Origin of the sequence: Limnothrix sp. FACHB-881, assembly GCF_014698135.1 — a bacterium.
Lineage (GTDB): Bacteria > Cyanobacteriota > Cyanobacteriia > CACIAM-69d > CACIAM-69d > CACIAM-69d.
The window spans coordinates 1-57,671 of the sequence record NZ_JACJSN010000019.1; the positions used below are offsets into that span (position 1 = coordinate 1).

Sequence of the window (57,671 nt, forward strand, 5' to 3'; positions counted from 1 at the left end):
TATTTCAACTGGATTTGGCAGCATAGTCGTTTCAAAACCACGGCTGCTGAACGAGCGGGATTAGCGACTAGGGCATGGACTTGGCATGACATTGCTACCTATCCCACATTAATCTGATTCACTACCAAATCGACTACACCAAACTGCTTTGCCGCCTGACCGCCGGATCGCGGCTGTTGCGATCGTTCTTTTACACCGGGGTCGATCGCACCAATGAAAAGCAACAGGGCTTTTTGTTGTGGATGCGGCGCAATGGTTATCGGGTGGTGGCCAAGGACTTGGTGCAACTCCCCGATGGGTCTAAAAAGGCCAACCTCGATGTGGAAATCGCCGTGGACATGATGGCGCTGGTGGGTTCCTATGACACGGCCATTTTGGTCAGTGGCGATGGGGATTTAGCCTATGCGGTGGATGCGGTTAGCTATCGCGGGGCCCGGGTGGAAGTGGTCAGCTTGCGATCGATGACCAGCGACAATTTAATCAACGTGGCCGATCGCTATATTGATTTGGATGCCATCAAGGACGACATCAAAAAAAGCCCCCGCCAAGGCTACACCTACCATCCCTTACCGCATGCGGATGAAGAGCGTTTAGAGAGAGAGAGCTAAGCTTGCGCCCCATTGCAACCCTCAGTTGCGATACGCATGGCAGCCCGCTGGGGCCCAGCCCCGCAAGAAACTGACCTTGGCAATCCCGTCCCTGCCCGTTCGCCTTTAGAATTGCGGTTGACGATCGCGGTTTTTCGATCCCCAGCGATCGCCCATGGGCTAGCCCCCTCGGCCACGATCGAGCCGAATTCAACCCCAACGAATTCAGCCGGATCCAACCCAGAATCCAACCTAGGGGCCAACCCAAGATCAGACTCAGGATCAACCGCTGCTGCACCTATGAGCTTTCCAACTCGCGCTATTCGGGGACTGGTCGCCCTTGCACTGATTGCCGGCCTGAGCACGGCCTGTGGCAATCGCAACCGAGGGGAGGAACGAATTGCCGCCGACACGAAGGCCGCAGAGGATTTCCAAGGAGACTTGGTGTTTGATAACTTGACCCTGAACCGAGCGGACAAGCAGGGGCAGGTGTTGTGGGAAGTGCGGGCCAACCAGGCACGCTATTCTCGCGATCGCAAGCTGGCCAAATTGTCAGACGTGAAGGGCAAGCTGTTCCAGGATGGCAAGGTGGTCTATGAGATCACGGCCAAACAGGGGGAAGTGGAACAAAACGGGCAAGTTTTGAAGGTTTCCGGCAACTTACGCGCCAAGGATTTGCGGGAAAAGATGGAATTCCAAGGCGGTTCTGCCACTTGGGAACCCGCAAAGTTCCAACTGCAAATGAAGGGCGGAGTAACGCTGAATCATCCCCAAGCCAAGATCCAATCCCAGGAGGCGGTGGCGTTTAGTCGCGATCGCCGGGTAGAGATGGTGCAGGCGGTGAAGCTGGTCTCCAAAGATCGCCAGATGAAGTTGGACAGCGATCGGCTGATTTGGCAAATGAAGGCCGATGAGCTACAGGCGATCGGGAAGGTGGTGGCCACCGGCAGCAAGCCCGAGATGAAGCTGACGACCGATCGACTGGTTTGGCAACGCAAAAAACAGGTCAGCGAGGCGATCGGGAATGTGGTCGCCGTCCAGAACAAGGGAGCCAACCGGCTGACGGCCGATCGGGTGTTGTGGCAAATGAAAGACCAAGTGGCCCAGGCAGAGGGCAAGGCCGTTGCCACCGGCCAAAACCCACCGATGCAACTGCGGGCCGATCGAATCATTTGGCAAATGAAAGACCAAGTGGCCCAGGCGATCGGCAACGTGGTGGGGGTGCGCCAGGATCCCGCCGTGCGTGTGCAATCCCAGCGGGTGGTGTGGCAACAAAAACCACAACTGGTTAGCAGCGACACCCGCACCATCATCGAGCGGTTTAACTGTGCGGGCGGTCGCTGTGTCATTTCCGATCGGGCCGTGGGCAACTTGGTAGATGTGAGCTTGAAGGATCGCGTTGCCTTTTTGCGTAACCAAGCCCAAGTCAGCACCGGCAATCCTGGGGTAGACGTGGCCAGCGATTCCCTGATTTGGCAATTCCAAGCCCAGTCCCTGACGGCCGATCGCCCTGTGACGGTCTACGAACGACAACAGCAGGTGGTGTTAAACGCCGATCGGGGATTCATGGATCTCAAAAACCAAAATGCCGAAATGTTGGGCAATGTGCGCGGTGTGTCCCGCCTCCGCAGCGCCAACCTCAGCAGCGATCGGCTGATTTGGTCTATGCGCGATCAGCAACTCCAAGCCTTTGGCAATGTGTTTTATCAACAGGCCAACCCCTTCCTCATTTCCCGGGGTAACTACGGCGTGGGTTCCATGAAAGACGGCGCAATCTTCCTGCAATCCGGGGGCAACAGCCGCGCCCGATCGACCTTCTTCCCGGAAAATCTCCAGGCCGCCGCTTCCCCTGCGCCCGCACCCAGTCCCGTCGTTGGTGCGCCCGCGCCGGGGCCCGCTGCCACGCCCGTGGGCCCGCCGCCCATTCCCAGCACCTTGCCGCCCATTCCGCCGGCCCTGTTGGGGACAGAAACCGGCATTTTTGAAGATCCATTCTCGAACCTGTTTGGCCCCTAGGATCGATCCGCAGAATCCACGATCCTGGGTTCGATCGCCCGTTCAGGATCCACAAAACCTCAGGCGGGCCCATCCTCAGCCCGATCGCCCGATCGATCCACCAGCTCCCGCAACTTGCCCAGTTCCCGCAACAGCACCGTCGTGGCCAACTGTTGCTGCTGAATGGTCATCACCACCAAACCGGTTAAAAGACCCACATAGAAATTTTCAGCACCAAACCCAAAGCCCACCCCCAAAGACAAAGCCACCAATAGCCCCATGGCAAACTCTCGCCGGTCTTTAGGGGTCGCCAACTGCCAAATTTGCAAAGGATTGGTGGTGCGGTTCATAGCTGTTCGGAAACTGAATGGTGTTCGGAAACTGAACTGTTGATTAATCCTGAAACGGTGAATCACGCGATCAACCCATCTCAAGCAACCGTCAAACATCCAGCAGCCCAGACAGCCAGACACTCAGCCATTGATTCCCCCCGGCACTGAATCCCCCAATCAAGCTATGACCGAAGATTCAGCGCCCTGATTGAACGCTGATGGCCGCCTACTGCAAAGAAGCCACAAATTTATCCAGTCGATCCATACCCCGCAAAATCGTATCCAGATCCGTGGCATAGGACAGGCGGAAGTTGGCATCTGAGCCAAAGGGCAAGCCGGGAATCGTGGCCACTTGGAACTCCTCCAGGAGGCGCTGGCAAAACTCGATCGACCCGAGGCCCAACTGCGCAATATTCGGGAACAGATAAAACGCACCTTCCGGCTCTGAGCAGGTGATCCCCGGCAAGGCCCGAATCCGTTCCAACATCACCGATCGCCGTTTCGTGAAGGCCGCCAACATTTCCACCACGCAGTCTTGGGACTCTTCCAGGGCCGCCACTGCCCCAAACTGGGCGAAGGTACAAACATTGGAAGTGGCATGGCCCTGAATGGTGGCCACGGCGTTAATGAGGGCATGGGGCCCCGCCAGGTAGCCCACCCGCCAGCCGGTCATGGAATAGGCCTTGGCGAACCCGTTACAAACCAGGGTGCGATCGAACATGCCCTCCACGGCCGCAATGCTCAGGTGCTCGGCCCCGTCGTAGAGAATTTTTTCGTAAATTTCATCGGACACCACCGCAATATCCGCTTCGATCACCACCTGGGCGATCGCCCGAATTTCGTCGGGGCTGTAAACCTTGCCCGTGGGGTTTGATGGCGAATTCATCACCAGCAGCTTGGTGCGCGGCGTAATCACCGATCGCAACTGTTCCGGCATAATCTTGTAGCCCGTCTCCTCGGTGGTGGGCACAATCACCGGCTTGCCCCCCGCCAGCACCACCATCTCCGGATAGCTGAGCCAGTAGGGCGCGGGAATAATCACCTCATCGCCCGCCTCAATCATCGCCATCATCAAACCGTAGAGGGCATGTTTGCCCCCGTTGGTGACAATCACCTGCTCCGGTTCATAGGGCAATCGGTTATCACGGTTCAACTTCTGGGCGATCGCCTGGCGCAGGGCCGGTTCCCCAGCCGCCGGGCCATAGCGAGTTTTACCTTCATCCAAAGCCTTTTGGGCTGCCGCCACCACATGGGCCGGAGTGGGGAAGTCTGGCTCCCCGGCGCTGAAGCTACAGACATCCAGGCCGCTCGCTTTCATGGCCTTCGCCTTGGCAGTGATGGCGAGCGTGATGGAGGGGGTGACTTGTCCGACCCGCGCCGCTAGTTTCATGTTTCTCGGAAGTTCACATTAGGGATGACTGCCAGATCAGGCGTTGCCAAGGTTGCCGGTCGGCAGCGCTACAAGCTCGTGGCTGGCGTTAATGGTCTAGTCTCTCAGGGAACTGTAGCCTGCGTCAAAATCAATTGCTACCGTTTTAAAGAAGTTTTGGGGCCATGATTGGCCCTTGGCATTTTGGAAATTGCAGAGTTCAGCCAACATGGAAAATGTTTGAGCGTATTCCATGCGCTCTTGTCGCTCGTACCAAGCTTGCGTCCGTAACTCTTGCTCAGGCGTTGGATAGAAACAATACCAATCAGCCTTTTCAGGCTTTTCAGCCATAACCTTACATTTCAATCCTTACATTTCAATCGATATATCGATATAGCGTAGGATGTCGAGCAAGGAGCCGTGGCATGAGCTTATCTGTTGAAAAATCGGAGGGGGGAATCGGGACGGGTGGTCGATCGATGCTGGTCGATCGCATTGCCTCACCCCTATCCCGCACCCTGACCACGGTGGTTGTCCCCACCACGATCGCCCTGTTAGCCATGGGGCTAATTTCCGGCAATCTCTGGCTGGGGTTAATGGGTGGCTTGGGAGCCTTGGGCACGGGTCTGTGGTTGCTCACGCCGTTCCGCAGCCAGCTCTGGACTCAACTGATCCCCGTCTCCTGGCGCGTGCCGATCGCGGGGGCCTTGGGGTCGATCATTGGGGTCTTTGGGTTGCTGCTGTTGTGGGGCACGGAGCGATCGCAAGGGGAACAGGGAACCCGCCTCAGCATCAATTGGGATGCGGTGGGAGCCATCAGTGAAGCCCTGGGAGCCTTGGGCCAAATTGCGATCGCCGTGTTGGCGGTCTATGTGGCCTGGCAACAATACGTGCTCTCGCGGGATTTAACCATTCAGCAAAACCGGATTACCCAACAGCAAACCATCGATGCCTATTTCCAAGGCGTGTCCGACTTGGCCTTGGATGAGCAGGGTTTTTTGGAAGATTGGCCCCAAGAACGGGCGATCGCGGAAGGCCGCACCGCCGCCATCCTGGGCAGTGTGGATGCGGAGGGCAAGGCCAAAATTGTGCGCTTTTTGTCCCAAGCCAAGCTGGTTACGCCCCTCAAGCGCGATCGCCTGCTGGGTCGGCCCATCTTGGACGGTTCCGGCGGCTATGAAGAAGATCGGGCCCGGGGCGTGCGGGTCATTGACCTGGGCGTGATGTTGGCGGGGGCCGACCTTCAAGGCACGGATCTGCGGTGGGTTGACCTGGGGGAAACGAACCTGGTGCGAGCCGACCTCAGCGGTTGCAACTTAACCCGGGCCAACCTCAGCCGCACGATTCTATTTGAGGCCAATTTGCGGGGAGCCGACTTGAAGGGAGTCAGGCTGTTCTATGGCAACTTGGAAACCACCACGCCCCGATCGCGCGAGGACGACGAAGCCAACTACCAAACCGGCGAAGGCACAGGAGCCGTGATTGAAAATGCCGACTTGAGCGGCGTGGTTGATCTTTCCGAGGCCGATCGGGTCTATTGCTGCATGTGGGGCGGGGAACGCACACGCGGCACAATTCCCGGCGGCTGCGAAGGGATTGAAAACAAGCTCGGGCGCTAGGCCCAGCAAAGAACCAGCCTAGAATGGAAACAGTCCCGTCTGGTTCATCTCCCGGTCAACCTCAAGGTCAAGCCATAGGACGTTTTGAGTTTTGCAATCGCCGTTTGAACTACCGCCCACCCCAGATCCCCAACCCAATCGGAACCGATCGCGCCGGCCCGGTCGTCCTCCGGCTCGATCGCGCCGGCCGGGCCCTTGGGGTTGGCTTATCACCCTGTTGCGGCTGGCCCTGCTGTTGGGACTGGGGATTGCAGGGGTTTTGGGCGGGGTAGCTGCCGCTCGCTGGGTTCCGGGAACGATCACCAGCACCCCACCGCTGGAATTGGCCCTGCGCCAGTTGGATCAATGGTTAACCCGTTGGCCCCGCTCGCCCGGCCCGCTCACCTTACCCACAGTCCCCATTCCCAGCCCCAGCCCAACCCTGAGTGCATCGCCGGTTCCAGCCGCCCCCCTCAGCCCCGATCGACGCAAGGCCCTGCAAACCCAACTGCAAGCCCTCGAAGCGGATCTGAACGCCCTGATTGGGGAGGCCACGGCCATTGAAGGGGAGTTGGGCAATCGCAATCCCACGGGGCCGATCGAGCAACGGGTGCAGGCGATCGCCCAAGCCCTGAACAGCACGGGAGCCAATCCCCGCAGCCCGTCATCTCCTACCCAGAGCGTCCCGACCCAAACCACCCCCACCCAAACCGCCGGCCGCCTCACCATCGCTCTCCCGACGGATTTGTTGTTTCAGGACAATCACAGCAACCTGCAACCGGCAGCCGGAGCCATTCTGGATACCATTGCCGCCGACTTGCAAAACTACCCAGGCGCAACCGTGCGCATTGCCGGCCACAGCGACGCGATCGGGGATCCGGTGGCCAACCGAGAATTAACCCTGCGCCGGGCCAAGGCCGTGGGTCAATACCTGGCCGATCGGCTCACGGGCCCCTACCGTTGGGTTACGGCCGGCTTCGGAGCCAGTCGGCCCCTCACGCCTGACCCGGATCCCGCCAGCCAGCAACGCAATCGACGAATTGAAATTGTGATTGAACCGTTGCTGAACCCCTGATCGGCACCCCCGATCAGCATCCCTGATCGGCCCGCTGGTCACGGTGTTTGGCTTGCGTTGGGTTCAGGATCGATCGCCCCTCCGACCGTTTTGTTTTTCCTATCACCATGCGGCTTGTCTTTTTCGGTACTCCCACCTTTGCGGTTCCCAGTTTGCAGCGCCTGATCAATGAGCCAGATTTTGAAGTCCTGGCCGTGGTGACCCAACCCGATCGACGGCGGGGACGGGGCAGCGACCTGATTCCTTCTCCGGTGAAGCAACTGGCCCTGGCGGCGGGCATCCCGGTTTGGCAGCCCGATCGGGTCAAAAAAGATCCCGAAACCCTCGATCGCCTGCGTGCCACCCAAGCCGATGCCTTTGTGGTGGTGGCCTATGGACAACTGCTGTCGGCGGAAATGTTGGCCATGCCCCGGTTGGGTTGCATCAATGGCCATGGCTCCATCCTGCCGGCCTATCGCGGCGCGGCCCCGATTCAGCGGTGCTTGCAAGCGGGCGATCGCCTCACGGGCATTGTCACCATGCTGATGGATGAAGGGATGGACACGGGCCCCATGTTGCTGCGGGGCGACACCCCGATCAACCTCCTCGACAACGCCCAAAGCTTGGCGGAACGACTGGCGGCGATCGCGGCGGATCTGTTGCCCCCCACCCTGCACGGTTTGGCCGATGGGTCGCTGCAACCCCAAGCCCAACCGGCCGGAGCCACCCACGCCCCCCCAATCAAAAAAGAGGAATGGGCGATCGACTGGTCGCACTCGGCTTTGGCCATCCATAACCAAGTGCGGGCCATGATCCCCAACGGCCACAGCCAGTTGCGCGGCAACGGCCTGAAGCTATTGGAAACGGCCCCTTTGGGTGCAGCATTTTGGTCTCAATTACCCGAGAGTTTTGGTTCCCTCGCCGCCCAATGGGAGAATTTACAGGCCCAGTGGCAGGCGATCGCGGGGCCACCCGGAACGATCGTTGGCATTCTCAAGGGATGGGGGCCCGTGGTGCGCACTGGGCAAGATTACTTGCTGTTGCGCCAATTGGTGCCTGCGGGCAAACGGCCGCAAGCTGGCTGGGACTTTGCCAACGGCCTGCACCTGCAACCCGGCGAATGTTTAGGCCCCGATGCTTGAGTTTGGGTGCGATCGATCAATCGCCTTGGCTGCAATTTCGGCCCCAATTTGGACTTACCCAAGTTGACCTTACCCAAGGTGGCCTCGGCCTCAAATGCTGATTACCCCCTTGCTTGCGCCTCGGCCTTAGAGGAGAGCACGATTGAGACCAACCGCCCCCGAGTCGCCATCCCAGGTTCGATCGCAGACCACCGCTCCTTCGGCGGGCGGCGGTTGGGCGGTCTCCCTGCGGTGGCTGATCATTGTGCCGTTCGTGATCCAATTGGTGCTGGTGGTGGGGGCGATCGCCTACTTAGCCCTCCGCAGCAATCGCACCGTTGCCACCGAAAACACCAAGCAACTGCTGCAAATGAGCAGTCAGCAGGCCAATTTACAGCTCACCAACCTTTTTCGTACCTACAACACCGTTGCCCAACTGCAAACCAATGATTTTCTGACGGGGCAATGGCCCCAAGAGGATTGGCGGGCGATCGAACAATACCTCTGGCGACGGTTGCGGGAGTTTCCCGACTTGGGCCAGTTGGTTTATAGCGACCCCCAGGGGAATTTGCGCGGGGTGTCACGGTTAGGGGGGTGGCGGCGCTTTGCCAACGGTCAAAGTCATAACCAAAGTGTCTGGCAATGGTCCGTGAGCGATCGGGGACATCCAGCCGGTCGCCCTCGGCTCTATTGGACCAGCGAACCCCAATCCCAGGCTTGGTTTAACGCGGCGGTGGGGGTTGGCCAGCCCACCTGGAGCAGCTTGGATCAGCGCCAGCAAAACCGCAACTGGCAATGGAGCGCCGATTGGGTGATGCACTATGCCTGGCCGCTGTATGACGATCGCTCCGGCCGGTTGTTGGGGGTGTTTAGCGCCAACTTGAACCTGATGGCCGTGGGGCAATTGCTGCGATCGATTCCCCTACCGCCTCAGGGCCAGGTTTTTGTGTTCACCGATGAGGGGACGGTGGTAGCCACCTCCAGCGATCAGTTGCCCTATCGGGTGGAGCAGCGGGGCGAACTAAACCAACTGCACCCCTTGTCCTTGCAGAGCTTCCCCGATCGCGCCATCCAAAGCGCGGGCTACTACCTGCTCGATCGGTTCGGGGGATTTCGCTATCTGCCCGATCGCTCCAGCCAGCTCTATCAATTTCACGGCAAGCGCTACCTGCTGCACCTCAAGCGCTGCAACCACCCCACGACCCCCGATTGGTGGATTGCAGTGTTGGTTCCCGAATCGGCCTTTCTGAGCGATGTGCAAGAAACCGCCGAAATTATGTTGCTGTTGGCCGGCACGGCGCTGCTGTTGGCCATGGGGATTGGGTGGTGGACGGTGCAGCAGGTTTTGCGCCCCCTGGAGCAACTGAACCAAGCCACCCGCGCCGCCGCCCGCATCCAGTTTCAGCCCGTAGACAGCAACACGGGGGTGCAAGAGTTTGATGCCTTGGCCCAAACCTTCAACGCCATGGCGGCCACCCTGCGTTTGTCCTTCAGCGCCCTCCAAGACAGCAAAAGTCACTTAACCCAAGTGCTGGAGTCGCTGCCGATGGGGGTGTTGGTTTTGAGCCAAGACGGTTCCTTGCAGTACGTTAATTCCGTGGCGGGGGGCCTCTTGCAACTGCCGATCGGGCTGCAACCGTTGGGGCGCACCTGCGAAACCTTGCATCACCGTCTGTTCTTGGCCGGTAGTGAGGCCCCGTTTCCCGTACAACAGTTACCGGGAATCCTGGCCCTGGAGGGAAAAACCGTTGCACCCACGCGGCTGGATGTGCAGCAAACCCACGGCCGTCGCCTGCCCTTGGAGGTGTTGGCCGTGCCGCTGTTCGACAGTGAGCAGGCCGTGACCGGGGCGATCGTGGTGTTACAGGACATCACCGATCGCAAGGTGACTGAGGAATTGTTGGTGAGCTACAACCAAAACCTGGAACGACAGGTTTCGGAGCGGACGGCGGCCTTGGCGGTGGCGAATCACCACTTGGCGGCGGCCCGGGACGCGGCGGAACAGGCCAACCGTGCCAAGACGGTCTTTTTGGCCAATGTGACCCATGAGTTGCGCACGCCGCTCCACGCCATCTTGGGATTTGGGCAACTGTTGCGATCGCGCGTTTTGGGTCTGATTTCCGCCCCCATGGATCCGGCTCTGGAACATCTGGACGCGATCGCCCGCAATGGTTCCTACCTGCTGCAACTGATTGATGATTTGCTCTCGATCGCCCGTGTGGAAACGGATCATCTGGAACTGGAGCCGATCGATTTTGACCTGTTGGCCCTGCTGAACGACTTGCATGAAATTTTTGAGATGCGATCGCGCAGTGCCCGTATCCATTTCCAAATGGTCGTGGCGGGCACGATTCCCCATTGGGTGAAAGGTGATGGCCGGCGGTTGCGGCAAATTTTAACCAACTTGCTCGATAACGCCTTCAAATTCGTTGGGATGCCCGGCCAAGTCACTCTCTCTGTTGATTTAGGCGAAGGTGACCTGCTTGTTTTTGAAATTAGCAACACCGGAGAAGGCATTCACCCCGAGGAAATGCCTGACATCTTTGAACCCTTTGTGCAGGCCAAGGCCGGCCGTCGCCTGCGCCAAGGCACGGGATTGGGCTTGGCGATCGGGCAGCGGCTGGCCCTGCTGATGGGCGGTTCTTTGGTGGCGGAAAGTCGTCCGGGCATCCTGACCATTTTTCGGCTGCAAGTGCCCTTGCCCCGCCTGGATGGCCTGTTGGCGCATCCGGAGCCACCGGTTCGTAAACCCCTGGCCCTGCTGGAGTCTGCGCCGCCCGAACCCTGGATTGGGCGCTTGTTAATTGTGGATCCCCTGCGCGATCGGGGCCAGGCCTATGTGAACTATCTGAAGCAGGTGGGTTTGGAAAGCCAATGTGTTCATCACGGGTGGGATGCCTTGCGCCAATGGACTTCCTGGCAACCGCGACTGCTGTGGGTGGATCTGCGGCTACCGGACGGGGAAGGGCTGGCCACGGTTCGCCGCATCCGGGCGATCGAGCGCAAGAACCTGGTGCATCGTCCCTGTGCGATTGTGGCCATTGCCCCCAGTCCCCAAGATCACCATTGTTTGCAAGAGCTGGACTGCACCTTGCTGCCCAATTCGCCCCCGCTCTGTCCTCTGCTGTTGGATCTGATTCGCGGCCTGCTGGCTCCCCAGGGCCCCATCTGCCCGATCGCCGTGCCCGTGGCTCCGCATTCAGTGCCCGATGGCCAACCCAGCCTGAACCTGCGCGATCGGTTTGCGGAACTGCCGATCGAGTGGCGCTTGGCGTTGGACTTAGCCGCCCGCAGCGCCGATGAAGATCAGGTGCGCACGCTGCTCACGGAGTTACCGCCCGACTATCACGACCTCTGCCAGGCGATCGAGGACTTGCTAGAAAATTTCCAATTAGAACAAATTGCCGATTTGGCGCAACCGCCAACCTTCGCTCCTTAAGGCACGATCGCCCGGATTGCCCGGATTGCCTAGCCCGTGACACTACTCAGCAGTTCCAGCAAACCGCTGTCCTGTAAGGTTTGGCCAATTTGCTCGGACATTTGCCGACAATGATTATTTTGCTGAAGGGCCAGCTCTTCATTCTTGACAATCAGGTTTAAGCGAGTGCGATTGCGAACTTCATCGGCGCGATCGATCACCAATTCCACCGTCACCAAACGGTAATAGGACACTTTGCCCGGTCGTTCACGCGCAAGGAGATAATCAACGGTTTTGTGGACGACGTTGAGACCGCAATCGGTCAGCGAGGGTTCAAGCTGGCCAAGCAGTTGATCTGACGGCTGTGAAAAGGAAAATAGACAGGTATAACGAGCCATGAAGATTCGATTGCGTGAAACTGCGTAGAACCGCGTCCAACCCTATAATACCCAAGCGCTTTTGCTCTCGACTGTGGACTTGGGGCCCGGAACCAAGGGATCGTTAGCAAAACAGAACCAGATCCCAAGGGTTTTGCTTAGGGAAGCTGGCGATGGGGACGGAAACAGTTGTTATGGGATTGGACACCATGCCGCGATCGGGTCTGTCACCACTGGATTTATCACCGACAGTTCCGACAAATCCGGGCCGGTTGGTCACCTTTGAAGGAATTGACGGCGCAGGCAAAACCACCCAACTGGAGCAGGCGGTGGATTGGCTCAAGGCCAGCGGCATTCTGGGCGATCGCCCCTTGGTGGTGACGCGGGAGCCGGGAGGTACGGCCTTGGGTCAACAAATTCGCCATTTGCTCCTGTCGGGCGATTGGGAGGTAGCCGATCGCACAGAGCTGTTACTTTACGCGGCCGATCGGGCCCAGCATGTGGCGCAGGTGCTGCAACCGGCCTTGGCCGCCGGGGCATTGGTGGTGAGCGATCGATTTGTGGACTCCACCGTGGCCTATCAAGGTTTTGGCCGCCAGCAGGATTTAATCCTGATTGAAACCCTGAATCGAATTGCCACAGCGGGCTTAGCCAGTGACTTAACCCTGTGGTTCGATGCCTCGATCAACTGTTGCTTGGCCCGGCGGGCGGCGCGGCGGGGCCCGGCCGATCGCCTAGAACGCAGCGCGATCGAGTTCCATGAACGGGTGCGATCGGGGTTTGCAGCCTTGGCTGCTCAGGATCCCGATCGAGTGGTGCGAATCGCGGCCGATGGAGACCTGGCCGCCACCTTTGCCCAAACCCAAGCGGTGTTGACCGAACGCTTGGCCCGTTGGTGGCCGGTTCCAGTGCAGCCCGCGTTCTAATCGAACAGCCAGGGGAAGGCAGGTTGTTCATGCAGGTCATTGCGGCCGAGATCACAGGACGAGAACAAGGGGCCATGGGGATGGAGGCCGGTTAGATGCTAGAGCCAGCGACGATTCGGGCTGGGTTTGGGCCCCTGGTGGGCCAAGATTCGGTCATTGATTTTTTGACGATGGCGATCGCCCGCGATCGAATTGCGCCGGCCTATCTGTTTGCCGGGCCCGATGGGGTGGGGCGCAAGCTGGCGGCAGAATGCTTTGGCCAATGGATTCTTTGTCCGCCCGATCGCCCGGAATTGGCCGCCAGTTTGGGACGACGGGTACGCGAGCGAATGCACCCCGACCTGATTTGGCTGGAGCCAACCTACCTCGATCGGGGACAACTGATTTCCATCAGCCAAGCCCAAGCCAGCGGTCTGGAAAAGAAAACACCGCCCCAAGTTCGCCTAGAACAAATTCGCCAATTGGCCACCAGCCTCGGCCGGCCACCCATGGAAGCGCCCCGATCGTTTGTGGTGATTGAAGCGGCCCAAACCATGGCCGAAGGGGCCGCCAATGCCCTTTTAAAAACCCTCGAAGAACCGGGCCGCGCCACCATCATTCTGTTGGCTCCTGGCCCCGAAGCGATTTTGCCCACCTTGGTTTCCCGTTGCGCGCGGGTTTCCTTTCGCCGGTTGGCTCCCTCGGAGTTGCTCCAAGTGCTCGATCGGGCGGGCCATGGCGACTTGCGCAACGCTCCCGAAGTGTTGGCCTTGGCCCAGGGCTGTCCCGGCCAGGCGATCGCCCATTGGCAACGGTTGCAAACCCTGCCGCAGGACTTGCTCATGGCCCTGCGCCAACCGCCCCAGTCCGCCTTTGCCGCCCTGGATTTGGCCCGGCAGCTTGATAAGGCGATCGACCTGGAGCAGCAACTGTGGCTCGTGAACTATTTGCAACAAACCTGGTGGCAACAGGGCGATCGGCCTTGGCCCCAGCGAGATCGAACCCTGCGCCGTTTGGAAGCCCTCCGCAAGCAACTGATGGGCTATGTGCAACCTCGCTTGGCCTGGGAAGTGGCCCTGATGGAACTGGCCCAAGGAGCCTAATTTCAAGGGAGCATTCACGCCGACTTTTGAGGAGCGGCCTAGAATGGCCGTAACAGCCCGATCGCCCACTGCTGAACCCGATTGCCGACTCCCAAGTCGCCCCCAAATCACCGCCATCGAATGATCCGGGTTTCCATCCCCCCACCCAGAACAAGAGTTCAAGAGCCATTGCGCTAACAGTTTCCAGTGCGGTTCCAGGCTGGCTATGGGCCTTGCGTTAGCACCGCCTCAGGAGGTTTTGTCACCATGTCCGATCGTCCCCGTCGCAATCTACCCATCAGTCTTGTGGCCGCCGTTGGTTCAACGGCCGTGGCGGTGGGGGCCGGCGTTGCCTGGTGGAACGCTTCCATGGCCCCGGCCCCAACCCCCAGCCCTTCCGCCGCAACAACCATCCCCAGCCCCAGCCCTTCGGTGGCGGCCAGCGTTGCCCCTACGCCGCCCCCCAGCGCCGTGCCCCAATCACCAAAGGTAACTCCTGCCCCTGTGGCCACCGCCCCGATCGCTGAACAGTCCCAGGTCTATTGGCTGAAGGACACGGGAACCCATTTTGCGATGGCGGGTCAACCGGCCAAAACCGTGGCCAGCAGTGAGCCAGATGAGGTGCTGCGCGGGGCGATCGAGCAAGTTTTGGCCGGGCAACCCACCGACAACAACTTAAGCAGCGCCATTCCCATCAACACCAAGCTCCTGGACGTGATGATTGCGCCGGAAGGAGTGCGGGTGAACCTGTCGTCGGAATTCACCAGCGGCGGCGGCAGTGCATCGATGATGGGACGGTTAGGGCAAATTGTTTACACGGCCAGCACGTTGAATCCCGCTGCGAAGGTTTGGATTTTGGTGGAAGGTCAACCTTTGACGGTGTTGGGAGGCGAGGGCTTGGAAGTGCCGCAACCGATCGACCGGGCCACGTTCGATCGACAATTCAAGCCCTAGACTTCAAGCCCTAATTCAAGCCTTAGCAATCCGTTTTTTCTCGATCGACCATTCGCCATGACCCAAGAACCCAACCCCACAGCGGAGACTGAATCCAACCGTGACTCTGCCGTCACCTATGAGGGCGGTTGCCATTGCGGAGCGGTGCGCTTTCAGGTGCAGGGGCCATCACCCTTGCAGGTGCAGTCTTGCAATTGCTCCATTTGCGACAAAACGGGATTTTTGCATTTGCTCGTTCCCCGATCGCGCTTTCAACTGTTGCAGGGCGAAACGGCATTAACCACCTACACCTTCAACACGGGCACGGCCAAGCATTTGTTTTGTCGCACCTGTGGCATCAAGTCGTTTTATGTGCCCCGATCGCACCCGGATGGCTATAGCGTGAATGCCCGCTGCCTGGATGGAGTTGATTTGGCCGATCCGTCGCAGGTGTTGATTGAACCCTTTGATGGGCGCAATTGGGAAGCCAATATTGACACCCTGAGAGCGGCCACGGCGAATTAGCGTCAGAATTCAGCCCCGACGTTGAGGAATCAGTTAAGTCCATTGATCCAGGATCCATTGATTCAGGATTTTTGTTGCTGTGGGACTGATATGGGGCTGATGTGGGGCTGATATGGACGATCGCCCGGAAAGGTTCGCCAGGGGCCGAATCGATCGGTTAGACCGGAACTATCCGCGCGATCGCCCCCGAGGCGATCGGTCTTTGCCCTGGCCCCATCCCATGACCCAATCACCCGAGCCTGTCCCGAATCCCGAGCCAAAAGAGCCTGGGTTCGCTCAACCGGAATCCAATCAACCGGCATCCAATCAGCCTGAATCACATCAACCGGAACGCAACCTCCTGTGGCGGCCCGTGTTGGGATTGGCGGGATTGCAAGGAGCCATTTCCCTGGCTTGGGTGCTGTATCGGTTCTATTTACCCCAGTTGTTGGCGGCCGTGGGGTTGCCGGGGGTCAATCGGGCGGTGTTGATTTTGGAAGATGGCCTGGCGGCGGTGTTGGAGCCAGTGATTGGAGGCTTGAGCGATCGGGCGCGGTTGCGCGTGGGCAGCCGCTATCCCCTAGTGGTGGCGGGGGTGGGGCTGACGGTGTTGATGTTTGGGGCCATGGTGGCGGCGGCGTTGGGGCGCGGGGCAATCATTCAAGGCCTGTTGATGGTGACGGTGGTGCTGTGGGCGGTGGCCATGGCGGTGTTTCGATCGCCCGCGATCGCCCTCATTGGTCAATACGCCTTGAGCAGTCAACTGCCCCAGGCCAACAGCTTGTTGGTTTTGTCGGCGGGCTTGGTGGGGGCGGTGGCTCCCTTGGCTCGCGATCGCGTTTTGCAGTTGGGCCCGGCCTATGCCTTTGGGTTGGGATCGTTGGCCCTGGTGGCGGCGGCGGGAGTCTTGCAATTGGCGGGGCCCGATCGGGTCTTGGGAGCCAGCGCCGTTGCCCAACATCGTCCTGGGCCGATTCGGTGGGGAGAAGTGGTGCGGCTGTTGGGTTTGGGGGCGGCCGTGGGTTGGGGGCTGCGGCTGTTTTTTGGGATTGTGCCCGCTGCCTTGCAAAGCCAGTTGCCCCAATGGCCCGGCAGTGTGATTGGGTTGGGGGTGGGTCTGACGGTGGCGATCGGGGCGTTGGTGATGGGGCTGTTGGCGGGCCGGTGGGGCAATCGATCAGTGATGTTGGCGGGGGCGATCGCCTTGGGGATGGGGCTGCCAATGCTGACGCTGCCGCAATTGGAAATCATCACTTGGCCGCTGGCGTTGGTGATGATGGTGGCCTGGGCGGGGCTATTTAATGGGGGCATTCCGCTGGCGATCGACCTGATGCCCGATCGCGTGGGATTGGGAATTGGGTGCTTTTTCGGTGGTTTTGCGGCTGTCAATGCCCTGCTGAGTGCCACGGGGTTGCCGCTGCATCCTGGTCAGGCGGCGGGTTCCTTTGCGGTGGCGGCGGGTTGGTTAATCTGGTCACCCGCAGCGACGGGGCCGATCGAGCCGATCGAGTTCATCGAACCGATCAAATCACCGAATTCTGCAACCCATTCTGTAACGAATTCAGAACCCAACAATCCCCCTACCAAGGGCGACGGGCCGCTTGATTAAGCCCCACAATTGCCAGCAGGGCCATCGCGATCGATAACCACACCCACAGTTGGGCCCGGGGCCAGTCACCCGCTTCTACGGCGGCAAAAATGGCACTGGGAATCGTTTGGGTGCGGCCGGGAATGTTGCCCGCTAACATCACCGTGGCCCCAAATTCTCCGAGCGATCGCGCGAAGGCGAGCAAGGCCGCCGCCACCAAGCCCGATCGCGCCAGGGGCAACCGCACCCGCCAAAAAATTTGCCAACCATTCAGGCCCAAGGTGCGGGCCGCCCGCAACAGGTCAGGATCCAATTGCTCAAAGGTGGAAAGCAAGGTGCGATAGGCCAAGGGAAAGGCCACCACCGTGGCCGCCACCACCGTGCCCAGGGGCGAAAACACCACCGACACCCCGATCGATTCCAGAGCCAACCCGATCGGCCCCTGGCGACCCAACAACACCAACAGCCCAAACCCCACCACCGTTGGCGGCAACACCAGCGGCAACACTAACACCGTATCGATCGCACTGCGCCAGGGTTCCCGACAGGACAGCATCGCCCAGGCAATCAGCAAGCCCAAGCTCACGGCCAACCCGGTGGCCCACAGGGCCGCCCCCACGGACAAACTCCAAGGCGACCAATCCCACTGGGTCACCCAACTGGCGGGGCTGGTCATGAGTGGGCGGGCGATCGCTCAGGGGCAGCCACCGGATGCGGCAAGGGTGAAGCACTCCCCAAGCTCAGGGGCACAAACCCATAGCGGACAAAGATCGATCGGGCGGTGGGTTTCCCCAACCAGTCAGCAAATTGGCGAGCGGCGGCCGGTTGGCGCGTTTTGGCCATCACCGCGATCGGGTAAGTGATGGGCGGATGGGATCCCGGCGGCGCATCTCCCACCAACACCAAACCCAGTGGCGACTCAGTTGATCGACGCACATCGGAGGCATACACCACCCCCGCATCCGCATTGCCGGTCACCACCGCTGTCAACACCTGTCTGGCATCCTGGCCCAAAACCAACTTCGGTTGCACGGCTTTCCAAAGATCCAAAGACACCAATGTGGCGCGGGCATAGCGACCGACCGGCACTCGTTCCGGATCCCCGATCGCCAAAAATTTCACCTCCGGCCGAGCCACGTCTTGCCACTTGCGCAGGGGAACCCCGGGCCGGGCCACCAAGACCAACTCATTGGAGAGCAGATCTCGTTGGGTTGCCGGATCAACCAGGCCCGACCCCGCCAACTCCGCCATGGTTTTGGTATCGGCTGAAATGAACAGATCCACCGGGGCCCCTTGCAAAATTTGCTGCTTGAGCGCGCCGGAGGAACCGAAATTGAGGCTTAACTGCACCGTGGGTTCCACCAGGCGATATTCCGCTTGCAGGGTGGTGAGGGCAGGTTGCAAGCTGGCGGCAGCGGAAACGGTCAGGGTTTGTTGGGGTTTTGCTTGGCCATTGGGGCCGTTCAAGTCCACACGACATCCCGCCACCATTCCCACGATCAGACCCATGACCCAAAAGCGCCAATTTGCCAGCATATGCCCTCTTTAAGTGCGCCCTTAGTGCGCTGCCTAGGAATGGTCGGAGTCGAGATCATCTAGCTCGATCGCCAGTTCCCCGGAACCGGCGTGGGCCGTTTTCACCCATTTCAACTGCTTGGGCCGCACCGCAATCCGCAAACCCATGCTGGCAATGACGGGGAACCAGTGCAGCATATACACCAAACCCAAGGCGGTTTTGTTGAGGGTGCGCAACCAACTGACCAGGCGATCACCCCAATGGGTAGGCACTTCAGTCACCACTGCGATTCGACGCAACCCTAACACCATCCCCAAGGCCGAGAGCAACAGCCCCGCCGTGGCCAGCGGAGTCAGCACGGGCCCATCGCCCCGAATTCCGGCCACAACCCAGTCAGCCACAATCATTTGGGGAACGAGGTATTGGAATAGCAAAAACACAGCTAAATCCAAGGTTTTGGCGGCTCCACCGCGATTCCCGGCGATCGCCCGCCAATAGTCGAGATAGCGTTGGTAGCCCCCTTCGGCCCAGCGGTTCCGCTGATGCCACAGGGCCTTGAGGCGGGTCACACCCTCTTCCAAAACCGCCGGGAACATCAAGCATTCAATATCCCAACCGTTCAGGTGCAGCCGCACGGCCAAATCCAAGTCGTCGGTAATGGTGGCTTCGTTGAATCCGCCGCATTGTTCGAGGGCAGCACGCCGAATAAATTCACCATTGCCCCGCAGCTCACCCACGCCACCCAAGCGGGCCCGTTGTCCTTGGAGGTGGCTGTCGAGGGCCATTTCTGCCTGCTGACCTCGAATCCAAAAGTTGTCGCGATCGGGATGAACATCAAGGGCTTCCGCTTGCACAATCGCCTTGCGCAACTGCACCGCGCCAACGCTCGATCGGGCAAAAACTGGAACCACCTGCCGCAATAGCTCCGGCTGCATTTGAGCATCCGCGTCAAACACCACCAGAATTTCGCCCCGAGCCTGGGCCACGGCCGCATTCAACGCGCCGGACTTGCCGCCCCCGGCCCCCGGCGGCCGCCGCAAAACGCGCAATTGCGGATAAACCGTTTGCAGTTGTTGCAAAACCTGGGGCGTGCGATCGCTGCTGCCGTCGTCAATAATCCAAACTTCGTAGCGATCGGCTGGATAGTCGATCGCGCAGAGGCGTTTCACCAGCGCCCCAATCACCGCTTCCTCGTCCTTGGCTGACACCAACACCGCCACCGAAGGCCAAGCATCCGCCGCCCAAGCAACCGGCGATCGGGAAAGATCTGGGGCGATCGCCGCGCGTTGGTCGGTCGATCGCGCGGTCACCGCCGCCTGAGGAGCCGCCATCACCCGCAGCACATAGGCCCCCGCCAACACCGTCACCACCCACACAAAGGCCGGCCCCCAAGCCGCATAGTGCAACATCACCACCGTGGACCAGAGGGCGAAGAGAGCGGTGGCCGCCTTGCGCCGCCGCCCTTCGAGGCCACCGCTCCAATCCCACTGGCCGCCCGATTCCGCCGTGGTTCGATCGAGAGCATCCCGGTCAAGAAGTGGTTCCGTCATATGATTCAGGAAGATGGTGCAAGTAATGAGTTGGGGTTAATCAACGGCAATCTTCCCTAGCATTAGACCGCTTGCGGCCAAATCACGCAAGCGATCCATCCTACCAATTGGTGCAGTTTGGGCCCGGTGAATCAACGGTATTCTTACGACATTCTTGAGGAGTTTTTGAGGAGTTCTTGAGACCCCAACGCCCCTTGTTGAAGGGGTCTGGCTTGGCAATAATGGCAAATACGGCAATTGCCGATGGTTGACGGCCACGGCGCGATCGCCCCAATACTGTCACCACCCCCCATCGTCTCGTCATCCTCTCACGGGCCACAGGAGGCCACGCCACATGTCGTTGGACAAACTAGAACCGGCTGCTAAGGGAGCCGTTGGCGTTTATCTGCCCTACTATCAGGGCGCAAAACGCAACGTGTTGCCCTTTGCGATCGGGCTATACCAAAAGGGATCGATCGAAGGTAAACGTCGCATTGAAGGCGGCGACGATATTCCCTTTGTGGCCACCTGGCGTGTTTCCACCCTGCCGGCCGACCTAACCCGCTGTCGAATTCAGTTTGATGGCAATGCAGAATTAAGCTACGAAGTGTCCATGGCTAATTTTGAATTTATTAGCTTTCTAATTGATGTGTTAATTGACTATAAAAAAACGCGGGTGACGGATTTTTCAAAGGCCTTTTATCGCAAGCTTCTGAGCCATTTGGAATAGGATCAAGCGAGCTAAGATATTCCTCCCGATCGGCCCTTGCTGGGCCCTTCGGTCTGGCCCTTAGATTCGGTTTGGCCCTTAGATCGGGCCTTGGATTAGCCCTTAGATTGGGGCGATCGCTGGTTAGATCCACTCTTCAGCCTCTGACCAGCGAAACCCGATCAGGCTTTGGCCAAATCAAAATCAGACCGAAATCAAATTCCAGAACCAAATCCCAGAACCAAATTCCAGAACCAAATCCCGCATCAGGCTCAACAGTAAGTTCGGCATTCAGCCGAAATCAGGCATTAAATCAGGCATTATTTTTTTGGTAATGTTAGGAAACGATCGCATAATGCCCCCTTTAGCCCCATCGTCCGCCAAATCGTTCGGGAAACCCTGAATTGGGTTGCTTCGGAGCTGCCCATGGGCGGGAAATTTTGGGAATGATTAACCCTAGAGGGGCGATCGGGTCACATCGGCGGCCGGCCATCGGTTTCCAAGCCCATTCTCAGACCCGGCAGAGCGATCCCCAAGCACCTCAGCCCACCCGGACTCAGGGCGCAAAACTGCGGAAACAATCCCTAACAACTTGTTACAATCGTTACCCTTCCATACCAGGTGTAATGGACAGTTGCAATCGCTGCAATACACATTAATGATTTAATTGCATTAACAGGATTGCTATGTCTGGTATCCCTCCAGATTTGCTGGGTCGATCGCACCTGAAAATCGCCCCTCAAATCTGACGACATCTGAAAGTCAATTCACGTTCTGAATCACGTTCTGAATACTGAAGACCGCCCACGGTTCTGGGTTGCGGAGTTTCCCCCTCGCAAAGGCCGATGGATCTGTTGAACGGGTCTGTGACGCAGCGAGAGACCCCCGCCGGTTCTGCCAATGATCGCTAACCTTTTCGATCGCCCTTCGATCGAGCCACGGTTCCCCGATTTCAACCGATTTCCCCCAACCGCAGACGGTTCATTTCGCCCCAGTTTGTTGCACAACACAGGAGTTTTAGCGTGCCGTTTCGTCCCAGGCATTTGATCGTCGGTTCTACGGAAGAGTACAGCGGCAAATCAGCGGTATTGCTAGGGCTGGCTCATCTGTTGGCCACCAAGGACATCAAGATCGGTTACGGGAAGCCGCTCGGTGGCCTGATGACGGCCACGGATGGCGAAGATGCGGATGTGCGGCTGATCCGCGAGACATTGAACCTCCCGAGCGATCGACTGCTGCCGACGCTGGTGCAACTAACCTCCGATGCGGTGCTCAAGCGGTTGCAAGGGGAAGACCCCACCAACTACAGCGCCTTGCTGGAGGATTATGGCAATACCAGCGCTGAGTTGGTGCTGATGGAGGGGCCCGCCTCCTTACAAGAGGGCAGTTTGTTTGAACTATCCATGGCCCAAGCGGCGCGAACGCTGGATGCATCCGTGTTGCTGGTTTGTTCCTATGAACCCACCCTGACGGTCGATCGGCTGATGGCCGCTCGGGAGCTGCTGGGCGATCGACTGGCGGGCGTGGTGCTGAACCGTTTGCCTGCCAAGGAACTGGACGCGGTGAACGGTGTGGCGCGGCCATTTTTGGAGTCCCAAGGCATTCCCGTTTTGGGGCTGCTGCCGCGCAACTCCCTGCTGCGGAGTGTCAGCGTGGGTGAACTGGTGCGCCAACTGGATGCGGAAGTGCTCTGTTGCCGCGATCGCCTGGAACTGATGGTGGAAGACCTGAAGATCGGGGCCATGAACGTGAATTCGGCCCTCAAGTATTTCCGCAAGGGCAACAACATGGCCGTGGTGACCGGGGGCGATCGGGCAGATATTCAGTTTGCAGCCTTGGAAACCTCAACCCATTGCTTGATTCTGACGGGGCAAGTGCCGCCGGATCCGACAATCATCGCCCGCGCCGAAGAGTTGGAAGTTCCGGTGCTGACGGTGGATCTGGACACGTTGACCACGGTGGAAATTGTCGATCGGGCCTTTGGGCAAGTGCGTTTGCAGGAACCGATTAAAATTCAATGCATCCGCCACTTGATGGGTGAGCATTTCGATCTCGATCGACTGCTGGCCCGCCTGGGAATGGAACCCGCTGCCGTCTAGGTCGGCCCGACCAACAAAAACGGGTTGCCACCGGACTCTAGCCACCGGAAGAAAAAGGAAGTTGTTTGATCGTGTCCGCCACTGATCCCGTGAGCGAGCAAATTAGTCTGTTCGATTTTGGGGGCATTGCACCGCCGGCCCCCCCACCTCCGCCCGCGATCGACCTCGAACGGATTCCCCTAGACGGTCGGCAACCCATTCCGCCGGGAACCTACAACAGCCTTGAAGCGCTGTTTGCCCATTGCCGCCAATGCCAGCGTTGCGAGCTGGCCGGTGGTCGCACCAATGTGGTGGTCGGTCGCGGATTGCCCACGGCCCCGATCATGATCATTGGCGAAGGGCCGGGCCAAACGGAGGACGAAACCGGGTTGCCCTTTGTGGGGCGATCGGGACAGTTGCTCGAAAAAATCCTGGAATCCGTGCGCATTGACCTGGCCACGGAAGTCTATATCTGCAACGTGGTGCGCTGTCGGCCGCCCGGCAACCGCACCCCCACCCCCGAGGAAGCGGCGGCCTGCCGGCCCTACCTGATGGAGCAGATTCGGTTAGTGGATCCGAAAATTATCTTGCTGACCGGAGCCACGGCGGTGCGCGGCGTGACCGGTCGCAAGGATGGGATCACCAAAATTCGGGGCCAGTGGCTGGAATGGGAAGGGCGGCTTTGTATGCCCATTTTCCATCCCGCTTACCTGTTGCGAAATCAGTCGCGAGAGAAGGGCAGCCCCAAATGGTTGATGTGGCAAGACATCCAGGTGGTGCGGGCCAAGCTGGATGAATTTTTGGGTCGATCGCCCATTGAGATCCAGGACTAATTGGCCGATCGATCGAGACAATTTGCCGGGGCGAGCTGGCGGGCAGATTGTCAGGCGATCGCTTCAGGCAACAGCACCCGACAAATTCGCCAGTCGGGCAAAACTGTTGCGCCCATGTGCTCATAAAACGCGATCGCCGGAGCATTCCAGTCCAGCACGCTCCACTCCACCCGCCCGCACTGTTGCGATTTGGCCCGATCGATCACCGCTTGCAAGAGTCCTTTCCCCAAACCCTGGCCCCGATAGGCCGGCAACACAAACAGATCTTCGAGATACAAGCCCGGCCGGGTCAGAAAAGTTGAATAGTTATAGAAAAACAGCGCCATTCCGACGATGCTGGCCGCGCCGCCCGCTGTGGGCTGGGCTTCGGCCACCAGGGCTTCGGCAAAGGGCCGATCGCCAAACAGGTGCGATCGCAGGGCTTCCGGGGAACCGGTGACCTGGTGGCTGAGTTTTTCGTAGGCGGCCAGGGCTTCAATCAGGTGAAAGAGGGCCGCCACATCCGCAGGCTGGGCCGATCGGATCTGGACGGTGGCCGGTTGGGGATTTTCGATGGAAATCACAGGGCTAAATCACAGGGCTAAATCACAGGGCGAATCAACAGGGCGAATTAACAGTGGTGAGGGATGGTGCGGCAGTCTGAAAGCAGACCGCTTCAGCCCGGCCCTCAACCGAGGCGCTTGGTCCAAAAGTCGCGATCGAGATCCTGGAACCCCAAGGATTGATAGAGCGATCGAGCAACTGTGTTCGTTTTGCCCACTTCCAACCGCAGGGCCACCAGCCCGCGATCGCCACAGAACTGCTCGATCGCCGTCATGGTTTTGCGCCCTAGCCCTTGACCGCGCCAGGCTTCGCTAATCCACAACTCATCGAGCAGCGCCACCATCCCGCCAAATTCGAGGCTGTAAAGGTAGGCCAACAAGGCATAACCGGCAATGGAGGGGCGATCGGGCTGGGGATCACTTTCCGGCTGAATCAAAAGCACCGTGCCCCAATCCGGTTGGGCCAGGAGCCGATCGAGCGCGGGCCCCACCCGATCGAGCGCAAATTCAATGGACTCATGCTCATAAAGCTGACTAATTAAGGGCAGCACCAAATCCCGATCGGGCGATCGGGCTGGTTTTAAGGTCACCACATCCATGCGCTTTGTCTTCCTGCTTAAGCCACCCAAATCAAACCACCCCAATCAAGACATCAAAATTTAGCAATCAAAATCAAGCCGTCAAAGTCCAGCCATCAAAGTCAAGTCATCAAAATTTGGCCATCAAAATCCAACAGTTAGCCACTTCATAAACAAGCAGCTAGCTGGACTCACCAAATTTTCATTCAGCCCACAAAAAAACTGACCAGGATTCCCATTTTGCATAGGATGCCCCAATCAGTCTACCAATTTTTAAAAACACCATGCTAGAGCAAGAACAAGGAGAAACTTGTTACTCCAGATTCTTGAGCCAACCTGATTTCAGTCCCATGGGCTGAAACATCACTTGACTACGAAAGCAGCACGCTTATTTCTATGAACCCAATGACTTGGGTTATCGAGTTCTCGAGTCAACAAGAGATGAAAAAATGAATTTGAACACCTAATTTGACTGACAATCGATTGAGAGAAGTTGCAAAAGGGAAGTTGCAAAAGATTTGAAGGGAATATGATGCCAGCAACGTGATTAGGAACAATCTCCTGAGAACGTGACTGCAACAATCCAATCACTGATCAAATGACCCATCAAATCATCAAAACATTGGATCGTGGACATTGGAACGCGGTCAGCGGCGCTATTCAACCAAATCCGGCTGAGGTTGCACCATGTCGTAGTTGGATGGGTCGTAGAGATAGCGCGTGGCTTCCTCTTCGAGACGATTAATCGAAAACGCTTCCAAGGACTCGGTATAACGCAGGGCTGCCAAGTAACCGTCAAGGTACATCCGCATATCGTCAAAGCGGTAGCCCCGATTCCACAGTTCAGCGATCGTATCGGCGATTTTTTGAAAGTGGCGGACGGCTCTAGGGTCTTGAAGCATAGGCCTCCTTTGGTGCAAGGCTTAGAACTCGGGAATCGCGTGCGCTTGTTGCACCCTGGCAACGCGATTGAAGGTGACCCCGATGGAAGTTGGTATTTCTATCTTAACTGGTTGCGATCGACTGCCAATGTGGGCTGGCCGCGATCTTCAGGAAACGGTAGCCCATGAAACCTTAAACACGAACCAGGTGCAATTTTCTCAAATTTTCTAGTTTTCTCAAGAATTCGCTGTTACACCCGGGAAACTTCCACCCCGATCCCATCAGTTTGGTCGCTGGGAATTAGGGTTGGCGCGATCGAACCGTGACCCGAGGCAAGCGCACCAAAACGGGTTGGGTTGATCGTCCCGATCGGGCGGTTCCGGGTTCTGCGCCCACCGGTTCCAGCACTGCCAAGGTATCCCAAGCGGCTTCATGAACGGGGCGATCGCACCCCTGTTGCAACAGCAACCGCACACAGTCGGCGGCGGTGCGGGTTTGGGTGGCATCCAAGTGCCCCCGATCGGCCAGATGGCCCAGTTGGCGGGCGGCGGCCAGTTGGGAAAGGGGATCGCGATCGCTCAATCGCTCGATCGCCCGATGGAAGAGGCGATCGTGTTCGATCGTGGGTTGGCCGAACCAGTGGCGCACCAGCAGGGCCAATGCGCCCAGGGTTCCAAACCCTTGAAGCACCGTGGCTGCCCCCAGCCAGCCGGTCGATTCTCCCAACACGGCCGCGGCCACGTAGGTACTCAGCATGGCTGCACCACCGCCCACCAGGGCCAGGGTCAGCTTGCCGTTTTCGCCCCGGTTCAGTTCTCGCAACCAACCTTGAATCTGTCGATCGAGGGCTTGCCAATGGCGCGGCTCGGTGCGGTAGACCAGCCAAACCACGGCCCCACCGGCCGCAGCGGCGGATCCTAGCTGCCAATCCGACAGCAGGAGCAGGCTGCCACCGGCAACCCAAGGCAACCAACGCCGGGTGATGATCGATCGGGCCGCGTAGCGATGGCGGAGGCGTGTTTTACGGGGATGGTGGCTGGGGCGTGGCCGGCGATTGAGGGATCGATCGCCCGACTGGTCTACGGGGCGATCGACATGATCATCGACACGATCAACATATCGATTCGCATATTCATCCACGTAGCGATCGGGGTCATCGGCCCAAGGATCATCCAGCGAATCGCGCCGGGCCGGCTGGGGGCGACTGGGTTGAGAATTCAGCGGCGAACCGGCCGAGCGCGACGATCGCCCCCGTCGGGCCGCCAGACCCCGTGCCGCCGGGCCTAGGGTGGCCCGGTGGCGAGTTGAGTAGAGCAGCTCTTCCACCATGCGTGCCACCGAGACCCAAGGAGATGAAGTTGCAGCCACAGCCCAGCCCTTGCCGAAATTTTTGAAAAGTTACCAGTCCATGGTATCAGCCTCCCCCAACGGGCCGATCGCCCGTTGGGAGCGCAACCCCTATGGCAAAATGAAAGACGGCCGGCCGCAAGGGCCCGCCCAATTTTGATCCCATAAGATCCAACCCTTCAAAATCGACCTTACCTGAAACGCCCGTGACCGCAACCGTTGTCAGTTCCGAAACCCGCCGCCGGCCCGTGTTTCCCTTCACGGCGATCGTCGGTCAAGAAGAAATGAAGTTGGCGTTGATGCTCAACGTCATTGACCCCAAGATTGGGGGTGTGTTGATCGTTGGCGATCGGGGCACGGGCAAATCCACCACGATTCGCGCCCTGGCCGACTTGCTCCCGGAAATCGATGTGGTGGACGGCGACCCCTTCAACAGCGACCCCCGCGACCCGGAATTGATGAGCGACGAGGTGCGCGATCGGGCGTTGGCGGGTCAGTCCTTGCCCGTGGTGCAGCGCAAGGTGCAAATGGTTGACCTGCCCTTGGGAGCCACCGAAGACCGCGTTTGCGGCACGATCGACATTGAAAAAGCCCTGGCCGAAGGGGTGAAAGCCTTTGAACCGGGCCTGTTGGCCAAGGCCAATCGCGGCATCCTTTACGTGGATGAAGTGAACCTGCTCGATGACCACCTGGTCGATGTGCTGCTGGATTCGGCGGCCTCGGGCTGGAACACGGTGGAACGCGAAGGGATTTCGATTCGCCACCCAGCACGGTTTGTGTTGGTGGGTTCCGGCAACCCGGAAGAAGGGGAACTGCGGCCCCAACTGCTTGATCGGTTCGGGATGCACGCGGAAATTCGCACCGTGAAGGAGCCGAACCTGCGGGTGCAAATTGTGGAAGAGCGATCGGCCTTTGACAGCAGCCCCCAAAGCTACCTTGATCGTTGCCAAACGGAACAGCAAGCCCTGCAAGCCAAGCTGGTGAACGCCCGGAACCTGCTGCCCTCGGTGGAGCTGGACTACGATTTGCGGGTGCAAATTTCCCAAGTTTGTTCTGAGCTGGATGTGGACGGATTGCGCGGCGACATCGTGACCAACCGGGCCGCCAAGGCGATCGCCGCCCTCGAAGGTCGTACCCAAGTAACCGTCGATGACATCCGCCGGGTAATTGTGCTCTGCTTGCGTCACCGGCTGCGGAAGGATCCGCTGGAGACGATCGACTCGGGCTATAAGGTTGAGAAAACGTTCTGCTCGGTCTTTGGCTTACCCTTCGAGCAAAATTAGTCAACCCGATCAGTCGGGGTGCAAGCGATCGAGATCGCAAGCATGAGTATCGGGGGGGCGCAAGCGTTCATTGGCTTCAACTTAAGACCGAGAAAATCCGGGTAGGGGCGTACGGCTGTACGCCCCTACAGGGTTGACGGGTTTCAATCGACCCTGATTGGGATGATTTTGAACAAGCTAACCGTTAAGTTGAAGCACATGGCAAGCATTGCGCCCCTACGGAATGGGGTGCTGTGTCCCGGTCGGACGGATGAGGGTGTGATTGGGTTGAGATCGTTGAGATCATTGACTTGTGGGCGGGCCAGAGTTCCTTGGCCTGCTGAAGCTCTAGCAATCTGAGAACGGGAGGCGAAACCGTGGCGCTGCTGTTGGCCGGTGATGTGGGCGGAACCAAAACGATTCTGCGGTTGGTGGAAACCGACAGCCGCACCCCCCAGGCGGTGGAATTGCAACCCCTGTATGAAGCCCAATACGCCAGCCGGGACTTCACCGACTTGGTGCCAATGGTGGAAACCTTTTTGGGGGCTTCCGGACTAAATCGCCGACCCGATCGCGCCTGTTTTGGCATTGCGGGGCCCGTGGCCCACGGCACATCACGACTCACCAACCTGGGCTGGTTCCTGGAGATCGATCGCCTAATCCAAGCCCTCGAGATTCCCCATGTGGAACTGATCAACGACTTTGCCGCCGTTGGCTATGGCATCCCGGTGCTGGAAGCGGTGGATTTGAAAGTGTTGCAGCCGGCCAAGGCCGATCCCCTGGCCCCGATCGGGATCTTGGGGGCGGGCACTGGCTTGGGCGAAGGATTTTTGATTCCAACGGGCGAGCCGGGCCGTTACCGAGCGTTCAGCACCGAGGGCGGTCACACAGACTTTGCACCCCGATCGGCCCTGGAATGGGAGCTACACAACTATTTGCAGGAGCGATATCAGATCGATCGGGTCTCCGTGGAGCGGATTGTTTCCGGTCAAGGGATTGTCGGCATCTATCAATTTTTGCGCGATCGACAAACGGGCCACGAAAACAGCACCGTCGCCCAAGCCATCCGCACCTGGGAACAGGAAATGGGCCGCAGCGAAAAGAGCATCGATCCCGGTGCAATCATTGCCCGTGCTGCCCTGGAAGAGTCCGACGCACTCTGCGAACAGGCCATGAACTTGTTTGTGGCGGCCTATGGAGCCGAGGCGGGCAACTTGGCCCTGAAGCTCTTGCCCTACGGCGGGTTATATGTGGCCGGAGGCATTGCCGCCAAGATTTTGCCCTTGCTCGATCGGGGACAGTTTCTATTTCACTTTGGCAGCAAGGGCCGGGTAAGCGAGCTGTTAGAGAATGTGCCCGTTTCGGTGGTCTTGAATCCTCAAGTGGGCCTGCTGGGAGCGGCGGTGTGCGCGGCTCAATTGGGCTAGGGTGCGATCGATTCATTCATCGATTCATTCACAGGACAATTCACCCGCGCATTGTCCGCGCATTCATGAACCCACAGCTTAAAAAGCCAAAACTAAGAAAAGCCAAAACCGAAACGGGGCCAAGATCTGCAACTTTCCTAAGATTCTCAATGAACTTGGTCAGTGACAGCGGCTGGCTCAGGCTCGGTTTTAGCTTTTCAGAAACTTTTTCAGTAGATGCTTTGTAGATGCTTCGTAAACGCTAAATCAATCAGTGCTGAATCAATCAGTGCTGAATCAATCAGTGCCGAGTCAATCAATGCCGAAAACGATAGGAAAGCGCATAGGATAATGCTTAAACATGACTCCAGAAGCCTTGAGGGATGATTGATTAAACAACAACATCTTCAAACGCTCAGATTCTGGAGTCTCCTATGGGTTCTGATTAACACAAGGGTTAATCATCATCCGTGTCTTCCGGGTCACCCACCATGTTGGGGCTAATCAAGGTGATATCAAACTCGTCCGGCGGCCCGATCGAGAGCGTATCTTGCTTGAGGGTGTAGTAAATGGCCCGAACCTGGGGCCCAAAGACAATTTCGTCCTCGTTTTGTAAATCGTGGACTTGCAGCTTACGACCGTTAATTAACAGCCCATTGGCACTGGGTTTGCCCTTGAGGTTGCCATCGACAATTCGGTAATAGGCTGTACCGTCGTCATAGGACAGACGAACGAGGGTGGCGTGCCGACGCGACACAAATTGAGAAACAAGGATGACATCGCACTTGGGATCGCGTCCAATGGAGTAGACGGGATTTTCGAGAATGACTTCCCGTCTCCCCTTGTCGTCTTCAACGATTAAGAGGTGATTTTGCCTGGGTTCTGCGGGCATGGGCTGATTATGCGGACTGGATTAACTGTGCTCCACGAAGTGTGGAGACTCTTGACGTAGCTCGGTTACGGCTAATTCTGACATGTCTGGTTTTGTTCAGGCAGCGCACTAACTGCCGATCGGGCGCTGACACGCAAGAGCAGGGAATTACTCACCACACTGACAGAACTGAAAGCCATCAGAGCGGCAGCAGTGGCAGGACTAAGCCCCAATCCAACGGAGGGTAACCAAAGGCCCGCCGCGAGGGGAATGCCAATCGCATTGTACGCGATGGCCCATAACAGGTTTTGGCGAATTTTACGGAACGTTGCGCGGCCGAGCATGATCGCGCTCGGCAGGTCGAGCAGTCGATCGCGCGTCAAAATGACACCGGCAGTTTCGAGGGCAGCATCGGTGGCCGATCCCAGGGCAATGCCAACGGGAGCAGTGGCCAAGGCGGGTGCGTCGTTGATGCCGTCACCCACCATGGCCGGATGGGGCAATTGGCTGATGATTTGGGCTTTTTGGTCGGGTCGCAACTCGGCAACCACGGCCGACCGGGGCAAACCAACCCGATCGGCTAGGGCGTTGGCCACCTCAGCCCGATCGCCCGTCAACACCCGAATATCCAACCCCAGTTGCTGGAGCCGCTGCACGGTGGCGATCGCATCGGGTCGCAACTCGTCGGCGGCCGACAACAGCCCCACCAGTCGATCGCCCTCCGCTACCAAAATTGGCGTTTTCCCCGCCTGGGCCATGTGCTGCAAGGCCGATTCCACCGACTCCGGCAAGGGAATTCCCCCTTGAGCCAGCCAGGCCCGATTGCCAACCCAAACGGGGCGATCGGCCACTTGGGCCTTGGCTCCCAGGCCCGGTTCCGTCACGAAGTCTTGGGCCGGGAGAGCGGGTAGCGCAGCGGCCGCTTGGGCGATCGCTTGGGCCAGGGGGTGGCGAGTGCCCCGCTCCACGGCCGCCGCCAACTGCACCAGGCGATCGCCCGTCATATCAGCCACCAGGGGTTGGCGATCGACCAACACCGGTCGCCCCGTGGTGAGGGTTCCCGTTTTGTCAAAGACCACCGTGGCCACCTGCTGGAGCCGTTCCAGCACATCACCACCCCGGATCAAAATCCCCTGTTCTGCGCCCCAACTGGAGCCAACCAAAATGGCCGTCGGCGTGGCCAAGCCCAAGGCACAGGGACAGGCCACCACCAGCACGGAAATGGCGAGCTTCAGGGCCAGTTGCCCAGGGGTCACCGGCTCCGACACCATGGGGGCCATCCCGGCCATGGCCAGGTGGGCGGTGTGGTTAGCGTGGGCGGTGGTTTGGGCGGCCGCTTGCAACACAGCGGGGAATCGATCGCCCCAAAGGGCCCAAAAGCCAAAGGTGAACCCGGCGATCGCCATCACCCCCCAGCAAAAATAGCCCGCCACGCGATCGGCCAAACGCTGGATCGGAGCCTTGCGCCCCTGGGCTTCGGCCACCAATTGCACAATGCGGGCCAATTCCGTGTCGCGGCCAACCCGCTGGGCCCGGATCACGATCGCCCCCGATTGGTTGAGGGTTCCCGCCAACAGGCGATCGCCCGGCTGCTTGATCACCGGCTGCGATTCCCCCGTCAACATCGCCTCATCCACCGTGGTTTTACCCAACACCACCACCCCGTCCACCGGCAACCGATCGCCCGGCAACACCAACAGGGCTTGGCCCACCTGCACCGTTCCCACGGGAATCGATTCCGTTGGCAGCGCTTCTCCCAATTCCGTGGGTTCCTGGGTCAACCGACGCGCCAGGGCTGGCTTCAGGGCCAGCAGGGCCGTGAAGGATTCCCGAGATCGCACCCGCACCCGGGCCTCGATCGTGCGGCCCAACAACACAAACCCCAACAGCATGGCCGGCTCATCAAAAAAACAAGCCCAATCCCAACTGGGGTGAACCAAGGCCACCACACTGGCCAAATAGGCCGCACCGGTTCCCAAGCCAATCAGGGAGTTCATGGTGGGAATGCCGCGCAGAAGGGAGCGAAAACCTTCTAGCAAAATCTCTCGCCCCGGAAACAGCAGGGCCAAGGTGGCCACCGCAAAGTGAAATTCCACCCGGCTGATCAATGGAATGGGCGGGCCCCCCAGCCGATCGAGGTGGCCCAAAGTGGAAATCAGCAACAGCACCCCGGCAATCACCAGCGGCCGCCACCAATCGCCCGCCGTGGCCGGGGTTTCCGGGGCGATCGGGGTCAAATCTGCCGAAGTTTGCACTTCGCTGGGAAACCCTGCCCCCGTCAAGGCCGCCGCCAGGGCGGGCACGGTGGCCTGCACATCGGTTCCCGGCAGCAAATCCACCACCGCCAAGCCCGTCGCCAAGTTCACATTGGCATCGGCCACCGTGGGTTGGCGTTTCAGGCGATTTTCCACAGCCGCCACACAGCCCCCACATTTCATGCCCGAAACCGTAAGCACGGCCGTGGGTTTAGGGGATGGGGAAGGGCTGGTCAGGGTCATAGGATTCACGGGCGATCGCGGCGATCAGGGAAAACGTTGGAATCTGGAATCGAAATCTGAAAGTTGGCTGACGGCGATCGGGGGAGCCAATCGACGCAGATCGACTATAGCGGTTTGGCGAAAAGGTCGATCGCTCCCTGGCTCGGGTATGCTGCAAACCAGCCTTTTTCGATCGGGTTCTCGATCGCCCCTCGACCGTGACCGACTCTCCGCCTCCTTCCTCCGCTTCCGAATTGCCGCCCCCCTCGCCCGCCGAGCCGGCCGCCAATCTCGACCCTGAACCCCCGCCCCCGGTTGCCCCGGAGCCAACCCAGACCGGGCGATCGATCCTGTCCATTGCCAGCATCGTGGCCGGGGCCACCCTCCTGAGCAAGGTGGCGGGCCTGGTGCGCCAACAGGTGATCGCAGCGGCCTTTGGAGCCGGGCCCGTGGTGGATGCCTTCGCCTATGCCTATGTGCTGCCGGGCTTTTTGTTGATTCTGTTGGGCGGCATCAATGGCCCCTTCCACAGCGCCATGGTCAGTGTGTTGGCCAAGCGCGATCGATCGGAGGCGGCGGTGATTGTGGAAACGGTCACCACGGTGGTTTGTGGAGCCTTGCTGCTGGTGAGTGCGGCCCTGGTGGTGTTTGCGGAACCGGCGATCGGGCTGTTGGCTCCCGGCTTGAGCGTCCACAACACCGCCGCTGCCGTCCAAACCCGTGAGCTGGCGGCGTTGCAATTGCAGGTAATGGCCCCGATCGCCTTCTTGGCCGGGGCGATCGGGATTGGCTTCGGCACGCTGAACGCCGCCGATCTGTATTGGCTGCCCTCGATCAGTCCCGTTCTGTCCAGCATCGTCACGATCGGGGCGATCGGCTGGTTCGCTTGGCAACAGGGCGGCTCTGGCCCTGAAACCCTGGCGCTGGGTGGGGTGCTGTTGGCCGCCAGCACCACGGCCGGGGCCCTCTTGCAATGGTTAGTCCAACTGCCCGCCCAAATCAAAGCGGGCATGGGGCGGTTTCGGCTGCGTTGGTCGCTGCGCCACCCAGGCGTGCAAGCGGTGCTGGGCGTGATGGGGCCCGCGGCCCTCTCCTCCGGCATGTTGCAGATTAATCTCTACACGGATTTATTTTTTGCCTCCTTTGTGCCCCAGGCGGCGGCAGCCCTCAACTACGCCAACTTGCTGATCCAAACCCCCTTGGGCCTGGTTTCCAACGTGGTGCTTGTGCCCCTGTTGCCGGTGTTGGCCCGGTCAGCGGATGATCGACCCGTATTTATTGATCGGCTTCGGCAAGGGTTGTTGGTTTCCGCGATTGCCATGTTGCCCCTCAGCGGCCTGACGATCGCCCTGGCTGACCCGATCGTTCAAGTAATCTACGAGCGGGGAGCCTTCAACAGCAACGATTCCCAACTGGTGGCCAGCGTCTTGATGGCCGCCGGGATTGGCATGTTTGTTTATCTTGGGCGGGATGTGATGGTGCGAGCCTTCTATGCCCTGGGTGATGCCAATGCGCCCTTTCGGATCAGTTTGGTCAATATCGGGTTCAATGCGCTGCTGGACTGGTGGCTCGTGCCTCGGTTTGGCGCGGCCGGCATTGTGTTGGCCACGGTGGGGGTGAATGCCCTGGCCATGGCGGCGTTGCTCTGGTTGCTCGATCGACGCATTGGCGGCTTGCCCTGGGGCGATTGGGCCAAGCCCTTTGGCGGTGTGCTGTTGGGGAGCTTCCTGGCTGGGGGGGTGGCCTGGGGGGTGCGCTGGGGGCTGGCGGGATCCTTGGGATCCTCGCTGCTTGAGCAATTGCTGTTGTTGGTGTTGGCGGGTTCAGCGGGCTTAGGGGTTTTTGGGGCCGTGGCTTGGCAGTTGCGCCTGCCGGAATTGCAGATCCTGCTGCGACGGTGGCGACGCAGCGAATAGGCAACGCAGCAAATCAGAGAACTCATCAGGGCATTCAGAACAGTGCAAGGATTCATCGGTACGGGACTCGCAACGCTGCTCACCCTCTCACCCGGGGTTGACTTGCTCCACCAGGGAGCCGTGACTTATCTGAATCGCGTTGGCAGCAGTTGGTTTTGGGGGCCAAACCAGGCAGAACCCCAAGCACAGGCAACGGTGCAGCAATATCTCGATCGCCTGAAGGCGGCCGGCATTGACCCCGCTGAACAGGGCCTTTGGTTCCAAGCCAACTGGCGCGTTTTGGCCCAACATCAGGGTGATCGCCCCCTCTCCGCCGCATCCTTGACCAAGGTGGCCACGTCCTTAGCGGCTTTGGAAACCTGGGATCCGAACCATCAATTCATCACGGAAATTTGGGCCGACGGGCCGATCGCCCAAGGAACCCTCCAAGGCAACTTGATTGTGCGCGGCGGTGGCGATCCGATGTTTGTCTGGGAAGAGGCGATCGCCCTTGGGAATGCGCTCCAGCAATTGGGCATCAACCGGGTAACCGGCGATCTGGTGATTGAAGGGCGCTTTGAGATGAACTTTTTGCCCGATCCAGAAGACCCCAACCCACCGGGGCCAGCCCTGGGCGGAACCTTACTGCGCCAAGGGATCAATGGAGCGGCTTGGTCGCCCTTGCTCACCCGTGTCCATGGAACTATGCCCCCCGGCACACCCAAGCCCCAGGTGGTGATTGCGGGAACGGTGCGGCCAGCGTTGGATGCCCTGCCCTCGGCTTCGCCCAACCAACTGCCCAACGCCACCGCCACACCGGGCACGACCACACCCGTAGCGGGCCGGCGCTTGTTGATTCGCCATCGATCGCTGCCGTTGTTGAGTTTGCTGAAGCAAATGAACCTCTACAGCAATAACTTCATGGCCGAAACCCTGGCCCGCCAGATGGGCGGCGGCGTGAAGGTGGCGCAACAGTTGCGATCGCTCACGGGCCTGTCAGAAACGGAGTTGCGATCGCTCAATGGCTCCGGTTTGGGCCAGGGCAATGCTTTCTCTCCCAGGGCGATCACCGCGATCGGGATTGCCTTGGAACGGCGCTTGCAAGTGCTGGGCATTCCGGAGGGCGTTGCGGCCCTGTTGCCCATGGCCGGGCGCGATCGGGGAACCATTGCCCGGCGCAAAATGCCCGCCGGTTCCGCTGTCAAAACCGGCAGTTTGTTTAACGTCAGTGCCCTGTCTGGGTTTTTGCCCACGCGAGATCGGGGCTTGGTTTGGTTTTCGATCCAAAACCGCAGCACCAAAGTCAACAGCCTGCGGGCGGAGCAAGACAAACTCCTCACGGACTTACAAACCCAATGGGGTGGCCCACCGCAACCGGTGGTAATACCGCCCCCGATCGAGCCGTTTTTGGGCGACCCTAGCCGCAACGAACCCATCCAGACCTAGGGCCGATGCTCCAATTCCCGAAACCTATGCACCAACGAGAGTCCGCCAAGCCAGTTGCAGCAACCACAGGCTGAGGCTGGCCGTGGCGATCGTCAGCAGCAGCAGGCCCCCAATCAACAGCAACACAAACCGTTTGGACACGCGCCCCGGCCCCCGATCGGGTGCGTGCAAATGGGCTTCCAGCAACTGCAAATTTTGGGCATTGGCCTTCCAGGCCACATCCACCAAGTCCCCGAGGGCCGGAACCGCGCCGGCCAGGGTTTCCAAGGCAATATTCACAGTCATGCGGGTGAGCAGGGCGGGCGGTGTGCCCAGGCGGGCCGACTCCCAAACCAGATAAACCGACAGCAAAAAACTCACCAGGTCTCCCCCGATCGGGAGCAGGCCAATCACGGGATCGAGGCCCACCCGGTAGCGCACAATCGGCAGTTCGATCGCGTTGTCCATCAGGGTGGCGATCGCCCGAACCCGTTTCAAGCGTTGCCAATCTTGGCTAGAAAACTGCGGTGTGACCCCGGAGGTGGCGATCGGGGTGGAAGCGGCGGACGATCGGCGGTTCATGGGTGGCAGGGCAGTGGGGCCCCTCGCAGCATTGCCAAAATTGTAGGCGGCGATCGCGAAAGTTCCGTTTTCGATTGCTGTTTTTGAGGCGGCCTGTCGTTTAACCCAATATCCGAAGCAGCAATGCCCAACGCCACAAGATCGGATTCAGCAATGCCCAACCCAGCGATCTCAGTGATCATTCCGGCCTACAACGCAGCGGCTACCCTTTCCCAGACGATCGCCTCTGTGTTGGCCCAAACCGACCCAGATTTTGAAATTGTGGTGGTGGATGACGGGTCGATCGACCAGACCTGGGATTGCTTACAAACCTGGGCGACGCGGGATGCTCGGGTGCGGCCATTCCGGTTTGCCAACGGCGGCCAGGCGATCGCCCGGAACCGAGGCTTAGCCCAAGCACGGGGCCAATGGATTGCCTTTCTCGATGCGGATGATTGGTGGACTCCGGACAAATTAGCGGCCCAGAAGGCGGCCTTGGCCGCCAATCCCCAAGCCGCCTTGGCCTATAGCTGGACGGATTACGTGGACGATCGGGCAGCGTTTTCCCACCGAGGCAGCTATGTCAGCCTGGAAGGGGCCGTGCTGCCCGCTTTGTTACAGCTCAATTTTTTAGAAAATGGCTCCAACCCGCTGATCCGCCGATCCGCCCTGGCGGCCGTGGGCTGGCCGAATCCCACCGATCCCCGCCCGATCGCCCCCTTTGATCCCACCCTGGTTCCCTCGGAGGATTGGGATTTGTGGCTGCGGTTGGCGGCCCGGTTTCCCTTGGTTTGCGTACCCCGGGTGCAGGTGCTCTATCGAATGGCAGCGGGATCTCAGTCGGCAAATGTGGCCCGCATTGCGCGATCGGGGCTGGCCTGTTTGCGGCAAACCATCGCCCAGCATCCCCACCTGGCCATTCATGGGCCGATCGCCTTTGGCAATTTTTATAAATATTTGCTCTATAAATATCTGGCCCCGCGCTTGGATGCCGTGACCCTGCGACTGAACCCACCCGATCGCCAAGGGCTGCTCGGTTGGCAATTGGGTTGGCATCTCTTAGGCCATGATCCGGCCTTTGGGCGATCGCCCGGAGCGGTGAAAGCTTTGTTGGGATTACTGTTGATTGGTCTGTGTCCCCCAAGGCTGCGGGCTAACCTGCTCGATCGGCTAGGATCCCGCGCCCGCTGGGTGAATCCCCAATCCCTACTGGGCTATATCCGCCGTCCTTCGGGGCCGAATTGATGGGCATCTTGGTAGGCATCTTGAGTGACACCAAACTTGTCAGATTTTTTTCAAATTTCGTTCAGATTTCTTGGAATTCTCCTTTCCTGATGTTCCCAATGTTATTGAGGAGGCAACATCAGGGCGCTGCATCAATAACGCGGAATTGAAAACGCTGAATCGAAAAAACTGTATGCGATTTAGGGAATTCCCCATCAAGTCGGGTCAAGATCGGATCAAGACTTCACGATCGACAGATTCCCTAACCTCCGAGCGGCAGCCAACCCCATGGCCTGCATTCCCGCAAATGCCGTCAATTGAGATTGCGGCGATGGTGTCAACCCCAAACGAACGCTAGGGCCGGGATGAATTGCGACCTTGGGGCTGCCTGAGCGGTGTTGCGTTGATCTGAACAATTGGGCCATGGGCCCGGCATTGCCCCTTTGTCTTCTTTACCTATTGCATTCACGTAGGTCGCTGGCTATGACAGTTGCTTCCATCGCCCTTGAAGTCTCTCCCGATCGCCATCCTTTGGATGCAATTTTTGTGCCTCGGAGTGTGGCGCTGATTGGCGCAACCGATCGTGAAGGGAGTGTGGGGCGCACGCTCTTGACCAATTTGTTGCAAAACCCCTTTGGGGGCACGGTGTTTCCCATTAATCCCAAGCGATCGAACGTGTTGGGAGTCAGGGCCTATCGCTCGATCGCGGAAGTGCCCGAAACCGTTGATTTGGCGGTGATTGCCACCCCAGCGGCCACCGTTCCGGACTTGATTCGCGATTGTGGCCAGGCAGGGGTACGCGGGGCGATCGTCCTGTCTGCGGGCTTCAAGGAAATTGGTCCCGCTGGCATTGAACTAGAAAAACGACTCCTGACCGAAGCCCGCCGCTACAACATGCGGGTGGTGGGCCCCAACTGCTTGGGGGTGATGAATCCGATTTCCGGTTTGAACGCCACCTTTGCCAGCGCCATGGCCCGGCCGGGAAATGTGGCATTCTTGAGCCAAAGCGGGGCCATGTGTACGGCGATTTTGGATTGGAGCTTCCGGGAACAGGTGGGCTTCAGTTCCTTTGTGTCGATCGGGTCAATGCTGGATGTGGGCTGGGGCGACCTGATTGAATACCTGGGCGATGATCCCCGCACCCACACGATCGCCATTTACATGGAATCGGTGGGGGATGCGCGGGCCTTCCTGTCGGCGGCGCGAGAAGTGGCGCTGCAAAAACCGATCATGGTGATCAAGGTGGGACGCACGGAAGCGGCGGCCCAGGCGGCCGCCTCCCACACGGGATCGCTATCGGGTAGTGACGCGGTGTTGGATGCGGCTTTCCGGAGATCGGGGGTATTGCGCGTCGAGACGATCGAAGACCTGTTCGACATGACCGAAGTGCTGGCCAAGCAACCCCGCCCCCGGGGGCGCAAGTTGATTGTGCTGACCAATGCGGGCGGCCCTGGGGTGTTGGCGGCCGATGAGGTGGTTTCCGGCGGGGGCGACTTGGCCGAGCTGTCACCGGAGACGATCGAGCGGTTAGACCAAGTGTTGCCGCCCAGTTGGAGCCGCCGCAACCCGATCGACATTTTGGGAGATGCCGACCCCGATCGCTATTCCCAGGCCTTGGAAATCGCCGCCGCCGATCCCAACGGAGACGGGCTGCTGACCATCCTCACCCCCCAGGCCATGACCGATCCCACCCAAATTGCTGAACGGCTGCGGCCCTATGCCCATTGCGGGAAGCCGATCTTGGCCAGTTGGATGGGCGGTTCGGCCGTGGCCGCTGGCGAGGCAATTTTGAACCAAGCGGGCATCTTTACCCTCCCCTACCCCGACGCGGCCACCCGGGTGTTCAACTACATGTGGCGCTACAGCTACAACCTGCGGGGACTGTATGAAACCCCCAATGCGGTCGCGGGTAGTTTTGCCGCCGAACCCGATCGAGCCGCCGTCACTCGGATCATTCAGCAAGCCCAAGCGGTGGGCCGCAATCTACTCACGGAATTTGAAGCCAAGCAAATCCTGGCCGCCTATGGAATTCCCGTGGTGGAAACCCGCATCGCCACCAAACTCGAAGAGGCCGTGGAAATTGCCAACGATATTGGCTATCCCGTGGCCCTCAAGCTCTATTCCGAAACCATCACCCACAAGAGCGATGTGGGCGGTGTGCGGCTGAATTTGCAAAATGCCAATGAGGTGCGCTGGGCTTACCTGGCGATCGTGGCCGGCGTGGCGATCGCCAACCGTCACAAGTCCCCACAAACCAGCAGCTACACCGAAGAAGGTGATGCAGATCCCCAACGGCGCGTCCTCACAGCGGACTTTTTGGGGGTCACCGTGCAACCCATGCTCAAGTTAGATGGCTATGAGCTAATTCTGGGCAGTAGTGTGGATCCACAATTTGGCCCCGTGTTGCTGTTTGGGTTGGGCGGTCAGTTGGTGGAGGTGTTCCGCGATCGCGCCTTGGGCCTGCCCCCGCTCAACACCACCCTGGCCCGGCGGATGATGGAACAAACCCGCATTTACAAAGCCCTGCAAGGGGTACGCGGCCGGGCCCCCGTGGACTTGGCCGCCCTGGAGCAACTCCTGGTGCGTTTCAGCCAACTGGTGGTGGAACAGCCCTGGATTAAGGAAATTGACATCAATCCCCTCCTCGCCCGCGAGGCTGGCCAGGCCGTGGCCACCGGAACCACCAGTTCGCTGATTGCCCTGGATGCGAGGGTGGTGTTGCACCCGCCCATGGATCCGGCAACGTTGCCCCGGCCGGCCATCCGTCCTTATCCGATTCAATACGCGACCCCCTGGACCCTGCGCGACGGCACAACGGTCAATATTCGCCCCATTCGCCCGGAGGATGAACCGCCTTTGGTGCGTTTCCACGAGAGTTTGTCGGAACAAACGGTTTATCTGCGCTATTTCCACGCCCTGAAACTGAGCCAGCGGATTAGCCACGAGCGCCTGTCGCGGATTTGCTTCATTGACTACGATCGGGAAATGGCCCTGGTGGCGGAGGGGCGAGATCCCAGTGAAGAACGGGAAATTTTGGGAGTCAGCCGCATTAGCAAGCTGCATGGCTCCAATGAAGCGGAGTTTGCGATGCTCATTCGCGATCGCTACCAAAATCAAGGGCTAGGCACGGAACTTTTGCAGCGGTTGGTTGCCATTGCCCGCGACGAAAAGATCGATCGACTACGGGGCGAAATTTTGCCCAACAACGCCCCTATGCGTCATCTGTGCGAAAAACTGGGTTTCCAAATCCAACGGGCCGCCGATATCACCTTGGCCGTGCTGGAACTCTAGGCTTGACTGAGAACTTAGCTCAAGTTCGGCTTGAAGTTCGGCTCGGATGGGCGATCGGGGCCTTCAAACCCAACCATGGGAACTGGGATAGTTTGCTCAGTTCCCATCAGCGAATCCCGTTAGCGAATCTCATCAACAAACATTCCCGGTGTGGAGTTTTTGCTTAATCATCGTCCTTGAATAGCCCCAACAATGGCCCCAGAACGGCCCCGGCCACGAAGCCGCCCGCATGGGCCCAATAGGCAATTCCACCCCCACTCAAGCCGATATTCATGGGCTGCTGGAGTGATCCCAGCCCATAAAGGGCCTGTTGCAAAAACCAAATACCCAAGTACCAAAAAGCCGCAATTCGTAAGGGGATGAGCACAAATCCTAGGGACACGAGGGTTAAAATGCTCGCCCGGGGATAGCGCAGGATATAGGCTCCCATGACTCCCGCGATCGCACCGCTAGCACCTAATGAAGGGACAGCAGATAGCGGCGCAAAGAACCACTGGCAAAGCCCTGCAATGGCTCCAGAAGCCATGTAAAACAATAGGTATTTCACGGATCCCAATCGATCTTCAACATTGTTGCCAAAGATCCACAGGAACAGCATGTTTCCGCCCAAGTGGGCCCAGCCCCCATGCAAAAACTGGGAGGTGAGCAAGGTTAGGGTTTCGGGCAAGTTGGTTCCAGGGATGGTGACTGAATAGCCGTTGAACTGTGCGGTCAGCTCTAAGGGCACGACGGCCCACACCTCAAACAACGCCCGTAATTGCAAGGGGTTGAGGCTGACTTCGTAGAGGAATACGAGCAGGTTGGCCCCAATTAGCCCGTAGGTCACATAGGCTGTGCGGCGGGTGGGATTGTCGTCGCCAATGGGAAACATGCGCGATGATCGGGCTGGCTCGATCCAATTGATTTGTCAGGATCCTAGCGCGATCGCCCCTAGCCCGAAGACACGGACAACATCGATCGGGACAAGGCCCCGCCACCGGAGCCAGCCGGCCCACCCCCCACCGGATTTGGCGGCGGGCCGTGGCCATTGGTAGGTTCCCGGTGCAGTTCCAAGCGCTCCAAATTGAGGCGATAGCCCACATTGCGGACTGTTTGGATGGTGCTGGGTTGGCGGGGATCGGCCTCCAGCTTTTTACGCAGGGATAGCACATGGGTATCGACCGTACGTGGATTGTCGATCGACTCAGGCCAAGCCCGCTGCAAAATTTCCGCCCGACTGAGGGGCACGCCGCCCGCCTGGGCCAGGGCATAGAGCAGGCTAAATTCCTGGGGAGTCAGCTCGATCGCCCGTTCAAACAGCCAAACCCGCCGCTGAATTAGATCAATCCGCAACACGCCACAGTCCAGCAGGGCCGGAGCCGATCGCGATCGACCCCGACGCACCAGCGCCTGCACCCGCGCCAAAAACTCCTGCATCCCAAAAGGCTTGCGCAGATAATCATCGGCCCCTGCCCGCAGGGCCGCCACCGCATCCGCCTCGCCCGATCGCGCCGAAATCATCAGCACCATCGGCTGCTGAACCCGTTGCAACCAGGCACAGAATTCCAAACCATCCCCATCGGGCAAATCGGGATCCAGCACAACCAACATCGGCCGTTGGGCCTGGGCCACGTCCCGTGCTTGCTGAAGCGTTGCTGACGGACAAACCACGTAGCCCAGTTGTTGTAAGTGCCACCCCAACAACGAGCGTAGGTGTGGATTCGTCTCAATAATCTGAATGCTAATAGGAGCCACAGGCTTGATTCAACTCGTTGTTGCCCAATGCGGCAGCAGATTCGAGAATTACCCTGTAGCCTAGCAAGGATTTTTTGGACTATTTGTAGCCGAAACTACGCAGATTTAAACTTCATCGTCAATCTGCCTTTTCCAGGAGCGTTGTTAGGAAATCGTTCAGCCCCCTTAGTGATCGAAATGATGGCTCAATTGCCCATCCCCAAACCACTTGCGCCATTGATAGCAATGATCGTTTGGGTTGATGCCTAGGTCAAATTGACTCAGGGGTTACCAATTTTCATGCCCCTTGGATGATCAAAGGAGCGGACTGGGTTTTCGATGGAGAAGGCCTTAGGAGGCGACCTCTTGCCGACATCTTGATCTCGCTACCAAAGATCTTTTTTGCCCCGCAGACGGGTAAAGGTACGAACGGGATCATCTGTGGCCATGGCCGCTTGGACGGCAGGACTATCCCAACGCAGAAAAGGGTTGGTTTGTTTTTCTTGGCCCAGGCTGAGGGGAACGGTGGGTTGCTGGCGCGATCGCGCGAGGCGAGTTTCCTGGAGGCGTTGTTGCAGCGCGGGGTTTTGGGGTTCGATGGTTTGGGCAAATTCCAGGTTGCCCAGGGTGTATTCATGGGCACACCAAATCCGGGTGCTGTCTGGCAGTTGGCGCAGTTGATCGATCGACTGGAGCATTTCGGCCGGTGTGCCCTCAAAGAGGCGACCGCAGCCAGCCCCAAAAATCACATCCCCGGAAAATAAATCGCCCCAACCATCACTGTCGGGGCCGTTGGCGGGAGCGAAGTAATAGGCCACATGGGCGCGGGTGTGGCCGGGCACAAAGAACACTTGAGCGGTGCGATCGGCAAAGGGAATTGTTTCGCCCCCTTCCAAAAACACCTGTTGCGCGGGAATTCGCCCCCGATCGCGCGCCCCCCCATAGACCACCAGCTCGGGAAAGGCCTGCAAGAGGGCCGGTGTGCCCCCCACATGATCACGGTGGTGATGGGTGTTAAAAATTGTGGTGAGGCGGCAATTGAGGGCTGCCAGCCGATCGAGCACCGGTTGTGCTTCCGCCGGATCCACCACGGCGGCCTCTTGACGAGCGCGATCGACTAACAAAAAGATATAGTTGTCCAACAGAGCCGGAATGCGTTCGACGTACATTGGGGTGCGAAATAGAATTAACAACAGACCCCCCACCGCGCGAAGAGCGCGCAAGCGGCGAAAATCGCGGCGGATCGGCCTTGCGACCTCTTCGACATCAGCGTCAATGGCGACGAAAGCGACAGAATTCGACCTTCAGCCAATTCTCGATCGCTTAGATGGAGTCGAGGCGATTCCCCGGCAAGATTACCTGAGCCTGGCCAACTGCCTTCTCAGTGATTTTAAGATGACTGACGATCAGCGGCGGCAAGTGTCCAGGCTCTTTGACCTGGTGAAGTTGGGGCGGGTGCGAATTGTGCATCCATAGGCTGGTCTGGCCATAAGTTTGGCCTGGCCGAGCGATCTAGACCGTCAGAACCCTTGAGCAGATTGGCAAGTTGGCTGATCTGCGGTGGTTCCTCGCCCTTTTGCTGCTGTGCCGCCGATGTCTGTTTTTTCCAAGTCTCAACCCTCGGCCCAACCGCGCCAAGTCACCATTCTGGTGAGCGATCTGTCCACCAAGGGGGTCGGCCGTTGGGGCGGTGCGGTGCGCACGTTTTTGTTGGCCCAAGCGCTCGATCGCCTGGGTTATCGAATCCAGATCGTGGGGTCGGTGTTTGGGGAGTTGGGAACGTTGCCCGCTCCGCCCCACTGGCAGGTGGTGACCGTGCCGGGTTGCCCCTATCCCGGCTACTTTCGCTCGATCGCCCGGCTTTGGCCCCAAATTACCGGCGACATTATCTATGCCCAAAAGCTGAAGCCCAGCAGTTACGGCTTGGGGCTGCTGAAGGCGATCGCCCATCGGCGGCCGGTGATTGTGGATATTGATGATTGGGAATTGAGCTGGCACGGGGGTGATCACTATCGCTATCGGCTGCGGCCGCGCAAATTTCTGCGCGACTTGTTGGGCAAAGATGGGGAACTGCGCCGGCCCGATCATCCCCTCTATCTCCAGGCGATCGAGTCTTGGGCCCACCACGCCACGGCAATTACGGTGAATACCTTGGCGTTGCAGCAACGGTTTGGTGGGGTTTTGATTCCCAGTGGCAAGGACACGGCCCTGTTTGATCCCGATCGATTCGATCCCGTTGCCGCTCGATCGCGCCAAGGCTGGCAAGACTACAAAATTTTGATGTTTCCAGGGGCCACCCGCCCCTACAAGGGCGTTGAAGACTTGCTGGAGGCCTTAGATCAGCTCAACGATCCACAAATTCGGCTGGTGATCGTGGGGGGCAGTCCCTACGATGACTATGACCAGCAACTACAGGCCCGCTGGGGCCGATGGCTAATCTATTTACCCAAACAACCCGCCTCGGAGATGCCAGGGGTGGTGGCGGCGGCCCATGCGGTGGTGGTTCCCCAGCGGGACACCCCGGAAACCCGCGCCCAATTTCCCCTGAAGCTGACGGATGGCATGGCCATGGGCAAGCCGGTCATTGCCACCCGCGTGGGTGATATTCCGCAATTGCTGGGAGATACGGGGCTGTTGGTGGAACCCAGCCAGCCTCCCCAACTGGCCCAAGCCATTCGCCAGGTGTTGGATGATCCGGAACAATCGGGGGCGATCGGGCGGCGGGCCCGACAGCGCTGCATTGAACACTACAGCCTGGAAGCGATGGCCACGGGTCTGCACCAAATTCTCGATCGATGCTAGGGCGGCGAGGCGGGGCTGCTGCGGGCCGGTGGCCAAGAAGCGGTGGCGGTCGCCCCCCATCGGGCCAATGCCCGGCCTAAAATTCAGATGCGCATTTCTCCAGATCCCCGGGGCGATCGCATCAGGATGTTGCATCAGGTTTTGCCTGATGGGTTCTTGGCTGGTTTTTGGCCACCGCTGCCTGTTTTGGGTAGACCCCGTTCCTCTTTTCTTGTGATCCAATGGCCCGACGCAAATTCCTTTGGCAACTGATTCGGCGCTATCCCCGACAAGCCGCTTGGACGATGATCATGGGCTTCTCGGGGGCCCTGTTCAACGGGGTAAGCACGGCGCTGATTGTGCCAGTGGTGCTGCGCTTTTTGGGCCAGGAGATGGTGCTGTCCGGCGGGCCGCCCATTTTGCGCAAACTTTTTTCGCCCTTTGAGGGACTGCCCTTGGCCTACCAACCGATCGCCATGGCCGTGGCGGTGGTGGGCACGATCGCCCTCAAAAACCTGGCCACCTACCTCAGCGCCTTGGCCGTCGGAATTTTGCAGCGATCGCTGGCGGCTGACCTGCGAATGAACGCCATTCAGTTGCTGCTGGATGTGAATCTCAGCTACTTTGCTCGCACCCGTGTGGGCGACATCAACAACCGCCTGGGGAATGAAATTGGGCGGGTTTCGGCCACGGTGGCCAATTTGCTGCAACTGGTGGCCACCGTGGTCTCGATCCTGGTGATGGTGGGGCTGTTGTTGCTGCTGTCTTGGCAACTGACGGTGGTGGCCACGGTGTTGTTTGCGGGGGTGGTGTGGATTAATCAGCTTTATGTCAACCAGTCCCGCCAACTGGGGAAGGATGTGTCCCAAACCTCCAAGGACTATTCCGTGGCCCTGCTGGAGATTTTGGGCGGGATGCGGTTGGTGCGATCGGCTGCCATGGAGGCGCGGGAGTTCGATCGAATGCTGCGGCTAACCAAGGCCCGGGAGGCCGCGGAGTTTAAATCCCAGGCCAACTCGATCGCGATCGCCCCGGTCACGGAAGTGGTGAGCGTGGTGATGCTAATGGCGATCGTGGGCATCAGTCGCTGGCTGTTTGCGGATCAGCTCAGTGCCCTGTCCACGGTGCTGCTAACCTATCTGACGCTGCTGTTTCGGCTGCTGCCCCTGGTGGCCCAGCTCAACCGGTTGCGGGGCCAGTTGGCCAACACGGCCGCCAGTGTGGATGTGGTGGAAGACTTTTTGCGATCGAGCAACAAGACCTTTTTGGCCAATGGTTCCACCCCCTTCACGGGACTGCACCAGGATATTCGGTTTGAAAATCTCAGCTTTGCCTACGAAGGCAGCAGCGAGCTGACACTCCAAGACATCACCCTCACCTTGCCCCGGGGCACAACCTTGGCCCTGGTGGGCAGCTCCGGAGCCGGGAAATCAACCCTCGTGGAGCTAGTGCCTCGGTTTGCCGATCCCACGGCAGGGCGGATCCTCATCGATGGTCAAGACTTACGCAGCTTTGACGTGCGATCGCTCCGGCGATCCTTGGGCATTGTCAGCCAGGAAACCTTTCTGTTTAACGACACCATCCGCAATAACATCGCCTACCCCATGCCCACGGCCACCGATGAGGAGGTGATTGCCGCCGCCAAATTGGCCAACGCTATGGAATTTATTGAGCGAATGCCGCGCGGCCTGGAAACCACCATTGGCGATCGGGGTGTGATGTTGTCGGGGGGGCAACGGCAGCGGCTGGCGATCGCCCGGGCCTTGCTGCAAAATCCCCCAGTTCTGATTTTGGATGAGGCCACCAGCGCCCTGGATACGGTGTCTGAGCGGTTGGTGCAGGAGGCGATCGAAACCCTCAGCCGCGATCGCACCGTGATCGCCATTGCCCACCGCCTCTCAACGGTGCAGCGGGCCCACCAAATCGCCGTCCTGGACAAGGGGCGCGTGGTGGAAGTGGGCAACCATGCGGAACTGCTGGCCAAGGGCGGAGCCTACGCCAAGCTCTACACCATGCAGTTTGGCAATGCCCGGGTGCAGCAACCGATGGCCACCGCCAGCGAAACCTTCAACCGCACCTCCTACGAAATTCGCACCCGGCTCAACATCACCGTCGGCTCCCTGCAATTGCTGGTGGATGACCTGGTGGACAGCAACGAGGAACGCCAAGAACTCCTGCGCGAATCCTATCGATCAGCCATTCGGATGTTGAGCACCATGGAGTTGTTTGAAGACGCGCTGCAAGTTCAGCGATCGTTCTACAGCGACTCGGGAGGTGGGGGCATGGATCGCTATGAAACCTTTGCCCAAATTTCCTATCAGGTGCGATCGCGCCTCAGCGAAATTATTGGGGCCCTGCGGCTCATTTTGGATGACTTGACCGATGATCCCGAAGAGGACGAACGGATTTTGAACGATACCTACGCCGCCGCCCTGGAAATTTTGAACATCCTCGAATCCCTAGAAGCCACGGGCAATCAAGCCTAGGGGCCGATCGGGCAATGGGCCACCCTCCCAACGGAAGATGGCCCAAACAGCAATTGGCGACCCGTGAACGATCTCTCCAGCCGTCGATCGCCCGCCCTAAGCGTCCGTGGGCAGCAGGCTGACGATTTTGTCCACAAAGGCTTGGTGATCGACCACGGGCTTGGAAATGTAGTCATCCGCGCCACTTTCGGACAGGAAATTTTCCCGATCGCCTTCCATGGCGTGGGCCGTCACCAAAATGATGGGCAGCTTGGCCGTGGCCGGATCCCCCTTCAACATTTGGGTGATTTTAATGCCATCAACCGATTTGCCCTCATAGGTGCTGTGGGCCAAGGAAACGTCCATCAAGATGATGTCCGCTTCGCCCGCCCGGGCAATCTTCACGACCTCTTCCACATCTTCTGTGTGCTGCACGGCCAGGCCGCCCCGCTTGGTCAAAATTTTGGAGAAGACGCGTGCATTAATTGGGTCGTCTTCAACGATCAAAACCGTTTTCATCGAGCAAGTTGCGCCAAACGCGAGGCTGTCTAGTTGTTATGCTATGCCTCATTGCTCTTTCCGTGCAAGCGACTGCTGATTAATCCTCGTCTTTCTTGCGATTTTTAATTTCGCTCACCCCTTGGCCGTTTTTTGGACTGGACTCGCCTGATGACCGCGCAACTCAACCTTCTTGGCTCTGGGCAAATCATTCCGACTTCGCTGCATGGGGAAATGCAGCGATCGTATTTGGAATACGCCATGAGTACGATCGTCGGCCGGGCCCTGCCGGATGCGCGGGATGGCCTCAAGCCGGTGCATCGGCGGATTTTGTACGCGATGCATGAGTTGGGGTTAACGCCCGATCGCCCCTTTCGCAAATGTGCCCGGGTGGTGGGGGATGTGTTGGGGAAATATCACCCCCACGGAGACAAGGCGGTTTATGACGCGCTGGTGCGGATGGTGCAGAGCTTTTCCATGCGCTATCCCCTATTGCAGGGCCATGGCAATTTTGGCTCGATCGACGACGATCCACCGGCCGCCATGCGCTATACGGAAACCCGATTGGCGGAAATTGCCCAGGTTTCAGCCCTGGCGAACCTAAGCGAGGCCACCGTTAACTTTGCGCCCAATTTCGACAGTTCCCAACAGGAACCGGTGGTGTTGCCGGTGCAGTTGCCCCTGCTGTTGCTGAATGGCTGTTCGGGCATTGCCGTGGGCATGGCCACCAATATTCCCCCGCACCACCTGGGCGAGTTGGTGGATGGGTTGGTGGCACTGATCGATCGCCCGGACTTAACCGATGCGCAACTGTGGAAACTGATTCCGGGCCCCGACTTCCCCACCGGGGGCGAAATTATCGGCACCAAGGGCATTGAGGATGCCTACCGCACCGGCAAGGGCAGCATTGTCCTGCGGGGGGTGACCCATGTGGAGGAAATTCCCGGCGGGCGGGGTCGCCAAAAACGGACGGCGATCGTGGTGACGGAGCTGCCCTACCAAACCAACAAGGCCAGTTGGCTAGAAAAAATGGCCGAGTTGGTGAACCTGGGCAAGCTGACGGGCATCAGCGACTTGCGGGATGAGAGCGATCGCGACGGAATTCGGGTTGTCATTGAACTGAAGCGGGAGGCGGAACCGGCGGCGGTTTTGAAGCAGCTTTATCGCCAAACGGATTTGCAGTCCACCTTTGGCATGATTCTGCTGGCCATTGTCAATCGCCAGCCCCAGCAGTTGAGCCTGAAACAGGCCCTCCAGGTCTTTTTGGCATTCCGGGAAGAAACCCTCACCAAGCAATTGACGGCCGATCGCGAGCAGGTGGCCGATCGATTGGAGTTGGTGGAAGGGTTAGTGCTGGCCCTGGATCATTTGGATGAAACGATCGAGATTTTGCGGTTTGCCCCGGACGGAACCACCGCCCAGGCACAGTTGGCCGTACGGCTGGGCATGAGCGATTCCCAGGCCCAGGCGGTGTTGGGAATGCCCATGCGGCGACTGACGGGACTGGAGCGCCAAAAGCTGTTGGAGGAACGGGAAACCCTGCGATCGCGCCTAGCAGAGCTGTCGAATTTGCTGGACGATCGACAAGAACGGCTGAAATTTCTGAAAAAAGACCTGCGATCGTTCAAAAAGAAATTTGCCGATCCGCGCCGCACCCGAATTTTGGATGAAGCGACGGTGCAGGCGACCACGGAATCGCCAGCGATAGCGGCTCCCACGGCTCCGGAACCGGCAATTGTGGAACTGAGCGATCGGGGTTATGTGCGGCGGGTTCCGCCCAAGCGACGGCGCAGCGAACCCACGCCGGGCGAGCTGACGGAACGGGACGAGGCCGCCGTACAGACCTTTAATACGCAAACCGATCGGGAATTGTTAGTACTCACCCGATCGGGCAAGGCCTATAGCCTGCGGGTGGGCGACATTCCCCCCATTAGCAAAAAAGCGCCCCGAGGATTGCCCCTGGTCACCCTCCTGCCGGAATCGGCCCGATCGACCGCCCTGCAAAGTGCGGATGATTCGGTGGCGGCCCTGGCCCGGGAAATTGTGGCCGTGTTGTCGCTGGACTTTGCCGATCACTCCAACCCACCCCAGGATTTGATTGTGCTCACTCAGCAAGGGCGGGTAAAGCGCCTGGCACTGGGGGAATTTGAGCGAATTACCGGACGGGGCCTGGTGGCCCTGAAGCTGAAGGAGGGCGATCAGTTGGTGGCCGCCGCCTTGGGATCCGAGGGCGATCGGCTGGTGGTGGCCACTTCCATGGGCCGAGGCATGATTGTGCCCCTGGACGCGGTTACCCTACCGGTCAGCAACCGCAACACCCAAGGAGCCTTGGCCACGAAGGTGAGCCGATCGGAACGGTTGTTGGGCTGTTGCACCTTAAGCCCGGGGCAAACCCTGGCCCTGATCACCGAGCGGGGCTATGGCAAGCAACTACGGGTGGATCGCCTGCGCCTGAATGAATTGGGCGAAGCGGGCAGTAATTTCCTGACCCTAGCCCGGGGCGATCGGCTGGCGGCCATGGCTCCGGTGGCCGATCGCGGCCTGTGGTGGATCAGCACCAACACGGGTCGATCGGGCGGCTTAGCTTGGGCCGATTTCCCCGTTCTGGGCCGCGAAGATCAGGGCGATCGGCTGGTGAAACTGGCCAGCACTGAGGCCATTAGCGGGGCGATCGCCCTGTAGTTCAAGATCTTCACTGGGCGCTTTGTTTAGGCTCGGGCGCGGTTGGCCCTAGCTGTTTTGGGAATTGGACGGCAAGAGGGTTGATCCGGATCCTTTGCCGTCCAATTCGCGACTGGCATTCAGTTTTTGATTCAGCTCCCGAATCCGACGGGAGAGCAGCCGAATCACATTCACCGCAATATCGGGAGTTTCGTCGATCGCGTCGTAGAGCTGCTGTTGGGTCAGCATCAAACATTCGCAGGGTTCGATCGTCGTGACGGAGGCCGATCGGGGTTCCGCATCAAACAGCGACATTTCCCCAAAAAAGGATCCTTTCCCTAGATGGGCCAAATCTCGATCGTTCAGATGCACCCGCACCCGTCCCGACACCACAATGTAGAGCGATCGCCCCTCTTGCCCCTGCGTGAAGATCGTTTGCTTGGCAGAAAACGATAACTCATCCATGCAGGAAGCCAACCGCACGAGGAACTCGTCGCGCAGTTCTTTAAAAATCGGGACTTCGCGGATAAAGAGCAGGCGATCGACGCTAGTGAGCATGAGCGGCTAGGCGCGGTGGGTCAAGCAGCAGGCCCCAGGCGGTCAATGACTCAAAGCTGGTTGATGCACCGCGAGGGCAAGGCTGGAGGTGAAACGACATGATGAAGGCTCAACACCCCGCTATCTTATCCCGCTTTGTGGGAGTGGCGAGTGCTGGGCTGGGGGTTCTTCGCGGGCAGAGTTCAATCAACCCGGAGCCACCCCAGTCCCTAGGCAGGGCCCGAAGCCTCGGCGGACTTGGTGGGCAGGGCAACGCCCAACCCCTGGGCCAGATGTTGTACCTGGGCCAGAACCAGGCGATCGGGATCATGCACCATCCGGGGCAAAATTTCCGCCAACATCCGCTGAGAAGCCAACTCCAAATAGGCTAGCACCGCTTCCCGCACAAAGCCGCGTGGGTGACGCAAACAGGCCAGGGTTTGATCCGTCGTCAAGCTCCAGCGCAAAGACCGCGCCACATGGAAGCAACAGGCCAAGGGCCAATCGGACAGGAAATAGCGCAAATCCAAAAGCCGCCGCACCCGATCGCGCGGGGGCATGGGTTGGTAATGCATCAGCTCATTCACCGCCGCCAGCCGATCGCGATCGTTGGCGGAGTCAAAAATTCCCAACACCGCCCGCTTACTGGGAATATCCAGCGTATTATCCAAAATCTCCAAGCCCCGAGCCACGGACTCCCGCGACCCCGATCGCAAATTGAAGGAAGCCGCTTGAATCGACCCGATCGGGTAGAGGAACTTCATCAGGGAAAAGAGCCGTTCATGGGCATCCTGAATCGAATCGCGCAGGGACTGGCGCAGCAGATCCGCCTCCCGCCCCGTGAGGGACGCTTCCGACAAATCCACCAGCGCCGCCGCCAGTTGCCCCACGTAGCGCAACTCCTGGTCGATCGCCATTTCCACCCCACTTCGCCCAATCCGCCGCAACACGCCCTCAATCCCCGCGTCATCGGGCAGCTTCAGCAGGGTGCGCATAATCGTTTGGCGGGTGGCTCCCCAGGACACCAACAACCGCGACACCAAAATATCCAAGGCTTCTGAGGTGCTAATGCGCCCGATCGCCCCCCAGGCCTGCATCCGCATCAGATCCGGCTTATGGCAGTCCTCCGCCATTTCCAACAGCATCGGCAGCACCTCATGCTCCAGCTTGGTCAACCCGCGCAGGGCCGATTCCCGGGTGCTCTTGTAATTCAGTCCCCGCAACAGGGCCGGGTAATAGTCTTCCAGCCGGGCCGAGGCAATCACTTCCAGCAGGGCGCAACGCACCTCCACCGATGAATCTTGAAGCAAATCCGGCACATACAACCGCAGGGCCTGGAGATAGGCCGCCTCGCCCAAGGCCCGACAACCCATCACCCGCTCTCGCACATCGCCGCTGGTGAGCATTCGGCGCAAACTGTTGGTGGCTTCGGCCTTTTGGCTCGCGGATCCTCGGCGCATGATTAACGAGGCCGCCGTGCCCCGCACCATGGGATCCACCTCCGGCCGCAGGTAGGGCTGCAAATGGCGCACATCCTGATCGGATTCCGTAATCCAGACGTAGCGCAGGGCCGCCGCCAGTACCTCCGGCGGTGGTTGCTGCACAATCAGGGCCCGCACTTGCGCGAGATAGTCCGTTTGGGGCCGCTCCAGCATCACTTCCAAACATTGCTTTTGCAGCACGGGCGGAAACCCGGTCAGCAGGGGAGCCAGCACTTCACTGGCCCGCTCGGGGTCAATGCGGCTCAGGAGTTCAATGCACGATCGCTTATCTTCGGGGGTGGTTCCCGGTTGCACCAGGGCCTCAATCACCGCCTGGCGCAGGGTGGAAGAGTCCACATCCATCGTGCCCAGCCGGCCCCGCTCGGCGCTGATCACCAACAGGCTGATGTAGCGAGATCGCAACCCCAACACCGCCACCACCCAGAGCACCGCCAAAATGACGATCGCCCCCAGCACAATCCAGCTTTGGGCTTCCAGGTAGTCCGGTGGTAAAAAGTGCTTGCAAACAAACACCGTCCCCAAAATCAGCAGCCCCGCCAGCCCCGTGGAGAGCGACTCAAACACACCGCGAACCCGGGCTTGGATGCTGCCCCGTACGCTGTCGGGAATGGGCTGGAACAGCACTGGGTTGGTGCTGGCAAAGAGGGTGTAGCGCAGCAGCTCATCCATGAACTTCAGGCCGATCGCCCCAAGGAACGCGCCCGAAAATCCATGGGCCGCTAGCGGAATGCTCAGCAGGGCCAAAACCCCAGAAATCAGCACCGCCGTGGGCAAAATGGCCGCCGATCGAAACAGACCAATCCGCTCGATCGCCCGGCTGGACACCAGCCATTGGGTCAGCAACTCCGCCAACCCCAACACCCCGTTAAACAGGCCCAAAAAACTGGCAATCTCGCTGGCCACGTCACCCCCGGTGCCCGTGCCCGCCGTCGTTTTGCTCTGCAACTCCAGTCGATCAAAAAACTGAAATTCCACCAGCAGAAACAACACCTGCGCCAGCATGAAAAAGGCCACCAGCCAGCCCGCATAGCTGCGCAGGGGCCCCTGCAGCCGGCGATTGGAATCCGCCTGGGACTCTTCGGTGTAGCGACTGGGGGAATCGGGGAAGGCCTGACTGTAGGCCCGGCCCAGATAAAACAAAATGCCGCCCCCAAAGGCGATCGTGGCGGCTGCCAACAGCAACACATTCGGCAGCCCCACCCAATCCAATAGCACCGGCAGCGAAAAACCGCTGATCACATCCGCCACCAGCACACCACTGCTGATGAGGGGATAGGTGCGTTTAATTTCCCGAATGTTAAAAAGCTGGTTGGCGGTGATGGAGGTGTTGATGTCGTTGAGCACATAGGTCACATCCAGCCACAGCCGCATCACAAAAACCGTGATCGCCGCCAGGTGCTCAATACCCAATCCCGCCCGAAAGGCCACCAGGGGCAGGGCAATCAAAATCGGAATCAAGACGATCGTCTGACGCAGGGGAATAACCTTCTGCATCAGGGAATAGGCAAAGCCCATCAAGGCACCGATCGCCGCGTTGCCCAAATAAATGAGCGGCAGGCCCACGGCCCCGTAGCGATCGACAAACAGACCCGCCGTGCTGTTATCCAGCCAACTCAACCCCACGGTGGTGGTGGTGTAGAAGGCGAACATCAACCAAGTGCGTTCCCCTTCTTCGGGCCGAAGGTTCAGCCAGCGCAGCACCTGTTGCCATGCGCCGCCTCGGGTTCCCTGATAGTTGGCATCCATGGGCGATCGGTCAATCAAATGGAGTGGGCGGACGGGCAAGGGCAGAGGGGCGCGCGATCGCACGCCCCCCACCACACAAGGGTGACAAAACCATGGACGGCTCGTCAATCTAATGATCACGGCTGGGCCCAGGGGCCCCCGCGTGCCATCACCCAGTTTTCACCCCTGGCCATCCTTGCCGAAGGTTACTTTTCCCGCTTGGGTGACAGCAGCATCATCATATTGCGGCCTTCCCGCTTCGGTGCTTGCTGCACCTCAGCCACTTCTTGCAGATCCTGCATCATTTGATTGAGCAAGGTTTCCGCCAGGTGGGCGTGCTGAATTTCCCGCCCCCGGAAGGTGATCGTAGCCTTCACTTTGTCGCCGGCCTTGAGGAAGCGTTCAGCGGCGCGGATCCGCACTTGGTAATCGTGCGGGTCGATTTTGTAGCGCATCTTGACTTCTTTCACGTCAGCCGTATGCTGCTTCTTCTTGGCCTCGCGCGCCTTCTTTTCTTGCTCAAACTTATATTTGCCGTAGTCCATGATCCGGCAAACGGGCGGCACGGCCTTGTCACTAATCAGCACGAGGTCTAGTTCCTTTTCCTCGGCCATGCGGCGTGCGTCGTAGGTGGGGATGATTCCAACCTGTGCGCCGTCTGCATCAATCAGGCGCACTTCGGGAAAGCGGATGTTTTCGTTGATGGGGGGAAGATTCGCGGGTTTGCGTTTGTCGATGACTGGTGGCATTGGTGAAATGGATTCTGGGGTAGCGCGATCGCTGTGAATGGAGCTTTTGAAGTTTGTTTAGGCTGGGCCAGCGTTGCTAGGGCGGGAAACAGCCGATCGCATGGGGCGATTGAGGCGATTTGCTTCCGTCTTAGCACGATCGAGCAATCAATTGAATGGTGTCGAACGGTATTGAACCATTCAGCGTCTGGCTGCTGCGGGACAGACTTGGCCCAAAACAACAGAGACTGCCACCTATTTTACTCTGTGCCAGGGGTGGATGGGATGAGGGACTTTTCGGGCGATCGCGCCTTGGAAATAGGGGGTTTGATCGGCTAAGGTGCAGCTAAGGATGTCAATAAACTCGCAAGATTTCTTAGTATTTGATCCAGGCAACTGAATCATGATGGTCTTTGTGATCCAGTGCCTCGATCGAGGCCATTCGATCATCAAGGCCGCTCGATCAAAAGTATTCGGCCACAGCACCCCATGAACGCAACTCCACTGGCCACGACCGACCCGCAACCCCCAGTCCCTCAATGCCCGGCGCGATCGTGGGTCGATCGCGTGGGCGATCGGCGTGATTGGGTTTGGCGCGGTTGGTCAACCCGCTACAGCTTCCTGCCCGGCCCGGCGGTGAATGGCGGGCCGCCCATTTTGTTGCTGCATGGGTTTGGGGCCTCGATCGGCTATTGGCGCTCCAACATGGAAGCCCTGGCCACTCACCACCCGGTTTATGCCCTCGATTTGGTCGGCTTTGGCGCATCCTGCAAACCATCGGTGGCCTACGATGCCTACTTTTGGGCGGAGCAGGTGCGGGAGTTTTGGCAAACCTTCATTGGGGTTCCGGCGGTGGTGGTGGGCAACTCGATCGGCTCGGCCATTGCCCTCACGGTGGCGGAATGCTACCCCGAAATGGTTTGTGGGGCTGTGGCCATTAGCTTGCCCGATCCATCCATGCGCGAGGAAATTATTCCCAGGGCCCTGCGCCCGCTGGTGCTGGGGCTGGAGGCTTTGGTGGCTTCTCCCTGGCTGTTGCAGGCTGTTTTTTATGGGGTGCGCCGGCCGGCTGTGGTGCGGCGCTGGGCTGGCTTGGCTTGGGGAGATCCCGGAGCGATCGATCCGGAGTTGGTGGAAATTTTGACGGAGCCGGCCCGCGATCGGGGAGCGGCCCGAACCTTTACCCAAATCATCCGCGCCATGGCCAGCAGCCGGTTTTCGCCCCCCATTCGGCGGGTGTTGAACCACATCCAAATTCCGGTGCTTCTGTTGTGGGGCACGCGCGATCGACTCATCCCCTTCGCCCTCTCCCAACAATTTGTTGGCTGTTCACCGCGTTTGGAATTTGTGCCGATCGAGGGAGCGGGTCATTGTCCCCACGATGAAGCGCCCGATCGAGTGAATGCCCTCTTGCGCCAATGGCTCGATCGACTGGGGCGATCGGCCGACGCGGCAGGAGAACCCTAGGGAATTGCTGGCCGTTGCGCGAAACCCAACCGCAAATCGCCCTGGATTTAGGCCCACGTCTCACATAAATTTAGTGCTAGTCGGCTCATTGGGGTCATGCAGATTACCCAATAGCTAATTATTTCCAAATTCATCATTTTTGAGTCATTTTTGAGCCATTTTGAGCGATTCTTTGAGCCATTTATTAATTCATAAATCATTTCGTCTCATTTTTGAAGCGACTCTGAAGTGTCATTGGCCAGTTGGTTTCGAGCCGCCAAAACTTCAGAAAAATGCGCTCGCGACCAATTTGCAATTTCCATCAA

The 57,671-nt window shown here is 59.1% G+C and carries 48 protein-coding genes and 2 pseudogenes (1 of these 50 running past the window's edge); 28 read left to right on the top strand and 22 right to left on the bottom strand.

From position 1 onward, the window contains the following. The 3 genes and pseudogenes from H6G52_RS15345 to lptC form a co-directional block, all read left to right on the top strand. Positions 1–117: pseudogene (locus tag H6G52_RS15345) on the top strand (IS1 family transposase); the annotation flags it as partial. A gap of 8 nt (positions 118–125) precedes the next feature. Continuing rightward, a pseudogene (locus H6G52_RS15350) lies at positions 126–608 on the top strand (NYN domain-containing protein); the annotation flags it as partial. 279 nt (positions 609–887) lie between these two features. Continuing rightward, positions 888–2,603, top strand: a complete 1,716-nt coding sequence (lptC, locus tag H6G52_RS15355) for an LPS export ABC transporter periplasmic protein LptC (RefSeq protein ID WP_158234545.1) — start codon at positions 888–890, stop codon at positions 2,601–2,603. A gap of 59 nt (positions 2,604–2,662) precedes the next feature. Here lptC and H6G52_RS15360 read toward each other — a convergent pair whose 3' ends face one another. The 3 genes from H6G52_RS15360 to H6G52_RS15370 all read right to left on the bottom strand — a co-directional run bounded on the left by H6G52_RS15360 (position 2,663) and on the right by H6G52_RS15370 (position 4,634). Next, entirely contained in the window at positions 2,663–2,932 is a 270-nt protein-coding gene (locus tag H6G52_RS15360) for a hypothetical protein (protein ID WP_190529470.1), read from the bottom strand. 208 nt (positions 2,933–3,140) lie between these two features. Next, positions 3,141–4,304, bottom strand: a complete 1,164-nt coding sequence (locus H6G52_RS15365; protein ID WP_190529472.1) for a pyridoxal phosphate-dependent aminotransferase — start codon at positions 4,302–4,304, stop codon at positions 3,141–3,143. A 96-nt stretch (positions 4,305–4,400) separates the two neighbouring features. Then, on the bottom strand, positions 4,401–4,634 hold the full coding sequence (locus tag H6G52_RS15370) for a hypothetical protein (RefSeq protein ID WP_190529538.1): 234 nt from the start codon (positions 4,632–4,634) through the stop codon (positions 4,401–4,403). Positions 4,635–4,762: 128 nt separating this feature from the next. Here H6G52_RS15370 and H6G52_RS15375 point away from each other — a divergent pair, with 128 nt between their 5' ends. The 4 genes from H6G52_RS15375 to H6G52_RS15390 all read left to right on the top strand — a co-directional run bounded on the left by H6G52_RS15375 (position 4,763) and on the right by H6G52_RS15390 (position 11,495). Continuing rightward, positions 4,763–5,902 carry a pentapeptide repeat-containing protein gene (locus tag H6G52_RS15375; RefSeq protein ID WP_370567183.1) on the top strand — a complete coding sequence of 380 codons (1,140 nt, stop codon included), beginning with the start codon at positions 4,763–4,765 and terminating at the stop codon, positions 5,900–5,902. A gap of 91 nt (positions 5,903–5,993) precedes the next feature. Next, entirely contained in the window at positions 5,994–6,956 is a 963-nt protein-coding gene (locus tag H6G52_RS15380; RefSeq protein WP_190529474.1) for an OmpA family protein, read from the top strand. Positions 6,957–7,063: 107 nt separating this feature from the next. Then, positions 7,064–8,077, top strand: a complete 1,014-nt coding sequence (fmt, locus tag H6G52_RS15385; protein WP_190529476.1) for a methionyl-tRNA formyltransferase — start codon at positions 7,064–7,066, stop codon at positions 8,075–8,077. Positions 8,078–8,219: 142 nt separating this feature from the next. Next, entirely contained in the window at positions 8,220–11,495 is a 3,276-nt protein-coding gene (locus H6G52_RS15390) for an ATP-binding protein (RefSeq protein WP_190529478.1), read from the top strand. Between the two features lie 29 nt (positions 11,496–11,524). Here the strand turns inward: H6G52_RS15390 and H6G52_RS15395 are convergent, their stop codons facing one another. Beyond that, complete coding sequence (locus H6G52_RS15395; protein ID WP_190355827.1) at positions 11,525–11,872, bottom strand: hypothetical protein; 348 nt, start codon at positions 11,870–11,872, stop codon at positions 11,525–11,527. A gap of 152 nt (positions 11,873–12,024) precedes the next feature. On the opposite strand from H6G52_RS15395, the gene tmk reads away from it, so the two are divergent. From tmk to H6G52_RS15420, 5 genes are all read left to right on the top strand, one after another. After that, a complete protein-coding gene (gene tmk / locus H6G52_RS15400) occupies positions 12,025–12,777 on the top strand; it encodes a dTMP kinase (RefSeq protein ID WP_242026428.1) in 753 nt (250 codons plus the stop codon). 95 nt (positions 12,778–12,872) lie between these two features. Further along, complete coding sequence (locus tag H6G52_RS15405) at positions 12,873–13,859, top strand: DNA polymerase III subunit delta' (protein ID WP_190529480.1); 987 nt, start codon at positions 12,873–12,875, stop codon at positions 13,857–13,859. Positions 13,860–14,105: 246 nt separating this feature from the next. After that, entirely contained in the window at positions 14,106–14,792 is a 687-nt protein-coding gene (locus H6G52_RS15410; protein ID WP_190529482.1) for a GerMN domain-containing protein, read from the top strand. Between the two features lie 57 nt (positions 14,793–14,849). Beyond that, positions 14,850–15,296 (top strand): GFA family protein, encoded by a 447-nt coding sequence (locus tag H6G52_RS15415; protein ID WP_099532875.1) that lies wholly within the window; start codon positions 14,850–14,852, stop codon positions 15,294–15,296. Between the two features lie 112 nt (positions 15,297–15,408). Further along, complete coding sequence (locus H6G52_RS15420) at positions 15,409–16,884, top strand: MFS transporter (protein WP_190529484.1); 1,476 nt, start codon at positions 15,409–15,411, stop codon at positions 16,882–16,884. On the opposite strand, the gene modB is transcribed toward H6G52_RS15420, so the two are convergent. From modB to H6G52_RS15435, 3 genes are read right to left on the bottom strand one after another with little or no spacing between them, the layout of a single operon-like run. Then, the gene (gene modB, locus H6G52_RS15425; RefSeq protein WP_190529486.1) at positions 16,856–17,539 is read right to left on the bottom strand and encodes a molybdate ABC transporter permease subunit; all 684 of its coding nucleotides are present in this window, start codon (positions 17,537–17,539) and stop codon (positions 16,856–16,858) included. The genes H6G52_RS15420 and modB overlap by 29 nt on opposite strands. Next, the gene (modA, locus tag H6G52_RS15430; RefSeq protein WP_190529488.1) at positions 17,536–18,372 is read right to left on the bottom strand and encodes a molybdate ABC transporter substrate-binding protein; all 837 of its coding nucleotides are present in this window, start codon (positions 18,370–18,372) and stop codon (positions 17,536–17,538) included. Before modA ends, modB begins: the two co-directional genes overlap by 4 nt. 60 nt (positions 18,373–18,432) lie before the next feature. Then, the gene (locus H6G52_RS15435; protein ID WP_190529490.1) at positions 18,433–19,929 is read right to left on the bottom strand and encodes a glycosyltransferase family 2 protein; all 1,497 of its coding nucleotides are present in this window, start codon (positions 19,927–19,929) and stop codon (positions 18,433–18,435) included. Between the two features lie 334 nt (positions 19,930–20,263). Between H6G52_RS15435 and ebsA the strand changes: the two genes are divergently transcribed. The 3 genes from ebsA (at position 20,264) to H6G52_RS15450 (ending at position 23,528) form a co-directional block, all read left to right on the top strand. Further along, positions 20,264–20,638 carry a type IV pilus biogenesis protein EbsA gene (gene ebsA, locus H6G52_RS15440; RefSeq protein WP_099533831.1) on the top strand — a complete coding sequence of 125 codons (375 nt, stop codon included), beginning with the start codon at positions 20,264–20,266 and terminating at the stop codon, positions 20,636–20,638. Between the two features lie 1,001 nt (positions 20,639–21,639). Continuing rightward, positions 21,640–22,716, top strand: a complete 1,077-nt coding sequence (locus H6G52_RS15445) for a phosphotransacetylase family protein (RefSeq protein ID WP_099533829.1) — start codon at positions 21,640–21,642, stop codon at positions 22,714–22,716. Between the two features lie 71 nt (positions 22,717–22,787). Next, positions 22,788–23,528: a uracil-DNA glycosylase family protein gene (locus H6G52_RS15450; protein WP_234406972.1), complete on the top strand. Its 741-nt coding sequence runs from the start codon at positions 22,788–22,790 to the stop codon at positions 23,526–23,528. A 50-nt stretch (positions 23,529–23,578) separates the two neighbouring features. Here H6G52_RS15450 and H6G52_RS15455 read toward each other — a convergent pair whose 3' ends face one another. The 4 genes from H6G52_RS15455 to H6G52_RS15470 all read right to left on the bottom strand — a co-directional run bounded on the left by H6G52_RS15455 (position 23,579) and on the right by H6G52_RS15470 (position 26,868). Continuing rightward, a complete protein-coding gene (locus H6G52_RS15455) occupies positions 23,579–24,091 on the bottom strand; it encodes an N-acetyltransferase family protein (protein WP_370567722.1) in 513 nt (170 codons plus the stop codon). Positions 24,092–24,195: 104 nt separating this feature from the next. Continuing rightward, positions 24,196–24,669 carry an N-acetyltransferase gene (locus H6G52_RS15460; protein WP_099533828.1) on the bottom strand — a complete coding sequence of 158 codons (474 nt, stop codon included), beginning with the start codon at positions 24,667–24,669 and terminating at the stop codon, positions 24,196–24,198. Positions 24,670–25,304: 635 nt separating this feature from the next. Then, positions 25,305–25,550: a DUF6761 family protein gene (locus tag H6G52_RS15465; protein WP_099533826.1), complete on the bottom strand. Its 246-nt coding sequence runs from the start codon at positions 25,548–25,550 to the stop codon at positions 25,305–25,307. A gap of 280 nt (positions 25,551–25,830) precedes the next feature. Further along, positions 25,831–26,868 (bottom strand): hypothetical protein, encoded by a 1,038-nt coding sequence (locus tag H6G52_RS15470; protein WP_190529491.1) that lies wholly within the window; start codon positions 26,866–26,868, stop codon positions 25,831–25,833. Here H6G52_RS15470 and H6G52_RS15475 point away from each other — a divergent pair. The 3 genes from H6G52_RS15475 (at position 26,858) to H6G52_RS15485 (ending at position 29,566) form a co-directional block, all read left to right on the top strand. Next, the gene (locus H6G52_RS15475; RefSeq protein WP_099533823.1) at positions 26,858–27,037 is read left to right on the top strand and encodes a hypothetical protein; all 180 of its coding nucleotides are present in this window, start codon (positions 26,858–26,860) and stop codon (positions 27,035–27,037) included. The two genes, H6G52_RS15470 and H6G52_RS15475, sit on opposite strands and share 11 nt — an antisense overlap. 46 nt (positions 27,038–27,083) lie before the next feature. Continuing rightward, positions 27,084–28,160: a magnesium chelatase ATPase subunit I gene (bchI, locus tag H6G52_RS15480; RefSeq protein ID WP_099533822.1), complete on the top strand. Its 1,077-nt coding sequence runs from the start codon at positions 27,084–27,086 to the stop codon at positions 28,158–28,160. A 356-nt stretch (positions 28,161–28,516) separates the two neighbouring features. Continuing rightward, complete coding sequence (locus H6G52_RS15485; RefSeq protein WP_190529493.1) at positions 28,517–29,566, top strand: glucokinase; 1,050 nt, start codon at positions 28,517–28,519, stop codon at positions 29,564–29,566. 436 nt (positions 29,567–30,002) lie between these two features. On the opposite strand, the gene H6G52_RS15490 is transcribed toward H6G52_RS15485, so the two are convergent. Beyond that, positions 30,003–30,437 (bottom strand): FHA domain-containing protein, encoded by a 435-nt coding sequence (locus H6G52_RS15490; protein ID WP_099533819.1) that lies wholly within the window; start codon positions 30,435–30,437, stop codon positions 30,003–30,005. Between the two features lie 71 nt (positions 30,438–30,508). Then, positions 30,509–32,872 (bottom strand): heavy metal translocating P-type ATPase, encoded by a 2,364-nt coding sequence (locus H6G52_RS15495; protein ID WP_370567723.1) that lies wholly within the window; start codon positions 32,870–32,872, stop codon positions 30,509–30,511. On the opposite strand from H6G52_RS15495, the gene H6G52_RS15500 reads away from it, so the two are divergent. The 3 genes from H6G52_RS15500 to H6G52_RS15510 are packed head-to-tail and all read left to right on the top strand — an operon-like array spanning position 32,853 to position 36,234. Continuing rightward, positions 32,853–33,194: a hypothetical protein gene (locus tag H6G52_RS15500; protein WP_190529539.1), complete on the top strand. Its 342-nt coding sequence runs from the start codon at positions 32,853–32,855 to the stop codon at positions 33,192–33,194. The genes H6G52_RS15495 and H6G52_RS15500 overlap by 20 nt on opposite strands. Next, the gene (gene murJ / locus H6G52_RS15505) at positions 33,112–34,809 is read left to right on the top strand and encodes a murein biosynthesis integral membrane protein MurJ (protein ID WP_370567724.1); all 1,698 of its coding nucleotides are present in this window, start codon (positions 33,112–33,114) and stop codon (positions 34,807–34,809) included. Before H6G52_RS15500 ends, murJ begins: the two co-directional genes overlap by 83 nt. A 42-nt stretch (positions 34,810–34,851) precedes the next feature. Continuing rightward, entirely contained in the window at positions 34,852–36,234 is a 1,383-nt protein-coding gene (locus H6G52_RS15510; protein ID WP_190529496.1) for a D-alanyl-D-alanine carboxypeptidase, read from the top strand. A 24-nt stretch (positions 36,235–36,258) separates the two neighbouring features. Here the strand turns inward: H6G52_RS15510 and H6G52_RS15515 are convergent, their stop codons facing one another. Next, the gene (locus H6G52_RS15515) at positions 36,259–36,795 is read right to left on the bottom strand and encodes a DUF4112 domain-containing protein (RefSeq protein ID WP_099532587.1); all 537 of its coding nucleotides are present in this window, start codon (positions 36,793–36,795) and stop codon (positions 36,259–36,261) included. A 153-nt stretch (positions 36,796–36,948) separates the two neighbouring features. On the opposite strand from H6G52_RS15515, the gene H6G52_RS15520 reads away from it, so the two are divergent. Both H6G52_RS15520 and H6G52_RS15525 read left to right on the top strand, forming a co-directional pair. After that, complete coding sequence (locus tag H6G52_RS15520; protein ID WP_190529498.1) at positions 36,949–38,019, top strand: glycosyltransferase; 1,071 nt, start codon at positions 36,949–36,951, stop codon at positions 38,017–38,019. A gap of 462 nt (positions 38,020–38,481) precedes the next feature. Next, positions 38,482–41,289: a bifunctional acetate--CoA ligase family protein/GNAT family N-acetyltransferase gene (locus H6G52_RS15525; RefSeq protein ID WP_190529500.1), complete on the top strand. Its 2,808-nt coding sequence runs from the start codon at positions 38,482–38,484 to the stop codon at positions 41,287–41,289. A 163-nt stretch (positions 41,290–41,452) separates the two neighbouring features. Here the strand turns inward: H6G52_RS15525 and H6G52_RS15530 are convergent, their stop codons facing one another. The 3 genes from H6G52_RS15530 to gloB form a co-directional block, all read right to left on the bottom strand. Next, positions 41,453–42,160 carry a rhomboid family intramembrane serine protease gene (locus H6G52_RS15530; RefSeq protein WP_190529502.1) on the bottom strand — a complete coding sequence of 236 codons (708 nt, stop codon included), beginning with the start codon at positions 42,158–42,160 and terminating at the stop codon, positions 41,453–41,455. Positions 42,161–42,219: 59 nt separating this feature from the next. Continuing rightward, positions 42,220–43,023, bottom strand: a complete 804-nt coding sequence (locus H6G52_RS15535) for a response regulator transcription factor (RefSeq protein ID WP_099532591.1) — start codon at positions 43,021–43,023, stop codon at positions 42,220–42,222. A gap of 365 nt (positions 43,024–43,388) precedes the next feature. Then, positions 43,389–44,171, bottom strand: coding sequence for a hydroxyacylglutathione hydrolase (gene gloB / locus H6G52_RS15540; RefSeq protein ID WP_190355811.1), 783 nt, complete (start codon positions 44,169–44,171; stop codon positions 43,389–43,391). Positions 44,172–44,277: 106 nt separating this feature from the next. Here gloB and H6G52_RS15545 point away from each other — a divergent pair, with 106 nt between their 5' ends. From H6G52_RS15545 to H6G52_RS15555, 3 genes are all read left to right on the top strand, one after another. Continuing rightward, positions 44,278–44,478 carry a hypothetical protein gene (locus tag H6G52_RS15545; RefSeq protein WP_099532592.1) on the top strand — a complete coding sequence of 67 codons (201 nt, stop codon included), beginning with the start codon at positions 44,278–44,280 and terminating at the stop codon, positions 44,476–44,478. Between the two features lie 117 nt (positions 44,479–44,595). Then, a complete protein-coding gene (locus H6G52_RS15550; RefSeq protein ID WP_190355810.1) occupies positions 44,596–45,804 on the top strand; it encodes a glycosyltransferase family 4 protein in 1,209 nt (402 codons plus the stop codon). 221 nt (positions 45,805–46,025) lie between these two features. Beyond that, positions 46,026–48,269: an ABC transporter ATP-binding protein gene (locus H6G52_RS15555; RefSeq protein ID WP_099532593.1), complete on the top strand. Its 2,244-nt coding sequence runs from the start codon at positions 46,026–46,028 to the stop codon at positions 48,267–48,269. A gap of 96 nt (positions 48,270–48,365) precedes the next feature. On the opposite strand, the gene H6G52_RS15560 is transcribed toward H6G52_RS15555, so the two are convergent. After that, a complete protein-coding gene (locus tag H6G52_RS15560; RefSeq protein WP_099532594.1) occupies positions 48,366–48,767 on the bottom strand; it encodes a response regulator in 402 nt (133 codons plus the stop codon). 150 nt (positions 48,768–48,917) lie between these two features. Here H6G52_RS15560 and H6G52_RS15565 point away from each other — a divergent pair, with 150 nt between their 5' ends. Beyond that, positions 48,918–51,428 carry a DNA topoisomerase (ATP-hydrolyzing) subunit A gene (locus tag H6G52_RS15565; RefSeq protein WP_190529504.1) on the top strand — a complete coding sequence of 837 codons (2,511 nt, stop codon included), beginning with the start codon at positions 48,918–48,920 and terminating at the stop codon, positions 51,426–51,428. Positions 51,429–51,476: 48 nt separating this feature from the next. Here H6G52_RS15565 and H6G52_RS15570 read toward each other — a convergent pair whose 3' ends face one another. From H6G52_RS15570 to infC, 3 genes are all read right to left on the bottom strand, one after another. Next, positions 51,477–51,965, bottom strand: coding sequence for a Crp/Fnr family transcriptional regulator (locus tag H6G52_RS15570; RefSeq protein WP_099532595.1), 489 nt, complete (start codon positions 51,963–51,965; stop codon positions 51,477–51,479). 209 nt (positions 51,966–52,174) lie between these two features. After that, positions 52,175–55,255 carry an Npt1/Npt2 family nucleotide transporter gene (locus H6G52_RS15575; RefSeq protein WP_347343156.1) on the bottom strand — a complete coding sequence of 1,027 codons (3,081 nt, stop codon included), beginning with the start codon at positions 55,253–55,255 and terminating at the stop codon, positions 52,175–52,177. 122 nt (positions 55,256–55,377) lie between these two features. Beyond that, positions 55,378–55,920: a translation initiation factor IF-3 gene (gene infC, locus H6G52_RS15580; RefSeq protein WP_099532596.1), complete on the bottom strand. Its 543-nt coding sequence runs from the start codon at positions 55,918–55,920 to the stop codon at positions 55,378–55,380. Positions 55,921–56,388: 468 nt separating this feature from the next. Here infC and H6G52_RS15585 point away from each other — a divergent pair, with 468 nt between their 5' ends. Then, positions 56,389–57,366, top strand: a complete 978-nt coding sequence (locus tag H6G52_RS15585; RefSeq protein ID WP_190529506.1) for an alpha/beta fold hydrolase — start codon at positions 56,389–56,391, stop codon at positions 57,364–57,366. 206 nt (positions 57,367–57,572) lie between these two features. Here H6G52_RS15585 and H6G52_RS15590 read toward each other — a convergent pair whose 3' ends face one another. Further along, positions 57,573–57,671, bottom strand: the end of a protein-coding gene (locus H6G52_RS15590; RefSeq protein ID WP_190529508.1) for a helix-turn-helix domain-containing protein. The gene runs 291 nt beyond the window's last position; the window shows 99 of its 390 coding nt (coding positions 292–390); its start codon lies off the right edge, out of view; it ends in the stop codon at positions 57,573–57,575.

Coding starts and splice junctions, on each gene's coding strand:
- H6G52_RS15410 (WP_190529482.1), top strand. CDS start 14,106: ATGTCCGATCGTCCCCGTCGCAATCTACCCATCAGTCTTGTGGCCGCC.
- H6G52_RS15475 (WP_099533823.1), top strand. CDS start 26,858: ATGCGTGCCACCGAGACCCAAGGAGATGAAGTTGCAGCCACAGCCCAG.
- H6G52_RS15460 (WP_099533828.1), bottom strand. CDS start 24,669: ATGGATGTGGTGACCTTAAAACCAGCCCGATCGCCCGATCGGGATTTG.
- ebsA (WP_099533831.1), top strand. CDS start 20,264: ATGTCGTTGGACAAACTAGAACCGGCTGCTAAGGGAGCCGTTGGCGTT.
- H6G52_RS15545 (WP_099532592.1), top strand. CDS start 44,278: ATGGCGACGAAAGCGACAGAATTCGACCTTCAGCCAATTCTCGATCGC.
- H6G52_RS15565 (WP_190529504.1), top strand. CDS start 48,918: ATGACCGCGCAACTCAACCTTCTTGGCTCTGGGCAAATCATTCCGACT.
- H6G52_RS15370 (WP_190529538.1), bottom strand. CDS start 4,634: ATGGCTGAAAAGCCTGAAAAGGCTGATTGGTATTGTTTCTATCCAACG.
- H6G52_RS15365 (WP_190529472.1), bottom strand. CDS start 4,304: ATGAAACTAGCGGCGCGGGTCGGACAAGTCACCCCCTCCATCACGCTC.
- fmt (WP_190529476.1), top strand. CDS start 7,064: ATGCGGCTTGTCTTTTTCGGTACTCCCACCTTTGCGGTTCCCAGTTTG.
- H6G52_RS15570 (WP_099532595.1), bottom strand. CDS start 51,965: ATGCTCACTAGCGTCGATCGCCTGCTCTTTATCCGCGAAGTCCCGATT.
- H6G52_RS15550 (WP_190355810.1), top strand. CDS start 44,596: ATGTCTGTTTTTTCCAAGTCTCAACCCTCGGCCCAACCGCGCCAAGTC.
- H6G52_RS15500 (WP_190529539.1), top strand. CDS start 32,853: ATGCCCGAAACCGTAAGCACGGCCGTGGGTTTAGGGGATGGGGAAGGG.
- tmk (WP_242026428.1), top strand. CDS start 12,025: ATGGGGACGGAAACAGTTGTTATGGGATTGGACACCATGCCGCGATCG.
- H6G52_RS15435 (WP_190529490.1), bottom strand. CDS start 19,929: ATGACGGAACCACTTCTTGACCGGGATGCTCTCGATCGAACCACGGCG.
- modB (WP_190529486.1), bottom strand. CDS start 17,539: ATGACCAGCCCCGCCAGTTGGGTGACCCAGTGGGATTGGTCGCCTTGG.
- H6G52_RS15560 (WP_099532594.1), bottom strand. CDS start 48,767: ATGAAAACGGTTTTGATCGTTGAAGACGACCCAATTAATGCACGCGTC.
- H6G52_RS15360 (WP_190529470.1), bottom strand. CDS start 2,932: ATGAACCGCACCACCAATCCTTTGCAAATTTGGCAGTTGGCGACCCCT.
- H6G52_RS15530 (WP_190529502.1), bottom strand. CDS start 42,160: ATGTTTCCCATTGGCGACGACAATCCCACCCGCCGCACAGCCTATGTG.
- H6G52_RS15585 (WP_190529506.1), top strand. CDS start 56,389: ATGAACGCAACTCCACTGGCCACGACCGACCCGCAACCCCCAGTCCCT.
- H6G52_RS15490 (WP_099533819.1), bottom strand. CDS start 30,437: ATGCCCGCAGAACCCAGGCAAAATCACCTCTTAATCGTTGAAGACGAC.
- gloB (WP_190355811.1), bottom strand. CDS start 44,171: ATGTACGTCGAACGCATTCCGGCTCTGTTGGACAACTATATCTTTTTG.
- H6G52_RS15375 (WP_370567183.1), top strand. CDS start 4,763: ATGCTGGTCGATCGCATTGCCTCACCCCTATCCCGCACCCTGACCACG.
- H6G52_RS15415 (WP_099532875.1), top strand. CDS start 14,850: ATGACCCAAGAACCCAACCCCACAGCGGAGACTGAATCCAACCGTGAC.
- H6G52_RS15525 (WP_190529500.1), top strand. CDS start 38,482: ATGACAGTTGCTTCCATCGCCCTTGAAGTCTCTCCCGATCGCCATCCT.
- H6G52_RS15395 (WP_190355827.1), bottom strand. CDS start 11,872: ATGGCTCGTTATACCTGTCTATTTTCCTTTTCACAGCCGTCAGATCAA.
- H6G52_RS15420 (WP_190529484.1), top strand. CDS start 15,409: ATGGACGATCGCCCGGAAAGGTTCGCCAGGGGCCGAATCGATCGGTTA.
- infC (WP_099532596.1), bottom strand. CDS start 55,920: ATGCCACCAGTCATCGACAAACGCAAACCCGCGAATCTTCCCCCCATC.
- H6G52_RS15555 (WP_099532593.1), top strand. CDS start 46,026: ATGGCCCGACGCAAATTCCTTTGGCAACTGATTCGGCGCTATCCCCGA.
- H6G52_RS15520 (WP_190529498.1), top strand. CDS start 36,949: ATGCCCAACCCAGCGATCTCAGTGATCATTCCGGCCTACAACGCAGCG.
- H6G52_RS15515 (WP_099532587.1), bottom strand. CDS start 36,795: ATGAACCGCCGATCGTCCGCCGCTTCCACCCCGATCGCCACCTCCGGG.
- H6G52_RS15465 (WP_099533826.1), bottom strand. CDS start 25,550: ATGCTTCAAGACCCTAGAGCCGTCCGCCACTTTCAAAAAATCGCCGAT.
- modA (WP_190529488.1), bottom strand. CDS start 18,372: ATGGGTCTGATCGTGGGAATGGTGGCGGGATGTCGTGTGGACTTGAAC.
- H6G52_RS15405 (WP_190529480.1), top strand. CDS start 12,873: ATGCTAGAGCCAGCGACGATTCGGGCTGGGTTTGGGCCCCTGGTGGGC.
- lptC (WP_158234545.1), top strand. CDS start 888: ATGAGCTTTCCAACTCGCGCTATTCGGGGACTGGTCGCCCTTGCACTG.